49 protein-coding genes (2 of these 49 only partly in view) are annotated in these 57,671 nt (G+C 60.2%); 48 read left to right on the top strand and 1 reads right to left on the bottom strand.

All coding sequences use genetic code 11. The features are described from left to right. Positions 1–191, bottom strand: partial view of a phenylalanine 4-monooxygenase gene (gene phhA, locus NTD84_RS05565; RefSeq protein ID WP_262163998.1) — the beginning only. Its footprint begins 601 nt before the window's first position; only the first 191 of its 792 coding nucleotides appear in the window; its start codon is at positions 189–191; the stop codon falls past the left edge of the window. A gap of 381 nt (positions 192–572) precedes the next feature. On the opposite strand from phhA, the gene NTD84_RS05560 reads away from it, so the two are divergent. The 48 genes from NTD84_RS05560 to fliQ all read left to right on the top strand — a co-directional run. Continuing rightward, on the top strand, positions 573–2,132 hold the full coding sequence (locus NTD84_RS05560; RefSeq protein WP_262163997.1) for a sigma-54-dependent transcriptional regulator: 1,560 nt from the start codon (positions 573–575) through the stop codon (positions 2,130–2,132). Positions 2,133–2,462: 330 nt separating this feature from the next. Continuing rightward, the gene (locus tag NTD84_RS05555; protein ID WP_262163996.1) at positions 2,463–3,203 is read left to right on the top strand and encodes a flagellar basal body rod protein FlgF; all 741 of its coding nucleotides are present in this window, start codon (positions 2,463–2,465) and stop codon (positions 3,201–3,203) included. A gap of 45 nt (positions 3,204–3,248) precedes the next feature. Next, positions 3,249–4,034 carry a flagellar basal-body rod protein FlgG gene (gene flgG, locus NTD84_RS05550; RefSeq protein WP_008055493.1) on the top strand — a complete coding sequence of 262 codons (786 nt, stop codon included), beginning with the start codon at positions 3,249–3,251 and terminating at the stop codon, positions 4,032–4,034. A gap of 51 nt (positions 4,035–4,085) precedes the next feature. Then, entirely contained in the window at positions 4,086–4,781 is a 696-nt protein-coding gene (gene flgH, locus NTD84_RS05545) for a flagellar basal body L-ring protein FlgH (protein WP_262163995.1), read from the top strand. 27 nt (positions 4,782–4,808) lie between these two features. Next, positions 4,809–5,897, top strand: coding sequence for a flagellar basal body P-ring protein FlgI (locus NTD84_RS05540; protein ID WP_262164018.1), 1,089 nt, complete (start codon positions 4,809–4,811; stop codon positions 5,895–5,897). An 11-nt stretch (positions 5,898–5,908) separates the two neighbouring features. Then, positions 5,909–7,201 carry a flagellar assembly peptidoglycan hydrolase FlgJ gene (gene flgJ / locus NTD84_RS05535; protein ID WP_262163994.1) on the top strand — a complete coding sequence of 431 codons (1,293 nt, stop codon included), beginning with the start codon at positions 5,909–5,911 and terminating at the stop codon, positions 7,199–7,201. Between the two features lie 23 nt (positions 7,202–7,224). After that, positions 7,225–9,285, top strand: coding sequence for a flagellar hook-associated protein FlgK (gene flgK / locus NTD84_RS05530; protein WP_262163993.1), 2,061 nt, complete (start codon positions 7,225–7,227; stop codon positions 9,283–9,285). Between the two features lie 13 nt (positions 9,286–9,298). Next, the gene (locus tag NTD84_RS05525) at positions 9,299–10,846 is read left to right on the top strand and encodes a flagellar hook-associated protein 3 (RefSeq protein ID WP_262163992.1); all 1,548 of its coding nucleotides are present in this window, start codon (positions 9,299–9,301) and stop codon (positions 10,844–10,846) included. Positions 10,847–10,954: 108 nt separating this feature from the next. Continuing rightward, entirely contained in the window at positions 10,955–14,536 is a 3,582-nt protein-coding gene (locus NTD84_RS05520; RefSeq protein ID WP_262163991.1) for a glycosyltransferase, read from the top strand. Between the two features lie 73 nt (positions 14,537–14,609). Next, positions 14,610–17,366, top strand: coding sequence for a glycosyltransferase family 2 protein (locus NTD84_RS05515; protein WP_262163990.1), 2,757 nt, complete (start codon positions 14,610–14,612; stop codon positions 17,364–17,366). Positions 17,367–17,613: 247 nt separating this feature from the next. After that, positions 17,614–18,384 carry a glucose-1-phosphate cytidylyltransferase gene (gene rfbF, locus NTD84_RS05510; RefSeq protein ID WP_262163989.1) on the top strand — a complete coding sequence of 257 codons (771 nt, stop codon included), beginning with the start codon at positions 17,614–17,616 and terminating at the stop codon, positions 18,382–18,384. Then, on the top strand, positions 18,366–19,439 hold the full coding sequence (gene rfbG, locus NTD84_RS05505; protein ID WP_410017331.1) for a CDP-glucose 4,6-dehydratase: 1,074 nt from the start codon (positions 18,366–18,368) through the stop codon (positions 19,437–19,439). The genes rfbF and rfbG overlap by 19 nt, the downstream gene beginning before the upstream one ends. Continuing rightward, positions 19,432–20,754 carry a lipopolysaccharide biosynthesis protein RfbH gene (rfbH, locus tag NTD84_RS05500; RefSeq protein ID WP_262163988.1) on the top strand — a complete coding sequence of 441 codons (1,323 nt, stop codon included), beginning with the start codon at positions 19,432–19,434 and terminating at the stop codon, positions 20,752–20,754. Before rfbG ends, rfbH begins: the two co-directional genes overlap by 8 nt. Beyond that, a complete protein-coding gene (locus tag NTD84_RS05495) occupies positions 20,754–21,449 on the top strand; it encodes a sugar phosphate nucleotidyltransferase (protein WP_262163987.1) in 696 nt (231 codons plus the stop codon). Before rfbH ends, NTD84_RS05495 begins: the two co-directional genes overlap by 1 nt. After that, a complete protein-coding gene (locus tag NTD84_RS05490) occupies positions 21,446–22,813 on the top strand; it encodes a CBS domain-containing protein (RefSeq protein ID WP_262163986.1) in 1,368 nt (455 codons plus the stop codon). The genes NTD84_RS05495 and NTD84_RS05490 overlap by 4 nt, the downstream gene beginning before the upstream one ends. Beyond that, the gene (locus tag NTD84_RS05485) at positions 22,810–24,711 is read left to right on the top strand and encodes an N-acetylneuraminate synthase family protein (RefSeq protein ID WP_262163985.1); all 1,902 of its coding nucleotides are present in this window, start codon (positions 22,810–22,812) and stop codon (positions 24,709–24,711) included. The genes NTD84_RS05490 and NTD84_RS05485 overlap by 4 nt, the downstream gene beginning before the upstream one ends. Positions 24,712–24,754: 43 nt before the next feature. Continuing rightward, positions 24,755–26,542 (top strand): thiamine pyrophosphate-binding protein, encoded by a 1,788-nt coding sequence (locus tag NTD84_RS05480; RefSeq protein ID WP_262163984.1) that lies wholly within the window; start codon positions 24,755–24,757, stop codon positions 26,540–26,542. A gap of 1 nt (position 26,543) precedes the next feature. Further along, positions 26,544–27,305: a TylF/MycF family methyltransferase gene (locus tag NTD84_RS05475; RefSeq protein ID WP_262163983.1), complete on the top strand. Its 762-nt coding sequence runs from the start codon at positions 26,544–26,546 to the stop codon at positions 27,303–27,305. Next, positions 27,298–28,362 (top strand): FkbM family methyltransferase, encoded by a 1,065-nt coding sequence (locus tag NTD84_RS05470; RefSeq protein ID WP_262163982.1) that lies wholly within the window; start codon positions 27,298–27,300, stop codon positions 28,360–28,362. Before NTD84_RS05475 ends, NTD84_RS05470 begins: the two co-directional genes overlap by 8 nt. Beyond that, positions 28,359–28,991 (top strand): class I SAM-dependent methyltransferase, encoded by a 633-nt coding sequence (locus NTD84_RS05465; RefSeq protein WP_262163981.1) that lies wholly within the window; start codon positions 28,359–28,361, stop codon positions 28,989–28,991. The genes NTD84_RS05470 and NTD84_RS05465 overlap by 4 nt, the downstream gene beginning before the upstream one ends. 36 nt (positions 28,992–29,027) lie before the next feature. Next, positions 29,028–29,948 (top strand): nucleoside-diphosphate sugar epimerase/dehydratase, encoded by a 921-nt coding sequence (locus NTD84_RS05460; protein WP_262163980.1) that lies wholly within the window; start codon positions 29,028–29,030, stop codon positions 29,946–29,948. A gap of 87 nt (positions 29,949–30,035) precedes the next feature. Then, positions 30,036–33,545: a glycosyltransferase gene (locus NTD84_RS05455; RefSeq protein WP_262163979.1), complete on the top strand. Its 3,510-nt coding sequence runs from the start codon at positions 30,036–30,038 to the stop codon at positions 33,543–33,545. A 2-nt stretch (positions 33,546–33,547) separates the two neighbouring features. Continuing rightward, a complete protein-coding gene (locus NTD84_RS05450) occupies positions 33,548–34,606 on the top strand; it encodes an NAD-dependent epimerase/dehydratase family protein (protein WP_262163978.1) in 1,059 nt (352 codons plus the stop codon). 208 nt (positions 34,607–34,814) lie between these two features. After that, positions 34,815–35,741, top strand: coding sequence for a ketoacyl-ACP synthase III (locus tag NTD84_RS05445; RefSeq protein ID WP_262163977.1), 927 nt, complete (start codon positions 34,815–34,817; stop codon positions 35,739–35,741). A gap of 276 nt (positions 35,742–36,017) precedes the next feature. Further along, positions 36,018–36,866, top strand: a complete 849-nt coding sequence (locus NTD84_RS05440; RefSeq protein WP_262163976.1) for a flagellin domain-containing protein — start codon at positions 36,018–36,020, stop codon at positions 36,864–36,866. A gap of 74 nt (positions 36,867–36,940) precedes the next feature. Next, positions 36,941–37,306 carry a flagellar protein FlaG gene (locus NTD84_RS05435; RefSeq protein WP_262163975.1) on the top strand — a complete coding sequence of 122 codons (366 nt, stop codon included), beginning with the start codon at positions 36,941–36,943 and terminating at the stop codon, positions 37,304–37,306. An 82-nt stretch (positions 37,307–37,388) separates the two neighbouring features. Continuing rightward, positions 37,389–38,819, top strand: a complete 1,431-nt coding sequence (gene fliD / locus NTD84_RS05430; protein WP_262163974.1) for a flagellar filament capping protein FliD — start codon at positions 37,389–37,391, stop codon at positions 38,817–38,819. Between the two features lie 130 nt (positions 38,820–38,949). Beyond that, positions 38,950–39,345, top strand: a complete 396-nt coding sequence (gene fliS, locus NTD84_RS05425) for a flagellar export chaperone FliS (RefSeq protein WP_262163973.1) — start codon at positions 38,950–38,952, stop codon at positions 39,343–39,345. A gap of 10 nt (positions 39,346–39,355) precedes the next feature. Next, positions 39,356–39,652 carry a flagellar protein FliT gene (locus NTD84_RS05420; protein WP_262163972.1) on the top strand — a complete coding sequence of 99 codons (297 nt, stop codon included), beginning with the start codon at positions 39,356–39,358 and terminating at the stop codon, positions 39,650–39,652. Between the two features lie 173 nt (positions 39,653–39,825). Beyond that, positions 39,826–41,301, top strand: coding sequence for a sigma-54 dependent transcriptional regulator (locus NTD84_RS05415; RefSeq protein ID WP_262163971.1), 1,476 nt, complete (start codon positions 39,826–39,828; stop codon positions 41,299–41,301). A gap of 110 nt (positions 41,302–41,411) precedes the next feature. Next, the gene (locus tag NTD84_RS05410; RefSeq protein ID WP_410017330.1) at positions 41,412–42,635 is read left to right on the top strand and encodes a sensor histidine kinase; all 1,224 of its coding nucleotides are present in this window, start codon (positions 41,412–41,414) and stop codon (positions 42,633–42,635) included. 5 nt (positions 42,636–42,640) lie between these two features. After that, a complete protein-coding gene (locus NTD84_RS05405) occupies positions 42,641–44,020 on the top strand; it encodes a sigma-54-dependent transcriptional regulator (protein WP_262163970.1) in 1,380 nt (459 codons plus the stop codon). Between the two features lie 235 nt (positions 44,021–44,255). Further along, a complete protein-coding gene (fliE, locus tag NTD84_RS05400) occupies positions 44,256–44,585 on the top strand; it encodes a flagellar hook-basal body complex protein FliE (protein ID WP_017337179.1) in 330 nt (109 codons plus the stop codon). Positions 44,586–44,600: 15 nt separating this feature from the next. Continuing rightward, positions 44,601–46,385: a flagellar basal-body MS-ring/collar protein FliF gene (gene fliF / locus NTD84_RS05395; protein WP_262163969.1), complete on the top strand. Its 1,785-nt coding sequence runs from the start codon at positions 44,601–44,603 to the stop codon at positions 46,383–46,385. Next, positions 46,378–47,397 carry a flagellar motor switch protein FliG gene (gene fliG / locus NTD84_RS05390; protein ID WP_262163968.1) on the top strand — a complete coding sequence of 340 codons (1,020 nt, stop codon included), beginning with the start codon at positions 46,378–46,380 and terminating at the stop codon, positions 47,395–47,397. The genes fliF and fliG overlap by 8 nt, the downstream gene beginning before the upstream one ends. 7 nt (positions 47,398–47,404) lie before the next feature. Beyond that, positions 47,405–48,205, top strand: coding sequence for a flagellar assembly protein FliH (gene fliH, locus NTD84_RS05385; protein WP_262163967.1), 801 nt, complete (start codon positions 47,405–47,407; stop codon positions 48,203–48,205). Next, entirely contained in the window at positions 48,195–49,553 is a 1,359-nt protein-coding gene (gene fliI, locus NTD84_RS05380) for a flagellar protein export ATPase FliI (RefSeq protein ID WP_262163966.1), read from the top strand. Before fliH ends, fliI begins: the two co-directional genes overlap by 11 nt. A gap of 6 nt (positions 49,554–49,559) precedes the next feature. Then, positions 49,560–50,009, top strand: coding sequence for a flagellar export protein FliJ (fliJ, locus tag NTD84_RS05375; protein ID WP_262163965.1), 450 nt, complete (start codon positions 49,560–49,562; stop codon positions 50,007–50,009). A gap of 188 nt (positions 50,010–50,197) precedes the next feature. Further along, entirely contained in the window at positions 50,198–50,503 is a 306-nt protein-coding gene (locus NTD84_RS05370) for an STAS domain-containing protein (protein WP_262163964.1), read from the top strand. Between the two features lie 5 nt (positions 50,504–50,508). Then, positions 50,509–52,215, top strand: a complete 1,707-nt coding sequence (locus NTD84_RS05365; RefSeq protein WP_262163963.1) for a fused response regulator/phosphatase — start codon at positions 50,509–50,511, stop codon at positions 52,213–52,215. 30 nt (positions 52,216–52,245) lie between these two features. Then, positions 52,246–52,614, top strand: coding sequence for an Hpt domain-containing protein (locus tag NTD84_RS05360; RefSeq protein WP_262163962.1), 369 nt, complete (start codon positions 52,246–52,248; stop codon positions 52,612–52,614). An 83-nt stretch (positions 52,615–52,697) separates the two neighbouring features. Next, positions 52,698–54,050, top strand: coding sequence for a flagellar hook-length control protein FliK (locus NTD84_RS05355; RefSeq protein WP_262163961.1), 1,353 nt, complete (start codon positions 52,698–52,700; stop codon positions 54,048–54,050). A 229-nt stretch (positions 54,051–54,279) separates the two neighbouring features. After that, entirely contained in the window at positions 54,280–54,783 is a 504-nt protein-coding gene (fliL, locus tag NTD84_RS05350; protein ID WP_262163960.1) for a flagellar basal body-associated protein FliL, read from the top strand. 9 nt (positions 54,784–54,792) lie between these two features. Then, positions 54,793–55,761, top strand: coding sequence for a flagellar motor switch protein FliM (gene fliM / locus NTD84_RS05345; protein WP_262163959.1), 969 nt, complete (start codon positions 54,793–54,795; stop codon positions 55,759–55,761). 68 nt (positions 55,762–55,829) lie between these two features. Then, the gene (gene fliN, locus NTD84_RS05340) at positions 55,830–56,288 is read left to right on the top strand and encodes a flagellar motor switch protein FliN (protein WP_262163958.1); all 459 of its coding nucleotides are present in this window, start codon (positions 55,830–55,832) and stop codon (positions 56,286–56,288) included. Further along, entirely contained in the window at positions 56,289–56,732 is a 444-nt protein-coding gene (gene fliO, locus NTD84_RS05335) for a flagellar biosynthetic protein FliO (RefSeq protein WP_262163957.1), read from the top strand. It abuts the gene before it with no gap. Next, positions 56,732–57,490, top strand: coding sequence for a flagellar type III secretion system pore protein FliP (gene fliP, locus NTD84_RS05330; protein ID WP_008039813.1), 759 nt, complete (start codon positions 56,732–56,734; stop codon positions 57,488–57,490). The genes fliO and fliP overlap by 1 nt, the downstream gene beginning before the upstream one ends. After that, a protein-coding gene (fliQ, locus tag NTD84_RS05325) for a flagellar biosynthesis protein FliQ (RefSeq protein ID WP_262163956.1) crosses the window boundary here: on the top strand, positions 57,487–57,671 show its 5' portion. It continues 85 nt past the right edge of the window; only the first 185 of its 270 coding nucleotides appear in the window; it begins with the start codon at positions 57,487–57,489; its stop codon lies off the right edge, out of view. Before fliP ends, fliQ begins: the two co-directional genes overlap by 4 nt.

Raw genomic sequence — 57,671 nt, 5'->3', positions numbered from 1 at the left:
CCGAGTTGCGGGATGCGGTCGTGGGGCAGACCGAGTTTTTCGATACCGTCCAGGTACTCCTGGCACGCACGCCCTTCGATCACTTGCAATTGACGAGTGATCAGCGTGTTCCACACCGCGTGTTCTTCGGCGGGGTAGTCGATAAAACCTTGCGCATCGGGCTCGCGAGCCACGTAGTGCGTCTGCTTCATGCTGCTCTCCTGCTAGGGGATTTCATTCTTGTTATGTCCTGCTATGGACGTAGAAATACCTCAAGGATTGCGGGGGGGGCAGCAGGTGGGCACCGTTGTGCATAGGAAAATTCGTGGTGTTTCGTAAAGTTTTCGTTACGGATTTGCCTGTAAGGCGCAGGTATTGAGTTTTCCCGGGTTGAAATGGTTCGCAGGTGTCACATAATCTTGACGACTATCTGAGAGTCAAAGCAGAAAATCACCCCTGTAGGAGCGAGCTTGCTCGCGATGGAGTCGAGGGCAACGCGTTCAATCAGGGAGAACGCGTTTTCGTTAACGTCCATCGCGAGCAAGCTCGCTCCTACAGGTGCGCACCTTCCTCACCGTTTTTTCGGGCCCTTTATGCGTATCAAAGTCCACTGTCAAAACCGCATCGGCATCCTGCGCGACATTCTCAACCTGCTGGTGGAGTACGGCATCAACGTCGCTCGCGGAGAGGTGGGTGGTGAGCATGGCAACGCCATCTACCTGCATTGCCCGAACCTGATCAACCTGCAGTTCCAGGCGCTGCGGCCGAAATTCGAGTCGATCGCCGGGGTTTTCGGTGTGAAGCGTGTAGGGCTGATGCCCAGCGAGCGTCGGCACATGGAACTCAACGCCTTGTTGGGCGCGCTGGAGTTTCCGGTGTTGTCCATCGACATGGGCGGTTCGATTGTCGCGGCCAATCGTGCAGCGGCGCAGTTGCTCGGCGTACGTGTCGATGAGGTGCCGGGGATACCGTTGTCGCGTTATGCCGAGGATTTCGACTTGCCGGAACTGGTGCGCGCCAACAAGTCGCGGGTCAACGGGCTGCGGGTCAAGGTCAAGGGTGATGTGTTTCTCGCCGATATTGCGCCGCTGCAGTCGGAACATGACGACAGCGAGGCCATGGCCGGCGCGGTGCTGACGCTGCACCGCGCTGATCGGGTGGGCGAGCGCATCTATAACGTACGCAAACAGGAGCTGCGGGGCTTCGACAGCATCTTCCAGAGTTCGAAAGTGATGGCCGCCGTGGTGCGGGAGGCGCGGCGCATGGCGCCGCTGGACGCGCCGCTATTGATAGAAGGCGAAACCGGCACGGGTAAAGAGTTGTTGGCGCGGGCCTGCCACCTTGCGAGTCCGCGAGGACAGTCGCCGTTGATGGCGCTCAATTGCGCCGGCCTGCCGGAGTCGATGGCCGAGACCGAACTGTTCGGCTACGGCCCTGGGGCGTTTGAAGGGGCGCGGGCCGAGGGCAAGCTCGGGCTGCTGGAGCTGACGGCGGGCGGTACGTTGTTTCTCGACGGCGTGGGGGAAATGAGCCCGCGCTTGCAGGTGAAACTGCTGCGCTTCCTGCAGGACGGTTGCTTCCGGCGAGTAGGCAGCGACGAAGAGGTGTATCTGGACGTGCGGGTCATCTGCGCGACGCAGGTCGACCTGTCGGAATTGTGCGCCCGCGGCGAGTTTCGCCAGGATTTGTACCACCGCTTGAATGTGCTGTCGTTGCACATCCCGCCCTTGCGCGAATGCCTGGACGGTTTGACGCCGCTGGTGGAGCACTTTCTCGATCAGGCCAGTCGGCAGATCGGCTGTCCGCTGCCGAAGCTGGCGCCAGCGGCCATGGAGCGGCTCAGTCACTATCACTGGCCGGGCAACGTCCGGCAGTTGGAAAACGTGTTGTTCCAGGCGGTTTCGTTGTGCGAAGGCGGGACGGTCAAGGCCGAGCATATTCGCCTGCCGGACTACGGCGTGCGTCAGCCGCTTGGCGATTTTTCGCTGGAAGGCGGGCTGGATGCGATTGTCGGGCGCTTCGAGAAAGCGGTACTCGAGCGCTTGTATTCGGAGCATCCGAGCAGTCGGCAACTGGGCAAGCGACTGGGGGTTTCGCACACCACCATTGCCAATAAGTTGCGTGAGTATGAGGTCGTCAAGGCTGAGTCATAGGGGGCATTGCGGCGTTTTTCGCGGGCCTCTTCGCGAGCAAGCCCGCTCCCACATCTGACCGTGCTTCACATGGAGAAACGCGGACGAATGTGGGAGCGGGCTTGCTCGCGAAAGCGGTAAGCGGGGCAGCATCCAGGTCAGGCATTGCCACCAAACGGCATAACACCGCCGGTTTTTCGACTTCGACACAATTCCCTCATCCCCGCCAAGCCCCCGCAAACCCTTTGTTTGCCGGGCTTAGCGCCGCCAGAAAAAAGTTGGTCTGCTAATTGCTTATGGCTCAGCAGTACAGCGGTGGGCGGCAAACGTCCGGCATGCAGAGGAAAGAGTGTGGACAAGTACCTTTATGTGGCAATGACCGGCGCCAGCCAGAATGCACTGGCGCAGAAGGCTCATGCGAACAACCTGGCGAACATCTCCACCAACGGTTTCCAGAAAGACCTGGAGCAGGCGCGGTCGATGCCGGTGTTCGGCGACAGCTTTCCGGCGCGTGCGTTTGCCATGTCCGAACGTCCGGCCACCGACTTCTCCGCGGGTTCGCTGATCGAAACCGGTCGTGATCTGGACGTCGCGGTGCAAGGCAACGGCTGGCTCGCCGTGCAGAACCCGGACGGCGGCGAAAGCTATGTGCGCACTGGCAGCCTGAACATCGATGCCCTCGGCGTATTGCGCGCCGGTAACGGCATGCCGGTGCTGGGCAATGGCGGTCCGATCTCCGTGCCGCCCGAGCAGCAGGTCGAAGTCGGCGAAGACGGCACTATCAGCATCCGCGCGATGGGTGAAGGTCCGCGGGTCATGGCGGAAGTCGACCGCATCAAGCTGGTCAACCCGGATTTCAAGAACATGACCAAAGGCCTGGACGGTTCGATCCACACCAAGGACGGCCAGCCGGCGCAAGCCGATGCCAACGTCAAGCTGGTGTCCGGTTTTCTCGAGTCGAGCAACGTCAATGCCGTGGAAGAGATGACCTCGGTGCTGGCGCTGGCCAAGCAATTCGAATTGCACATCAAGATGATGAACACCGCCAAAGAAGACGACCAGGCCATGGCTCGGGTCTTGCAGATCAGCTAATTACCAGAACGTCGCGCCGTAAAACAGGCGCACGAGGAGAATCGAATGCTTCCGGCTCTATGGGTTGCCAAAACAGGTCTGTCCGCCCAGGACACCAACCTGACCACCATTTCCAACAACCTGGCAAACGTGTCGACCACGGGTTTCAAACGTGACCGCGCCGAGTTCCAGGACTTGCTGTATCAGATCAAGCGCCAGCCAGGCGCCCAGTCGACCCAGGACAGCGAACTGCCGTCGGGTCTGCAACTGGGTACCGGTGTGCGCATCGTCGGCACGCAGAAAAACTTCAACGCCGGCAGCCTGCAAACCACCGAGCAGCCGCTGGACATGGCCATCGACGGTCGCGGTTTCTTCCAGATTCTGCAACCGGACGGCACCACGTCCTACACCCGTGACGGCACTTTCCACCTCGACTCCAACGGCCAGATCGTCAACGCCAGCGGCTTCGCCCTGGAACCGGCGATTGTCATTCCGAACGATGCCCAGACCTTCACCGTCGGCAAAGACGGCACCGTCTCCATCACCGTCGCCGGCAACCCGGCTTCCCAGGTGATCGGCAATCTGCAGACCGCCGACTTCATCAACCCGGCCGGCCTGCAAGCCGTGGGCAACAACCTGTTCCTGGAAACCGCCGCCAGTGGCGCGCCGCAAGTCGGCACGCCGGGCCTGGCCGGGTTCGGTACCACGCTGCAGAACACCCTGGAAACTTCCAACGTCAGCACCGTTGAGGAGATGGTCAACATGATCACCACCCAGCGCGCCTACGAGATGAACTCCAAGGTGATCTCCACCGCCGACCAGATGCTCTCGTTCGTAACGCAGAATCTGTAACCAGTCTATGAGGCGACCATGAGGTCGCCTGCAACACCGTGAGGTAGGGTCATGAATCGCTTTGTATCTGTTCTGGCACTGAGTGGGGTCGCCGCACTGGCCGGTTGCGTCGGTCCGACGCCCAAGCCCAACGACCCTTACTACGCCCCGGTGTTGCCGCGCACGCCGTTGCCGGCTGCCGCGAACAACGGCTCGATCTATCAGGCCGGTTTCGAGCAGAACCTGTACAGCGACCGCAAGGCGTTCCGGGTCGGTGACATCATCACCATCACCCTGAACGAGAAGACCCAGGCCAGCAAAAACGCCAACTCCCAGGTGGGCAAGACCAGCAAGGCCGGTATCGGACTGACTTCGCTGTTCGGGACCGTGCCGAACACCAATAACCCGCTCGGCAGCGGCGACCTGTCACTGGATGCCGGATACAGCGGCGATCGCGCCACCAAGGGCGACAGCAAGGCCGGGCAGGGCAACAGCCTGACCGGTTCGATCACCGTGACCGTCGCCGACGTGCTGCCCAACGGCATCATCGCCGTGCGCGGCGAGAAGTGGATGACCCTCAACACCGGTGATGAGCTGGTGCGCATCGCCGGCCTGGTCCGGGCCGATGACATCGCCACCGACAACACGGTGTCGTCGACGCGCATTGCCGACGCACGCATCACCTACTCGGGCACCGGTTCGTTTGCCGATGCGAGTCAGCCAGGCTGGTTCGACCGTTTCTTCCTCAGTCCGCTGTTCCCTTTCTAGGTGGCCACGTTGAACTTCAAAAGCCTGATGGTGGCCGCATTTCTGCTGTCCGCGGCCTTCAACGCTCAAGCCGAGCGGCTGAAGGATATCGCCAGTATTTCCGGCGTGCGTTCCAACCAATTGATCGGCTACGGCCTGGTGGTCGGGCTTAACGGCACCGGTGACCAGACGACGCAAACCCCGTTCACCCTGCAGACCTTCAACAACATGCTCTCGCAGTTCGGCATCAAGGTGCCGCCGGGTTCGGGCAACGTGCAATTGAAGAACGTCGCGGCGGTGTCCATCAGTGCCGACTTGCCGGCCTTCGCCAAACCCGGTCAGCAGGTCGACATCACCGTTTCGTCCATCGGCAACTCCAAGAGCCTGCGCGGCGGCACCTTGTTGCTGACGCCGCTCAAGGGTATCGACGGCAACGTTTATGCGGTCGCTCAAGGCAACCTGGTGGTCGGCGGTTTCGATGCTGAAGGTCGTGACGGCTCGAAGATCACCGTCAACGTTCCGTCGGCCGGTCGCATCCCTGGCGGTGCCTCGGTGGAGCGTTCGGTGCCGAGCGGTTTCAACCAGGGCAACAGCCTGACCCTGAACCTCAACCGTTCGGACTTCACCACCGCCAAGCGCATCGTCGACAAGATCAACGACATGCTCGGCCCTGGCGTCGCCCAGGCCATCGACGGCGGTTCGATTCGCGTCAGTGCGCCGCTGGATCCGAGTCAGCGGGTCGACTACCTGTCGATCCTCGAAAACCTCGAAGTCGATCCGGGCCAGGCGGTGGCGAAAGTCATCATCAACTCCCGCACCGGCACCATCGTGATCGGCCAGAACGTCAAGGTGTCGCCGGCCGCCGTGACCCACGGCAGCCTGACCGTGACCATCACCGAAGACCCGATCGTCAGCCAGCCCGGCCCTCTGTCCAACGGCCAGACGGCGGTCGTGCCGCGCTCGCGGGTCAACGCCCAGCAGGAAGCCAAGCCGATGTTCAAGTTCGGCCCGGGCACCACCCTCGACGAGATCGTGCGGGCGGTGAACCAGGTCGGCGCAGCGCCGGGTGACTTGATGGCGATCCTCGAAGCACTGAAGCAGGCGGGTGCATTGCAAGCCGACCTGATCGTGATCTGAGGACGGCGACCATGGATATGCGCAAGGGCGGTCTGGGTGTCAGCAGCAACGATTCGGGTTCCTACTCGGACTTGAATCGACTGAACCAGCTCAAGGTCGGCGACAAGAACAGCGATGGCAACATACGCAAGGTAGCGCAGGAGTTCGAATCGCTGTTCCTCGGTGAAATGCTCAAGTCCATGCGCAAGGCGACGGAGACGCTGGGCGAAGGCAATCCGCTGAACACGCCGGAGGCCAAGCAGTATCAGGAAATGTACGACCAGCAGTTGGCCGTTTCCATGTCTCGCGAAGGCGGCGGCATTGGTCTGGCGGACGTGCTGATCCGTCAGATGTCGAAGAATAAACCGATGGCGCCGGGTGAAGCCGCTGCCGCATCGGCGGCCAAACAGGCTGCGGCGAAAGCCGCGGTCGAGACGCCGATTGCCGCCGGTACGACGGCCATCAGCGGTCCGTTGTCGCGTCTGAACGGCGAGCGTCCGTTGTGGGCGTCGCGCTCGGTGCGTGCACCGCAGGCAGCGGGCGAGGGCGCGCATCGCAATGACATGGCGCTGATCAATCAGCGACGCCTGGCGTTGCCACCGAAGCTGGCGGACCGCTTGCTCGCCGGCCTGGTGCCTTCGGCGACGACGGCAGTCGCGTCGGTTAACAGCGCGCCAGTGCCAGAGCGCACGACGACGCTGACCGGTGCCGGGCCTCTGTTCAATGGCGACTGGCTGGCGAATGCGCAAGCAGCGTCGGGTGCCGGCCTGCAGATTCATGGCCGCGCCATGGCTCAGATCCCCCTGGCCCCGGCGAAAAAAGCCTTCAGTTCCGCCGATGAATTCGTCAACACCATGCTGCCGATGGCCAAGGAAGCCGCCGACCGTATCGGCGTCGATCCACGTTACCTGGTGGCCCAGGCCGCCCTGGAAACCGGTTGGGGCAAATCGGTCATGCGTGCCCAGGATGGCAGCAGCAGTCACAACCTGTTCGGCATCAAGGCCAGCAGCAGTTGGCAGGGCAATTCGGCGCGGGCGATCACCAGCGAATTCAGGAATGGCGCGATGGTCAAGGAGACGGCCGAGTTCCGTTCCTACGACTCGTACAAAGACAGCTTCCATGACCTGGTGACGTTGCTGCAAACCAACAATCGCTATCAAGATGTCGTGAAGTCGGCCGATAACCCAGAACAGTTTGTACGCGAGTTGCAAAAGGCCGGTTACGCAACCGACCCCGACTACGCGAGCAAGATTTCGCAGATAGCCAAGCAGATGACGAGTTACCAGAACTACGCTGCGGCGGGCGTTTCCACCACGCCTTTATAGGCACAAGGATTAAGGTCTGAACCATGAGTTTGCTTAATATCGGGATGTCGGGTCTGGCCGCTGGCCAATCCTCGTTGATGACCACCGGCAACAACATTGCCAACGTCGACACCGCCGGGTACTCACGCCAGCAGACAGTGCAGGGCACCAAGGCCTCGCAGCAGTTTGGCAACGTGTACATCGGCAGCGGCACCACGCTGGCCGATGTACGTCGGGTGTACAACAGCTATCTCGATGCGCAGTTGCAGACTTCCACCTCGCTCAACAGCGACTCGGCTGCCTACCTGGGCCAGGTCACGCCACTGGACAAGTTGCTGTCGGACAGCGGTACCGGCCTGAACGGCGCCCTGACCAAGTTTTTCACCTCGGTTCAGAACGTCAATGCCAAGCCTGGCGACGATGCTTCCCGTCAGCTGTTGCTCAGCGATACGCAGGCCTTGAGCAACCGCTTCAACTCGATGTCTTCGCAACTGACTCAGCAGAATGCGACCATCAACGGCAACCTGACGAACATGGCGGATCAGGTCAACAAGCTGGCCGCCACCGTGGCCCAGTTGAACCAGAAGATCTCCGAGATTTCCAGTTCCGGCGGCATGCCGAACGACCTGCTGGATGCGCGTAACGAAACCGTGCGCCAGCTGTCGACCTTCACCGGTGCACAAGTGGTGGAGCGTGAAGGCAGCCTCGATATCTACCTGGGCAGCGGTCAGCCGCTGGTCATGGGCAACACCGTGAACAAGCTTGAGACCGTGCCGAGCAAGGACGACCCGAGCCGCCTGGCGCTGCAGGTCAATCGCGGTTCGAGCTCCATCGATATCACTTCAATCATGACCGGTGGCGAGATTGGCGGCCTGTTGCGTTATCGCAGCACCGTGCTCGATCCGGCCATGAATGAGCTGGGGCGCGTGGCCCTGGTCGTCGCCGATCAGATGAACAGCCTCCAGGCCCAAGGCATCGACAAGAACGGTGACTTCGGCTCCAACCTGTTCAACAGCATCAACAGTGCCGCGCAGATGTCCCAGCGCAGCATCGCCACCATTGGCAACAATGCCGGTACCGGCAACTTCGATGTGAGCATCGAGGACACTGGCAAGCTGACCATCAATGATTACAAGGTCACCTTCACCTCGGCGACCGACTATACCGTCCAGCGTCTGCCGGACAACACGCCGATGGGCAGTTTCAGTACAACGACCAACCCGCCTCCGGTCATCGACGGCTTCTCCCTGAAGCTGGCGGGCGGCACTGCCACGGCCGGCGACACGTTCAAGATCACCCCGACGCGCAACGCGGCAGCCACCATCAAGACCGAGATGACCGACGCCAAGCGCCTGGCCATCGCGGCCCCGCTGGGTGCGGCCATCGCGGCGGGCAACAGTGGCACGCTGACGATTCCGGCCAGCGGCCAGCCGACCCTGACCACCAAGTTCGACATCTACGACACAGCCACCGCAACAGCGATGCAGAACGGCCTGAAAAACTCCACGCCGACCAAGATCGTCTTCGGTGATGTGTCGGCCGATGGCACCACCCAGACCTACCAGTTCCTGGACGCCAAGGGTGGCGTGATCAGCAGTGGCTCCATCAAGCCCGGCGAGAACAACACCCTGAGCCTGAGCATTCCGCTGAAGGATGCCAGTGGCGCGCCGATTCCGGCCCCGCCCGCCACGCAGTACACCGTGAGCTTCGATATGACCGTTGCCGGCTCGCCGACCTCGGGCGCCGCGATCAACGTCACCCTCAGTCAGCCAGGTACGCTGGACAATCGTAACGGCACCGCCCTGGCCGGCCTGCAAACCGCGCAGACCGTGGACACTGGCAGTTCCAGCAAAGGCATCTCCCTGACCGACGCCTACGGCAAACTGGTGGAGAATGTCGGCTCGAAGGCGGCGCAAGGCAAACTCGACAGTGCCGCGACCGACGCCATCCTGGCCAATGCCAAAGGCGCGCGCGACTCGCTATCGGGTGTCGACCTCGACGAGGAAACCGGCAACCTGGTCAAGTATCAGCAGTACTACACAGCGTCTTCGCAGATCATCAAGGCTGCGCAGGAAATCTTCAGCACACTGATCAACAGTCTTTAAGGAGTCGTAGCCCATGCGCATTTCTACCGCCCAGTTTTACGAGTCCACGGCTGCGAATTACCAGAAGAACTTCGCCAACGTCGTCAAGAGCAGCGAAGAGGCGAGCAGCCTGGTTCGCGTCAACACCGCCGCCGACGATCCGGTGGGTGCTTCGCGCCTGCTGCAGTTGGGTCAACAGGCTTCGATGCTTGATCAGTACAAGGCCAATACCGACACCGTCAAAGCAACCCTGGGCCAGACCGAGTCGGTCCTGACCAGCATCAACAACGTACTGCAGCGCGCCAAGGAACTGGCCATCGGGGCGAACAACGCCGGTTACACCGATGCCGACCGTCAGGCCAACGCCTCGGAACTGGGCCAGATCGAAGAGCAGTTGCTGAGCCTGATGAACAGCCAGGATGAAAACGGCAAATACATCTTCGCCGGCTCCAAGGGCGACACCGTGCCGTTCTCTCGCAATTCCGATGGCACCTACAGCTACAACGGCGACCAGACGACCCTGAATCTGCCGGTCGGCGACAACATGTCGATGGCCACCAACAGCACCGGCTGGGAAGTCTTCCAGCAAGCGGTCAATACCGCGCGCACCCAGGTCACCTCGTCGATGAACGACGGCCTCGTGACGCTCTCCGACGGACAGGTTTCGTCGAGCGTTTCGTACAGCAACAAATTCGCCGGCGGCGAACCGTACACGGTGGAATTTGTCAGCGGCACCCAGTTGAAGATCACGGATGGCAGCGGCAACGATGTCACGAACGAAGCCACCCGGGGCGGTGTCATCACCACGGGCACCAATCAGAACATCAGCTTCCGCGGCGTCGACCTGACCCTGAATGTCAACGATCCGAACGCGGTATTGACCGGACGTAATTTCACCCTGCAATCCAAGCCGGACACCTTCAACGTGTCCCGCGGTCCTGGCAACCCTGGCACGGTCCAGGCGACCGGCACCACGATCACCGACCCGGCGGCTTACAAAGCCAGCTTCCCGAGCGGTTCCGCCGTGCTGAAGTTCACCAGCGACACCACGTTCGAGTTGTACGCCGCCCCGATCACAGCGGATAGCAAACCTGTCAGCAACGGCACCATCGTCGGTAACAAGGCCACCGCATCCGGTGTGGAGTTCACCCTCGACAACACCGCGACCAACGTCCTGGTGGCAGGTGATCAGTTCAACGTGTCGGTCAATACCCACGAGACCCAGAACATCCTGGATACCGTGAGCCAGTTGAAAAAAGCACTGAATACGCCGACTAACGGTGATGCGGTGGCCACCCAGAAACAACTGGCGGCGATGACAGCAGGCATGGGCAACCTTGCCAGCGGCATCGACCAGGTTTCCGCTGGCTTGAGTTCGGTCGGTGGTCGTGGTTCGGCGCTGGATACCCAGAGCGACACCAACCAGGCCCTGGTGCTGGCCAATGCGCAGACACAATCGACAATCCGTGATTCCGACCCCGCTGAAGTGATGACGCGCCTGACCTTGCAGCAGACCATGCTGCAGGCTTCGCAGTTGGCGTTCAGCAAAATCGCGCAGTTGGGCCTGTTCAACAAAGTCTGATCCAGAGCAGGGATCGCATGCGTATGCGGTCCCTGATCCTCTACCTTTTACGGTTCAGGACGTTCTGCTCTCGCGGGAGTTGACGCCCCCCGGCCGAGAGTCATGCGTGTGAAATCTACTCCTCTTGTCAGCATCGCCATCCCTGCGTACAACCCGCGTTTTTTTCGTGTAGCCCTGCAAAGCGCGCTCGATCAGACCTACGACAACCTGGAAATCGTCATCTGCGACGATTGCCGCACGGGCGAGATCGAGCAGATCGTCGAGTCGCTGGTCGCAGAGTCGAACGTCGTTGTGCGTTACCTGCACAACCCGGTACGCCTGGGCTTTCAACAGAACCTCCTGCGTTGCTTCGAAGAAAGTCGCGGCGAGTACATCAAGTTTCTGTGTGACGACGATCAGTTGCTGGTGAAAACCATCAGCGAGCAGGCCGCTGTGTTGAGCGAGCACGCCGAGGTGTTGCTGGTGGTCAGCAAGCATCACGTGATCGATGCCGACGACTACGTGTTGCCGGTGCGCATGGAAAACGTCGGGCTCACGGCTTTCGATGCGCTATTCAAAGGCGAAGACCTGCTGGCCGCGTTCGAGAAAACCCCACGCAATATTCTCGGTGGTTTCAGTTGCGCGCTGATGCGCCGTGCCGACATCGCTGCGCTGCTGCCTGCGCTGACTCAGGCCGAAGGCGGGTTCGTCGCGCTGCTCGATTTCGCCCTGTACATTTGCCTGCTGCGACGCGGCAATCTGGTGCAGCTCGCCAGTATCGGCAGCATCGTACGCCTGTATCCGGAGCGTCTGAGCAAGCGCCCGGAGATGATTGCCGCGGCTACCGTCGAGTGGGCGTGGGTGGCGCAGATGCTTGCCCAGCGCAGCGGCGAGCTGGCCCCGGCCACCGATTGGGTGCGGTACATGATGCTGGAGGAACTCACTCCGGCCGAAACTCGCGAGTGGAATGAATTCAATCTGTACACCGTCATGGCCACGCGCCAGGGCGTCATTCTGGTTCAGGTTGGCACAGACTCCGAAAGCTACGCCGATCTGTATACGCAATGGATCGATTGCCGGCGTTTCACCCCGTCGCGCAAACAAGTGCTGTCCCGACAAATTGCGCGCTGGGCCCATCGCCCGGTCATTGTGCCGGTGATTGTCGATCCGGACGCCGATGCCTATGGCGTCGAAGTGACCCTCAAAAGCATTGCCGCCCAGACGTACGCCTGTGAATCGGTGGTGCTGTTGTCGAACGGCGAGCGCGAGCATGACGACAGGATTCAATGCCTGCCGCTGCAGGCCGACGGGTCGCAGCAAATCAACCAGTTGTTGCCAGGGCTGCACGAAGCCGACTGGTTCTACCTGCTGCGTGCCGGAGACCGGTTGACCGAGTCTGCATTGCTGGTGCTGGCCGACCGGATTGTCGGGATGCCAGGTGCGTCCTGCATCTACAGTGACGAAGGGGCGCTGGTGGATGACGCACCCGCCGAGCCGATCTTCAAGCCTGATTTCAACCTCGACCTGATGCGCGGCTACCCGTATGTCGGTCGCACCTTGGCGTTTGAACGCCAACGCTTCCTGGCACTGGGCGGGTTTGATTCGGCCCTGGGCGAGCTGGCACCCCACGACGTGATCTGGCGTCTGGTCGAAACGGACGGGCCGCATGCCATCGGGCACATCGCCGAGGTGCAGGTCGAATCGTCTTTTGCCTTCGCACAGTGGTTATCCCAGCCGCAAGTGATCGAGCAAAACGCCCGGCTGATCACTGCCCACCTGCAGCGCATCGGTGTCGACCATGTGTTGCACCCGGGGCCGTTGCTGAAGTTGATTCCGCGGATCGAGTACCTGTATGCGGAGCGCCCGCTGGTGTCGATCATCATCAGCGTCACGGACGAGTTGATTGCACTGCAGCGCTGCATCAACAGCCTGATCAGCCAGACGGCGTATACCCGCTACGAAATCATCATCGTCGACAATGCCAGCGAAAGTGCTGAACTGCGGCATTGGCTCAAGGCCATGGCTGAGTTGGGCAGTGACATGCTGCGCATCTTTTCCTGCCCGCAAAGCGGCAACGATGCACAGGTCAGGAACTTCGCCGCGCAACAGGCGCGCGGCGATTACCTGCTGCTGCTCAGCCCTTATTGCGTGGCCCATGACGAACGTTGGCTGGACGAGTTGCTCAATCATGCGCAGCGTCCGGAAGTGGGGATCGTCGGTCCGCGCACGCTCAATCTGCAAGGCAATGTGATCGATGCCGGCCTGGTGCTGGGCTTGAATGGTCTGGCGGGCAGGGCGTTTATCAATGAGCCGGTGACGTCCGGCGGCTATATGCAGCGACTGCAAGTGGTGCAGAACTGGAGTGCGGTGAGCGGTCACTGCCTGCTGGTACGCAAGCAGGTATTCGACAGTGTCGGCGGGTTCGAGGAGGCCATCAGCACTCAGGGGATCAATGCGCTTGAGCTGTGCCTGCGTGTCGGCAAGGACGGGTACCTGATCGTCACCACGCCGTTTTCGAATATTGTCCTGGCGCCGTCCGCGCAAACACGGATAGAAGAGACACGCGAGCAGCAATTGGAGATCGAGCAGGAAGCGTTCTACAAACGCTGGATGCCGCAGATCGCCAATGACCCCGCTTACAACCGCAACCTGAATCTGAGTGGCAACAGCTTTGGCCTGAATCCGGGTGTGCGCACGGGCTGGAACCCTTTGTGCACGCGCAACGCGCCGTCGATTCTGGGCCTGGCGCTCAATAGCTCCGCGATCGGCCACTACCGTGTCAGCCAGCCATTGTTCGAGTTGCAGGCGGCAGGGCGTATCGTGGGGCGTGTGGCTTACGACATGCCTTCGATCATCGAGATCGAGCGTCAGTCACCGGACGTCATCATTCTCCAGGGCCGTTATAACGCAGGCAAAATCAATGACATTGTCCAGGTGAAAAACTATTCCCAGGCCATGCGCATTTATGAACTGGACGATTACGTCGCCCGGATTCCGGAGAAAAACGAACACACCCGCAACATGCCCGACAACATCGAGGCATTGATGCGCAAGGGCATCGCCATGTGCGATCGGGTCGTGGTGTCGACCCATGCGCTTGCCGGCGCCCTGGCTGACATGCACCACAACATTCGTGTGGTGCCGAACATGCTGGCGCCCTATCTGTGGACGCACCTCACGAGTCAGCGCCGGACCTCGAGCAAGCCGCGCATTGGCTGGGGCGGCGGCACCAGCCACCGTGGCGATCTGGAGCTCATCGCCGATGTTGTCCGTGAATTGGCGGATGAAGTCGAATGGGTGTTTTTCGGCATGTGCCCCGATCTGCTCAGGCCCTACATTCACGAGTTTCATCCCGGCGTCAGCCTCTCGACCTACCCGGAGAAGCTCGCGAGCCTGAACCTTGACCTCGCATTGGCACCGCTGGAATTCCATATCTTCAACGATTGCAAAAGCAACCTGCGGTTGCTTGAGTACGGCGCCTGCGGGTATCCGGTGATCTGCTCCGACACCGAGGCTTATCGCGGTCATTTGCCGTGCACGCGGGTCCTCACCAACAGCACTGATGAATGGCTGCAGGCGATTCGCATGCACTTGTCGGACCCTGCCGCCAGTTATCGAATGGGCGACGAATTGCGCGAAGTCGTGTTGCGCGACTTCATGTTGCGTGGAGACAACCTGCAGTACTGGGCCGATGGCTGGCTACCGGATTGATGAAACGCAACGTCGAACTGCCAAAAGAACGTAATGCCGCTGATCCGGCGACTCGCTCGTTATAGGAATTCATATGCAAAGCAAATTCACGACTGGAACAGATGCTCCGTTGAACGAGCGATTCACCTTGGTGCTGTTGGCTTGCGATCAGCCGCGAAGCCTGCGCCGCGCCCTGCGTTACTACAGCGATTTGCCGTGCACGGTGCTGGTGGTCGACGCATCGCGCGAGGCCGACGCGGATATCGCCGACCTGTTTTCCACGGTCCGGTACCTGCACGCTCCGGCGACGCAAGCGCAACATTTCAGTGTCAGGGTCCGTCAGGTTCTCGGGCAGATCACCACGCCGTACATGGCCGTGGTTGAAGCCGAAAGCTTCTTGCTGCCGGAGGCACTCGAGCAATCCCTGGCCTTCCTGGAGGCGAATGCCGATTACGGCACCTGCCAGGGTTACAGCCTGGCGTTCGAGGCTCATGCCGATCGCGTCGATTATTACCTGCGTGATCGCAAGGGTTGCGAAGACTACAGCGACGATAGCGCTGAAGCTCGACTGGCAATACTGGCCGCCGATACGCCGTCTCTCGCCACAGCGGTTACGCGCACGGCCGTCCTGCAGCGCTGGTACGCAACGCTTGCGGCGGATTTCAATCCGGCCTTGCAGGAAAACGGCTATTCCCACGGGCTGACGGCGGGTGCGAAGGTGCGCCTGTTGCCTGTCCCGTACGCGCTGCATCATCGCTACAGCATGACGTTCGGTGCGATCACCGAGAAGTTGTTCGAGTCCACCTGGGACGCGCATCTCGCGGCGCCACTGCGTCGTTTCGAGCCAGCGCAATACGTTGAGCTGCCGTTCTACAACCAGGCATTTTTCGATGTGCTGACGGCGCTCGAATTCCTCCTGCATGCGGTGCCGACCGGTCAGGTGCAGCTCGAAGAGCTCGAAGCAGCCATGTTCCAGCAGAAGGAATTGTCGCGGGTTCATCGCAACGCCAGTGCCGAACCGCTGAACGAGCGCTTGCTCAAGGCTTTCGAGCTGTATGCCTTCAATCAGGATGTGGTGCAGCAACTGGCTCGCTCGCTGCAAAACGAAGGGGCCAAAGAACGCGCGCAAACGGTCCTGGCGTGGGGGCAGCGTTTGGCGGCGGCGACACTGGAAAACAATGGCCGGCTGTTCGACGCCACGCGTACCGGCCGGCTGTTGCAATGGCTTGAGGCTCGCGACCCGAGTGCCGCGCAGGTCAAAGACATCGGGCGGCACCTGGCCCGTAACGCTGGCGGTCCGACGTTCGGCATCCTGCTGCTGGACCTGGAAGCCGACATCTTCAAGCTTCAGGCAACGTTCGACAGCGTGATGAACAGCTATTGCCGCGCCTTCAAGATCATCGTGTTCACCACCGGCGACCTGCCGGCCGAAACCACGCTGCAAAATACCCTGCACTTTGTGAAGGTCAACGAAAGCAACTACGTCGACAAGATCAATCAGGTGGTCAGTCAGACCGATTGCGACTGGATGGTATTGGCTGAAGCGGGTGAAGAGCTGACGCCGAGCGGTCTGTATCAGGCAAGCCTGGAACTGCTCGCTGCACCGCAATGCCGTGCCGTGGCGATGGACGAATTCCAGCGCCAGGAAAACGGAACGCTGGTCGATGTCTTCCGCCCGGGCTTCAACCTGGACCTGCTGCAAAGTTATCCGGGTCTGATGGCTCGCCACTGGCTGGTCCGTCGGGACGTGATGGTCGAGGCGGGCGGCTATTCCCGTGAGTTCAAGAAAGCGCTGGAATTCGACCTGCTATTGCGGCTGATCGAGCAGGGCGGGCTGGACGGCCTTGCGCACCTGGACGAGCCGTTGCTGGTCGGGCGGGCGCCGGAAGAAGCCAGCAGCGTCGACGAGCGCAAGACGCTGCTGCGTCATCTCGCTACCCGTGGCTACCAGGCGGACGTCAGTACGCTGGTGCCGGGTACGCACAAGATCGATTACCGCTTTACCGAGCGCCCGATGGTGTCGGTCATCCTGCATGGGGTCAGCGATCTGGAAACCTTGCAGCGTTGCATTCGCAGTGTCTTGCAGCGCACCCGCTATCAGCGCTACGAACTGCTGCTGGCGGACGATTCGGCCTATGCGGCGCCCTTGGGTAACTGGCTCGACAGCCAGGGGCCACAGGCCAATCGCGTACGTCTGTTCAGCGCCGAACCGGGCCTGGCAACCGGCCGCCTGATCAATACGGCCAGCCAGCATGCCCAGGGCGAATACCTGGTCACGCTGGCGGCAGACAGCGAGGTGGTCAACGTCAACTGGATCGAGTCCCTGCTCAACCAGGTGCTGCGACCGGAAATCGGCGTCGCCGGTGCGAAGCTTGTTGATCAGGAAGGACGGATTACCCAGGCCGGCTTGATTCTCGGCTTCAACGACGGTGTGGGCTCGCCTTTCGTGGGCGAATCGAAGACTGCCAGGGGCTACATGAATCGGCTGGTGGTGGAGCAGAACTGCTCGGCCGTCTCCTTTGCCTGCCTGATGATCTCCAAGCAATTGTTCGAAGCGGCTGATGGCATTGATGTCGAACATTTTGCCGAAGCGTTCGGTGATGTCGATCTGTGCCTGCGGGTCGGTCAGGCCGGGTATCTGACCGTGTGGACACCGCACGTGCAGGTCATCCAGTCGGGCGTCCTTTCGCACACGGCTGCGGCTCGTCAAGTGTTCGGCGAGAAGTGGGCCGACGCCTTGGGTCATGACCGGTTCTACAACAAAAACCTCGCCGCCAGTGGCGCCGGTTTTGACCTCGGACCCGTGACCAGCATCGACTGGCCAGCATTGATCAAGCCAGCGACAGCCTGAGGTCCAAGGCTCGACAACTACCCGCGCCAATAAAAAAAGGCTCACCTCACGGTGGGCCTTTTTTGTGGGTGTCGGCTGCCGCAGACCCTTCGAAACGGGGCCTGCCAGCGCTTATTTTCCTGTGGCACCAATATTGCTTTCTGGTGTCTGCGCCCGGGTTAACCGTGCAGACGCCGAATTATTGGCGTCCCTTGCCAATGGCCAACGCTTCAATGAAGTCGATGTCGCCCACAGTTGAGAGAAACAGATGAAGGCAGTAATTCTGGCGGGAGGATTGGGAACTCGCATCAGTGAGGAATCGCATCTCAAGCCCAAGCCGATGATCGAGATTGGTGGCAAGCCAATCATCTGGCACATCATGAAGATCTACTCTCACTACGGCATCAACGACTTTGTGATTTGCCTGGGCTACAAGGGCTACGTCATCAAGGAATACTTCGCCAACTACTTCCTGCACATGTCGGACGTGACGTTCGACATGGCTGAAAACAGCATGCACATCCATCACGGCAAGGCCGAGCCCTGGCGCGTCACGCTGGTCGACACCGGCGAGGCTACGGGCACCGGTGGACGCCTCAAGCGCGTGCGCGATTACCTGGGTGACGAGACGTTCTGCTTCACTTACGGCGATGGCGTCTCGAACGTCAACATTCCCGAACTGATCGAATTTCATCGCCAGCACGGCAAGAAAGCCACGGTCACGGCCGTCCAGCCACCGGGTCGCTTCGGCGCAATGGAGCTCGAAGGGGCTTGCGTCAGGGGCTTCCAGGAAAAACCCCAGGGTGACGGCGGCTGGATCAACGGCGGTTTCTTCGTGCTGGAGCCAAGCGTGCTCGACGGTATCGAAGACGACTCGACCACCTGGGAATACGAGCCGATGCGCAACCTCGCGCGACAGGGCCAGCTCATGAGCCACTTGCACCACGGCTTCTGGCAACCGATGGACACCTTGCGCGACCGCGTCTTCCTCGAAGAACGCTGGAACAGCGGCAACGCCGAATGGAAACTCTGGAAGTGAATGCGTTCTGGGCGGGCAAGAAAGTCTTCCTGACAGGCCACACCGGCTTCAAGGGCGGCTGGCTGGCGTTGTGGTTGCAGCAGCTGGGCGCGCAGGTACACGGTTTCGCCTTGCCTGCCGCGACCACCCCGGCGCTATGGTCGGTGGCCGGCCTGGACCGTTTGATTGCCGGTGACCTGACGGACATTCGCGATGAAGCGGCGGTCGCCAACTCCCTGCAGGCCTTCCAGCCCGACGTGGTGTTCCATCTCGCGGCGCAACCGCTGGTGCGCGAAGCCTATCGCACGCCGGTCGAGACCTACGCGATCAACGTCATGGGCACCGTCAATGTGCTCGAAGCTGTGCGCCATTGCCCGAGCGTGCGCGCCGTGGTGGTGGTCACCACCGACAAATGCTACGAAAACCGCGAGTGGGTGTTGCCGTACCGCGAGTACGACGCCCTCGGCGGTTTCGATCCGTACAGCAACAGCAAGGCGTGTGTGGAATTGCTCTGCGCCTCGTACCGCAACTCTTTCCTGCAGGCGTCCGGCGCGGCGTTGGCCACTGCACGGGCCGGCAACGTGATCGGCGGTGGCGACTGGTCGCCGGAACGCTTGATCCCGGACGTGTTCCGCGCCTGGCAAAACCACGAAGAAGTGGTCCTGCGTTACCCCCACGCGACACGCCCCTGGCAACACGCGCTCGAACCCTTGATGGGTTACCTGATGCTGGCGCAGGCGCTAGTCGAGGACGGCGAGAAATACGCTGGCGCCTGGAACTTCGGGCCTGACAGCAACAGTGTCGCCACCGTCGAAACCATCGTCGGTCAATTGGCTGAAGTGTGGCCGGGCGCGGTGCGCTGGTCGGTCGATACTCAGGCGCAACCCCATGAAGCCGGGTTGCTGGCGCTCGATTCAAGCAAGGCTCGCCTGGAACTGGGCTGGACACCGCGCTGGTCGCTGGCCACCACCCTCGAACGCACGCTGGCCTGGAACCTCGCCTGGCAACAAGGCGAAGACATGCACATCTTTACCCGCAAGCAGATTGCGGATTACCAAGGCGATACCCATGAGTGAAAGTACTGCGGATCAGTTGCGCCAACAAATTGTCGAGTTGGTTGGGCGTTATGCGCAGCTGGAACTGGCACCTAAAGTCTTCGTCGCCGGCCAGAGCCCTGTGCCGCCCGCGGGCAAGGTGATCGGTGCAGGTGAACTGCAAACGATGACCGAAGCAGTGCTGGACGGTTGGTTGACCACCGGGCGCTTCAACGAAGCCTTTGAGAAACGCCTGGGTAAATTCCTGGGCCGTCGCTGCGTGCTGACCACCAACTCCGGATCGTCGGCGAACCTGGTCGCGTTTTCCGCGCTGACCTCGCCGCGCCTGGGAGATCGGGCGATCAAGCCGGGCGATGAAGTAATCGGCGTCGCGGCGGGTTTCCCGACCACGGTCAACCCGATCCTGCAATTCGGTGCGGTGCCGGTGTTCGTCGATATCGAACTGCCGCACTACAACATCGACCCGGCCAAGATCGAAGCGGCCATCGGCCCGAAAACCAAGGCGATCATGCTCGCGCACACCTTGGGCAACCCTTATGACCTGAAGGTCATTCGCGCCCTGTGCGACAAGTACAACTTGTGGCTGATCGAAGACTGCTGCGACGCACTCGGCTCGACGTACGACGGTCAACTGGTCGGCACGTTCGGCGACATTGGCACCTTGAGTTTCTACCCGGCTCACCACGTGACCATGGGCGAAGGCGGCGCGGTCTTCACCAACAGCCCGTTGCTCAGCCGCATCATGGAATCGTTCCGCGACTGGGGCCGCGACTGCTATTGCGCGCCTGGCCAGGACAACACCTGCAAGCAGCGTTTCTGCAAGCAGATGGGCCAGTTGCCGGAAGGCTACGATCACAAGTACACCTATTCGCACCTCGGCTATAACCTGAAAATCACCGACATGCAGGCCGCCTGCGGCCTGGCGCAGATGGACCGTCTGGAGGCATTCACCGAGGCGCGCAAACGCAATTTCCGTTGGCTCAGCGAGCGCCTGGCGAATTGCGCCGACTACCTGATCCTGCCGCAGGCCACGGCCAACACCGATCCGTCGTGGTTCGGTTTTCCGCTGACGCTGCGCGATGGCTGCGGCGTCAAGCGCGTGGAGCTGCTGCAATACCTCGACAGCCAGGGCATCGGCACGCGTCTGTTGTTCGCCGGCAATCTGGTGCGTCAGCCGTACATGGAAGGGCGCAATTTCCGCGTCAGCGGCGAGCTGACGGTCACCGACAAAATCATGAACGATACCTTCTGGGTCGGTGTATGGCCGGGCCTTGGCGAAGAACACCTGGGCCACGTCGCACGGTGCCTTGAGCAGTTTTTCGGGTTGGCCCGCTGATGCGCGCCTACATCCTTTGCGGTGGTTTCGGCACACGTTTGAGTGCCGTGCTCCAGGGGTCGCAGAAAGCCGTGGTCGACATTCATGGCCGGCCGTTCCTCGCGCTGGTATTGGCGCAACTGAAGCAGGCCGGTATCAGCGACGCGGTGTTGTGCGCGCATTACCGTGCCGATCAGTTGGCCGAGCTGCTGCCGGCACTGTCCGCCGAATCGGGCCTGAGCCTGCAACTGGTGGTCGAGGCACAACCGATGGGCACTGGCGGCGCGGTGTTGCAAGCGCTGCGTGAAGTGCCGCCGGGCGAGCGTTTCCTGGTGCTGAATGCCGATACCTGGCTCGATCACTCGGCCTACCACCTGGCGATGCACGCGACGAAGGATGTACTGGTCGGGGTCAAGGTCGAAGACCGTTCGCGTTACGGCAGCCTGAGCTGTTCAGACAGCCTGCAACTGCTGGCGCTGAACGAGAAAGGCGTGTCCGGGCCAGGCCTGGTCAACGCCGGCGTCTACGGTTTTGCCGCTGATTCGCTCGAAGGGTTTGTGTTGCAGGCCTGTTCGATGGAGCAAGAGATCCTGCCGCAGCTGATTGCCCGCCAGTCACTGAACGTCGGCGAGTATTCGGGGCCGTTTATCGACATCGGTACGCCTGACTCGCTGAGCGCTTTCAAGTCGGGTTTTCAAGAGGTCGAGAGCGCATGAATCAGTTGGTAAAAAGCCAGACGATCTATACCCACCAGACCATTCTCGACGCGGTTGAATGCATCGAGTCCGGTGCGCTGCAAATCGTCTTTGTGGTGGATGAAGAACGACGTCTGGCTGGCGTATTGACCAACGGCGACTTGCGCCGCTACCTGCTGCAAGGCGGCGCGACGACTGTGCCGGTCACCGAATGCATGAACACCGACTACCGCTCGGTGAAGCTTGGCGCCGCTCGCGAAGAAATGCTCAAGATCTTCGACCTGAGCTACAACGCGATCCCGGTGGTCGATGCCGAAGGTTATCTGGTCGACGTGGTCACGCCCGCACGGCTGGCGGCCAATCGGGAAGTGCCGGTCCTGGCGCGCGCACGGGCGCCGGTGCGGATGAGCTTCAGCGGCGGCGGTTCCGACCTGACCTATTACTTCGTGGAAAACCCGGCCGCAGTGCTCAGTTGCACGGTCGGCCTGTATTCCCACGCCACGCTGATCCCGCGAACCGACAGCGTCATCCGGATCTTCTCGGAAGACCTCGGCACCGAAGAACATTACGAGTCCATTGCCGACCTGCTGGTGCATGGCGACAAGGGGCTGCTGGCGACCATCGTTTCAGTGATCCAGCCTAGCTACGGTCTGGACCTGTACATCCGCTCGGACTTTCCTGTCGGCTCCGGGCTTGGCGGTTCGTCGGCGGTTACCACGGCAGTTATTGCCGCGTTCAACGAACTGCGCCGCGACCGCTGGAGCACTTACGAGGTTGCCGAACTGGCTTTTCAGTCCGAGCGTCTGTGCTTCGGCATCGCCGGCGGCTGGCAGGACCAGTACGCCTCGGCGTTCGGCGGTTTCAACCTGATCGAGTTCAAGGAAGGCCGCAACCTGGTCCATCCGATTCGCCTGGAAGACTCGATCTGCAACGAGCTCGAAGAGTGCCTGGTGCTCTGCGACACCCGCATTTCCCATGACTCCGGCAAGCTGCACGAGCAGCAGCGCGAGGAGATGGAGAGCAAGAATGCCCAAGGCCTGCTGATCACCGAAAGCGTGACGCTATGCCGGCACATGCACCACCACCTGATTCGCGGTGAGCTGCATGATTTCGGCCGTTGCCTGCATCAGGGCTGGATGCTCAAGCGCCAGTTTTCCCGAGCCGTCAGCGATGGCGTGCTCGACCGGATTTACGACAGCGCGCTGGCCGCCGGCGCGCTGGGCGGCAAATTACTCGGCGCCGGAGGCGGGGGCTTCTTCCTGTTCTTCGTGCAGCCCCAGCACCGCCAGGCCGTGACCTCCAAGGTCCGCGAGCTTGGCTGCCGAACCACCGATTTCCGTTTCGAATCCAACGGTGTCACTTCCTGGCGGACCAAAATTCAATGAGCACGCAAACCTTCAGCATCGATGGCGTTGTCATCGGTGGTGACCACACTTTTGTCATCGCCGAAGTGGGCAACAACCACAACGGCTCGGTGGAACTGGCGAAACAACTGGTCGACGCGTCGATCGCGGCGGGTGCCGATTGTGTGAAGTTTCAGCTGCGCAACCGTGAAGCCCTCTACCGTACGAAGGCTGACGGCTCGCGCGCCGAAGACCTCGGTGTCGAGTACATCCAGGACTTGCTCGACAAGGTCGAACTGACCGTTGACGAGCACTTGCAGATCCGCCAGTACTGCGCGCAAAAGAACATCAGCTACATCTGCACGCCGTGGGATGAGCCGAGTGTTGAAGTGCTCGCCGATTTTGACGTGCCGGCACTGAAAATCGCTTCCGCCGACCTGTGCAATCCGTACCTGATCGCCAAGGCTGCACAGCTGGGCAAGCCGTTGATCCTGTCCACCGGGATGTCGCTGGAGCACGAGATCGTCCGCGCCATCGAGCAGTTGAACGGCCTGGGCGTGCCGTTCGCGTTGCTGCATTGCAACAGCACTTACCCGGCGCCGGAAACCGATATCCAGCTGGGTTACCTCGCACGCTTGCGCGAGCTGCACGGCCTGATCGGCTATTCCGGTCATGAACGCGGCACGGCAATCAGCATCGCTGCCGTGGCACTGGGGGCGAAGTTGATCGAGCGTCACATCACCCTGGACCGTGGCATGGAAGGCCCGGACCACCTTGCCAGCCTGGAGCCGGAAGAGTTCCGGCAACTGGTCGAAGGCATCCGTCAGGTCGAGAAAGCCTTGCCGTGGACCGGCCCCGGTCGTCACGCGAGCCAGGGCGAATTGCTCAATCGCGAGAACCTCGGCAAGAGCGTGATCGCCGCCCGTGCCATCGAGCCCGGTGAAGTGTTCGAACAGAACATGCTGCGCGTGGCGAGCCCTGGTCAGGGACTGGCGCCGTATCGCCTGACCGACCTGCTCGGCAAGAAGGCCGGGCGTGCGATCCCGCAGGGCGATTTCCTGTTCGACAGCGACCTGTCCGAGCAAGCCGAAGTGCGCCGCGAATTCGCCATGCCGATCCTCTGGGGCGTGCCGGTGCGTTATCACGATTTCCTGCAGTATGAGCAGTGGATCAAGCCTGACCTGTTCGAATTCCATCTGTCCTATCGCGACTTGAGCGTGGCGCCCCAGGCGTACCTGCGTCAGGTCGAGTGCTCGCGCCTGGTGGTGCATGCCCCGGAGTTGTTCGAGAACAGCGAGCTGCTGGACCTGGTGGCTGACGACCTGGAATATCGCCAGCGCTCGATCGCCAACCTGCAACGGGTGGTCGACGCTACCCTGCAAATCGCCGAGTTCTTCCCCAACGCGGACTCGCTGCTGATCGTCGCCAACATCGGTGGTTTCTCGGCAGACGAGCCGTTCCCGGTCAGCCGGCGCGCCGAGCTTTACCGCCGCTTCCAGGAGTCCTGTGCGCAGGTCGATTTCGGGCGCACCGAGCTGATTCCGCAAAACATGGCGCCGTTCCCGTGGCATTTCGGCGGCCAGCGTCACCAGAACATTTTCATGATGCCGCAGGAGCTGGCCGAACAGGCCAAGGCGATGAACCTGCGCCTGTGCCTCGACCTCTCGCACCTGCAAATGGCCTGCTTCCATTTCGGCCTGGACTTCCAGGCGGCACTGGCGCTGCTGCTGCCGCACTCGGCGCACCTGCACGTGGCCGACGCCAAGGGCAGTAACGGCGAAGGCGTGCTGATGGGCACCGGTGACGTCGACTGGCCGGCGACCTGGACGCAACTCAAAGCGTACCCGCAGGTGAGTTTTATTCCCGAAGTGTGGCAAGGCCACAAGGATCACGGTGCCGGGTTCTGGTCGGCGCTGGATTTTCTGAATCAATTGAATTGAGCCGAGCGCTCGGCGAACTGGGGTTTGTACGATGGGTACCAAAATGCGTGTAGCTGACTACATCATGAATCGACTGGCGGAACTGGGCATCAAGCAGGTTTACTTCCTGCCGGGTGGCGGCGCCATGCATTTGAACGATGCCCTCGGACGTCATCCGGACCTTGAGCCGATCCTGTGCCTGCATGAGCAGGCTGCCGGGATCGCGGCTGAAGCGGCAGGCAAACTCACCGGCGGCCCCAGCGCGTGCATGACCACCTGCGGGCCGGGCGCCACCAACGCCGTCACCGCGACCCTGGGTGCCTGGCTCGACTCCACGCCGGTGTTCTTCATCTCGGGCCAGGTCAAGACCGCCGATTTGAAGGAAGGTACCGGCTTGCGCATGTTGGGTGTGCAGGAGGCCGACATCGTGACCATCGTGTCGTCGATCACCAAGCGCGCGGTGACGCTGACTGATCCTGAAGCCGTCGCCGAGGTGTTCGATGAGCTCGAATACGCGGCGCTCACCGGTCGTCGTGGCCCGGTCTGGCTGGACGTGCCACTTGATGTGCAGGCTGTGCAAATTGACCCGTCGCAATTGCGGCGTGCCAAGCTGCCACCTGTGGCGGCGGCAGTCGACCTCGCCGAGCCGTTGGCGCGTACCCTGGAATTGCTCAAAGCCGCCAAGCGCCCGGGCATTATCGCCGGCAGCGGCATTCGCATGGCGGGTGCGGTGGACGCGTTCAGCGCGCTAATTGAAAGCGCGGGCGTGCCGATCATGCCGACCTGGCTGGCGATGGACGTGATCGAAGATGAGCATCCGCTGTATGGCGGCCGCCCAGGTTCGATTGCACCGCGTTGGGCCAACTTCACCTTGCAGAACTGCGACCTGCTGATCGTACTCGGCTCGCGCCTGGACATGGCGCTGACGGCTTACAACCATGCCCATTTCGCCCCGCATGCGAAGAAGATCGTGGTCGATATCGACGCGGCGGAAATCGCCAAATTGCAGATGCCGGTCGAAGTGGCGGTGGTGGCTGACGTCAAACCGTTCATTGAAGGGCTGGTTGCCGGCATTAAGGCTGCGCCTTTGCCAGCGTTCGATGGATGGCTGGCGCAAATTGCCGCCTGGCGTCAACGCTATCCACTGCTGCAACCGGAACACGCCGACGACAGTGAAGGGGTGAGCATGTATCACTTCACCGATCGCCTTTCCGGGCTGTTGAAAGAAGGTGACGTGATCGCACCGGGCAGCTCCGGTTTTGCCTCCGAACTGTTTCTGTTGAACTTGCGCCTGAAGAAAGACCAGCGTTGCTTCCACAACCGCGGAACCGGTTCGATGGGCTTTGGCATTCCCTCGGCCATCGGCGCCTGCCTCGCGGCGGGTCGCAAGCAGACGATCTGTGTCGAAGGCGACGGCGGCGTGCAACTGAACATCCAGGAGCTGGCGACGCTGGCTGCGCAGAACCTGCCGGTCAAGTGCTTCGTGATCAACAATCAGGGTTATGCCTCGATCCGTACCTCGCAAAACATGCACTTCAAATTGCTGGTCGGTGCCGACGACACCAGTGGCCTGAAACTCCCGGATCTTCAGCAACTGGCCGCTGCCTATGGCGTTGGCTATGCACGCATAGAAGCGCACGAAGGACTGGACGCTGCCTTGAGCGAAGTGCTTGAGCGCAGTGGCCCGGTCATTTGCGAAGTCTTGGTTCAGGTCGAAGAGGCGCGGGTTCCGCGGGTCATGACCCGTATCAACGAACAGGGAAAACCGGAAACCGGCGCGCTGGAAGATCTGTATCCATTCCTGTCGCGTGACGAGTTCAACGAGCAGATGGCGATTTCGGAGCGCAACTGAAATGGCCTGGCTGAAAAGAAAGTTGACCGGCATGAGCTACCGCTACTTGCGTGGCACTGTCTCGTGGGCGCACGCCAAGTCGCCGGAGATCCGTCATGAACGGTTGCTGCCTTATTCCAGCTACGCGCCATGGTGCGGTGACAACGATTTCGAGCGGGCGCTGGCGCTGGTTGAACGAAACACGCTGGTCGATAAATACCGGTTGTTCGAATTGTGGTCGCTGGCCCGGCAACTGGACGGTGTCGACGGCGACTTTCTCGAAGTAGGCGTGTGGCGCGGTGGCTCGGGTTGCCTGTTGGCAATGGCCAGCCAACGGCCCGGACGCAAGGTGTTCCTGGCCGACACATTCACGGGTGTGGTCAAGGCCGGCAGCCTTGATACACGCTACGAAGGCGGCGAGCACAGCGACACGGATATCCAGTTGGTTGAAGCCCTTGCCGCACGTTGCGGTGTGAGTGATCGCGTTCACCTGCTGGAAGGCATGTTCCCGGAACATAACGCCGAGCAGGTGGGACCACGGCTGGCCTTCCTGCACATCGACGTGGATGTGTATGAGTCCGCTCGCAGTGTCCTGGAATGGGCGTTGCCTCGTCTGGTGGGCGGGGCCGTCGTAGTGTTTGATGATTATGGTTTCTACGGCTGCGAAGGCGTGACCCGCCTGGTGAATGAGTTCACCGCTGCCAACCAGGATTTCCGCTTCATGCATAACCTCAACGGTCATGCCGTACTGGTGCGGGTTGCTTCGGGAGCCAGCCATGCTTGATAGGCAGAACTTCGAGCATGTGCTGGTCTACGGCGCGCGACTGGCTGGCCAGCGGGTTCAGGCTTACCTGGCAGGTGAGGGCATCGAGGTCAGCGCGTTTCTTGACCGTGATGCATCGCTAAAGGACGTCGACGGAATTTGCGTGGCAACGGCTACCGACTGGGCTACAAAACATAGCGCCGCGAATGCGTGCGTCATCATTGGCCTGTTCAACAATTACGTGGACGTCGGCGAAGTCGTTACTCAGTTGCAGCAGTTGGGCTACGGCCGAGTCATCAGCCTTGTCGAGTTCGTTCGTTATTACCCCAAGGATCAGCCATTCCGCTACTGGCTGGTCGAGCCGAGTTTCTACGAAGCACATGCCGACCGAATCGCGCGGATGCGTGAGCAATTGGCCGATGAGACCAGTCGCGAACTGCTGGATCGCATCGTCGAGTTCAGAATCACCGGCGACTACCTGCGCCTGCCCGCGCCGACACCCCGGCAGTATTTCCCTAATGACTTGCCTGATTGGCCGCAACCGCTGCGCTTCATCGATTGCGGTGCCTACACTGGCGATACCGTGGAAGAAATGCGCGCCGCTGGCCTGGCATTTGACGCGGTGGCCACTTTCGAGCCCAACCTTGAAAACTATGCGGTACTCGTCAAAAGCCTGAGTGACCTCAATGCGGTGAACTTTCCGTGTGGCGTTTCCGATGGCAATCGGCGGGTCGGCTTCGATGGTGCCCTGGGCGCTGGCGGTCATCTTGTCGAGTCCGGTGGCGAGATCGTGACCTGCGTTCGTATGGATGACGCCTTGCCCGGTTTTGCCCCGAACCTGATCAAGATGGACATCGAAGGCGAAGAGCCCGCAGCGCTTGAAGGTGCCAAATCCATGATTGTGGAGCACCGACCGAATCTGGCGATCAGCATTTACCATCGGGCCGAGCACCTGTGGAGCATTTTTGAACAGCTGCGCAGCTTCGACCTGAATTACCGCTTCTATTTGCGCTGCCATGCGCACAGCAGTTTTGACACCGTTTTGTATGCGGTAAACAGCCTTGAGGAAATTCGATGAGCCGAGCAGAAAAATCGAGCTACTGGGATGCGTTCTACAGTAGCCGAAAGAAAGGTGCGCCGGCCTATCCGTCGCAGTTTGCGGCGTTCGCCATCAATGAGCTGACAGACGTTGACGGGGTTATCGAATTCGGTTGCGGCAATGGCCGTGACAGTGAATTTTTTGCCGCTTACGGCTTCGATCTACTTGGCCTGGACGCTTCGGCCGAAGCCATTGACCTGTGTCGTTCACGCAGTGCCCATGAACATGCGCGCTACGTGCAGTGTCCAGCCGGGGCGGCCCGCGACGAGATCACGAGTTTCCTGTCGGGCAAGCGCAAGGTAGCCGTTTATGCGCGCTTTTTCCTGCATGCCATCGATGAAGACGAAGCGAACGCTTTTCTGGATTTGCTCAGTGTGCTGCTGCCTGCGCAAAGCCGAGTGTTCTTCGAATATCGCACTGTCGACGATGCCGATCAGGAAAAGACTTTTGGCACCGATCATTACCGACGTTATCTGGATCACAGCGATATGTTGGCAAACATAGAACGCGCCGGGTTCAGCATTGATTACCAGATTGAAGGGCATGGTCTGGCCAAGTTTCGTGACGAAGATGCCAAAGTCGGGCGTTGTGTTGCGCAAAAGAACTGAGTCGTACGCGCGCGAGCGCGCATCAGGGGAATGAATATGCAGGACCTGCAAGGCAAGAAACTCGTGCTGTTTGGTGCTGGCAAGAGCGGTGGTCTGTTTATTGAACAAAACCGTGACCTGACCATTCTGGCGGTCGCCGATAACGATCCCCAGAAGCAGGGTGGAACGTTTTTCGATTACCCGGTCATTGCGGCAGACCAGATTGCCGAAAGCGGCGGCGATGCAATTGTCATCACCAGCGTATGGTCGGAAAGCATTCTGTCTCAGCTTGATGCGCTGGGTTTGGAAGCCATACCGAAAATCATTCCCGGCAAGCGTGAAATGAAAGGGATGCGCGACGTTCACCCGTTTTCCCATGCGCCGACCAAAGCCATAGCGCGCGACCTGGTGTTGGCGTTGTGTGCACTTGCGGATGCCGGGAACATCGATCTGTATCTTGATTTCGGAACGCTCCTCGGTGCGTTGCGCGGGGGGGACTTTATCGCTTGGGATGACGATATCGACTTCTCCGTGAATGATGACCAGTTTGAAGGGTTAGTCGAATTGGTGCGTGGTAGCAGGCAGCAACTGCCGCAAGTGGAAGGTGTTGAGTGGAGCGTCGAGTTGATCGCCACCCATGGTTTTGATTTCGCCATCAGGATCACCTGTGCGAACGCCGAAGGGAGTGATCAGGTGATTGCGTTCGAAACCGACATCGCCCGTCGCGTGCGTCGCGACGGCTCTGCCGTGGTGATCGGTGCGATGCCGGAGTGGTTTTGCCCTGAGGCCCATTTTGATGGCTACGACGAAGTCGAGCTTTTCGGTGCAACACTCAAGGCGCCAAAAAATGCCTTCGAGTATCTGAATTTTGTGTATGGCGAGTGGCAAGTACCGAAAAAGGACATGTCGTTCGCCGACTACAACAATTCCGGAGAAGTGCTCTTCGAGCATTACGATAATTCGATCCGTCAGCTTTAACCCGGGTTGATGGTCTCGGCTCTGTAAGTTCGTCAGGCGATGGTGCAGTCCCGCAACGTGACTTCAAGAAGTCAGGAGCAGTAGTAAATGGTTCGTTCATTGTTTGCCAGGCGGCCAAGTCCTTATTACATCATTGCACCTGACTATCGGCGCAACTCGGCGGGCGTCCGGGTGTTGCACATGTTGTGCGATGCATTGATCCGTTCGGGTTTTGAAGCCTATGTCTCGGCGGGCGTGGTTGATCCGAGGTTGATGACCCCTCGTTTGACCGGCGATGTGCGGGCACTGCACAAATCTCAGGGTGTCGAGCCTGTTGTGGTTTATCCGGAAGTGATGGACGGCAACCCGCTGGGCGGCAATGTTGTTGTGCGATATTTGCTGAATCACCCGGGACTGCTGCGCGAAGTCAGTCCGTTTGGCAAGGACGACATACTGTTCTCCTATACCCGGACACTGTTGCAACCAGGCATGAGCGAAGACCGCATCCTTTATATGCCTGCTGTCGATCTCAGTATTTTCTGCCCTCCGACAGACCCTGCAACGCGTATTGCTGGAAAGGTCTGTTACTACCAGGGAAGGCATGCGCAAGCTTTGGTCGATCCGGCACTACTTGCCGCCGATTCCGTCGAAATCACGCAGCAAAGTCCAGGTTCCTGGGAGGACCTGGCAGCACTCTTTCAAAGCTGTGAGTTTTTCTACTGCACCGAACCATCGGGGCTGGCTGCTGAAGCCGTGCTCTGTGGCTGTGTAGCGATCATTCTTCCGAACAAGTATGCGACTGCGCCTTTGTCTCAGCATGAAAACAACGGGTACGGCTGTGCGTGGGGAAACACCCCGGAAAACATCGAGCAAGCGCGTGAAACGCTGCCGTTGATGCGCCAAAGCCTTTTGAAAAACCAGTCGGCTTTTTGGTCTGCTCTTGATCATTTCATCGAAGTTACCCAGGCCGCAGTCGAACAGTACCAAGGCCGAAACCTGAAATCCGAAGTGGCCCAATGGCTTGATAGCCGGGTGCTGACCGATGTGCAGCAGACGCTCATCAATCAACACCTTCGCGGCCGCGACGTGCCAGCGATCGGGGTCGTGGTGCTTGATCAGCAGGGAACACTGGAGGGGTTGAACGACACCCTTGAAAGCCTCGCGCAATGCTCCGGGCTTCAGGTGGCCTTTCATCCCAGGGTATTGACCACGGCTGATGGCGTCATCGATAACCAGAGTATCTACAAGCTTGACGAGACCGATCCGGTCGCCACGATCAATCAGGTGGTCAACACTTCTGGCTGCGATCTTTTCGTCATCGTACGCGCGGGTCAAACCTTCACTGTAGCCGGGCTTCTGAGCATCGTCCTGGACCTGGCCGCCGGGCATGCAAGTCGTGCAATCTATGCCGACGAAGTCATGCGATTCGACGATGGCAATCTCGACTTGCTGTTGCGCCCCGACATCAACCTTGATCTGTTGCTCAGCTTTCCAGCCAGCATGGCGCGACACTGGCTGTTCCGCCGTGAAGTCTGGCTCGAGATGGGCGGCTTCGATACGCGGTATCAAGATGCCTTCGAGCTGGAATTCATTCTGCGCCTGATCGAAACGAATGGACTTGAAGGGCTGAGGCATATCAGCGAGCCGCTGGTTATCGCCGATGCCTTGATGCTGCAGGACAATCCTCAACAGCGCGAAGTGATCGAGCGTCATCTGCAAGCGAGAGGTTTTGCAGCGCCGCATATCGCTTCCCGTTTACCGGGTCAGTATGAACTGGACTACGGACACGCGACTTCACCCTCCGTCAGCATTCTGATCGTGGTGGATGGGCAGCTTGCCCACGCGCAACGCTGCGTGGAAAGTCTGCTGGAGAACACCAGCTACACAAATTTCGAGTTGTTGTTGCTGGATCGTGGCAACGCAGATCCATTGGTCACGCAATGGCTTGCGGGCATTGATCAAATGGGCGTCGGGCATCTTCGCGTGTTGCGATTCCCGGCTGAGCTGTCTCCAGAGATGATTCGGAACCAGGCAGCAGGTGAATCTCGCGGCGAGTTTCTGCTGTTTCTGGATGCTGGTACCGGCATTCTCGCAGCGGATTGGCTTCAACAGCTGTTGAACCATGCAATGCGCCCCGAAGTGGGTTGCGTAGGCGCCAAGCTGATCGATGCGCAAGGCAATGTTCGCCAGGCTGGATGGCTTCTGGGATTGGGCGCAGCCGTTGCAAACCCTTACGAAGGCATACGGGCCGATGCTGCTGGCTACATGCAGCGCCTGCAAGTCGATCAGAACTGCTCAGCCGTGAGTGGACAATGCCTGATGTTGCGCCAGGCACTCTTCGCCGAAGTGGCCGGCTTTGATGAGCAGTTGCAGCCTTGGGCGGACGCTGATCTTTGCATGAAGATTCAACAGGCGGGCTACTTGAATGTGTGGACACCAAGGGTCCAATTATTGGTTGGTGAACCCGACCATGCGCCTGCAACGCCAGAGCAGGAGGATCGGCTGTATGCGCGCTGGCTACCTGCGCTGGCACGGGACAGGTCCAGTAATCCAAACTTCTCCGGGGTTCGCGAAGGTGTGTTTGACTATGCCGACTTGTCGCTGTCCTGGCGTCCGCTGTCTTCCTGCACATCGGTACCGACTATCGCGGCCCATCCCGCGGATCAAACGAGCAGCGGACTGCATCGCATCATCCAGCCTTTCAACGCGATGCGTGATATGGGTTTGATCCAGGGCGCTCAATTTGCCGATCTGCTCTCGGTGGTGGAGCTGGAGCGCTATGCGCCTGATGCAATCGTGCTGCAGCGAAACGTCAGTGGAGAGCATCTGGAGGCCATGCGCCGGATGAAAACCTTCTCGCGTGCTTTCAAGGTTTACGATCTCGATGCCTACCTGCCGGATCTTGCGGCGAGTCTGCCGCATTCCGGTCAGCAGCCTGGAGACGTTCTCGGTTCGCTGCGGCGTGCGCTTTCCTTCGTCGACCGACTGGTGGTTCCTGGCGATTTCATGGCACAGCTGTTCGAAGGGTTTAACGCTGACATCCGTGTCGTCAAAAACCGCCTGGACCCGCGCAACTGGGATGGCTTGCAAGGCAAGCGTCGATGCGGTGAAAAACCCCGGGTTGGTTGGGCGGGAGATCTGGACAGCATCGCTGAACTGGAGGTTGTTGCCGACGTCATCAAAGCGCTGGCGGATGAGGTTCACTGGGTATTTCTGGGCGCATGTCCGGAACATCTGCGTCCGTTCGTGCACGAATTCCATAAGGCTGTCGCGGTTGAACAGTACCCGGCTACCCTCGCGTCACTGAATCTTGATCTTGCGTTGGCGCCTCTTGAAGACAACCTTTTCAATCGCTGCAAGAGTAATGTCCGGTTGCTCGAGTTTGGTGTGTGTGGCGTGCCGGTGATATGCAGCAATCTGGAAGCTTATCGCGACGGCCTGCCCGTGAAACGAGTGGAAAATCGTTTCGAAAACTGGGTCGAGGCCATCCGTGCGCATGTTGACGATCTTGATAGCGCCGCAGCCCTTGGTGATTATCTGCAGGCTTGCGTGCGTCATGACTGGATGCTGGATGGCCCGGCGCTTGCAGCGTGGCACGACAGTTGGCTGGGAAGGTAGGGATGCGTGTCACCTTGGCATCTCCCGTTGTGGCCGCTGAGATTCACCGAATTCTCGGCCACCTCGACCTCTGGCAGCTTTTGGCGGGCAAGCGTTTGTTGCTCACTGGCAGTACTGGTTTTTTTGGTCAATGGCTGCTTGCCACACTGGCACGCCTGAATCACGACGGCGCGGCTATCGAGGTAATGGCCGTTTCACGATCTCCAGAGGTGTTTCTCCACAAGTACCCTGAATACGCCGATGCACGCTGGATCAGCTGGCTGAAGAGCGATGTTCAGGATGTCATGGAAATCCCCCCGGGGCGCACCTTCGATATGGTCCTGCATGCTGCCACCGACACGCTGGCCGGTGGTCAGGCCGATCCATTGCGAATCTACGACACCGTGTTGAACGGAGCGCGCAATGCACTTGATGCGGCCGTGCGGACCGGGGCCAGACGAGTGTTGTTCACCGGGACCGGAGCACAATACGGCGCGCTTGATTATGGGGTGCCCGTGCCTGAAACCGGCAAAGGGGCTTGCGACAGCCTTCTGGTTGGCAGTGCCTACGCCGAAGCCAAGCGTGCACAGGAAACGTTGGCAGCGATCTACGGTGAACGGTATGGATTGGAGATTGTGTCGACCCGTTGTTTCGCATTTTCAGGACCCGGCCTTTCTCTGAATGAGCATTTCGCAATAGGGAATTTCGTTCGGGATGCCTTGTGGCATGACGAGTTGGTGTTGAAGTCGAGCGGCACGGCAGTGCGCAGCTACCTTCATGGTGCTGATCTGGCGGGTTGGTTGCTGACCTTGCTGGCGCGGGGCGATGCTGCCAATGCTTACAACGTCGGTTCGGACAAGGCCCTGACCATTGCGGAACTGGCGCATAGGGTCGTCGCGCGAATTGCGCCCGGTAAATGCGTGAGGATCCTTGGACAAGATCACGCCGCGCAGGCTCGCTCCTATTACGTGCCGGACATTCAAAAAGCCAGGGGCTTGGGCCTTGATGACTGGACATCTCTGGACCATTCGATCGACAGCATGGCGCAATGGGTCCGTGAAGCCGGTGGGCAGCACAAGTAGGTTTTTTGCGACAGTATTTTTTCCTTCGGGACGTGAAAAATTGCATTCGTGTGCTTAACGGCGTGACGCATAGGTCATAAAGTGCATCTTCACTGTATTGTGTTCCCCGGGTCGGGCGATGGGTCCGGTTCCGGGAATCAACCATTTTGATGCGCCCCTGAGCTTTTTCGGGGTGAACCTAGTCGCAGTTTATGATCGGGAAGCCATGATGATTGGCATAAAAAGCATAGCGAGTTACGTGCCGACCGCCGGTGTGGATAACTACGCCCAGGGTGCCAAATTCGCCAAGGATGAAGAATTTATCCTGGGCAAGATCGGTTCGGCCTTTCTGCCGCGCAAAGGCGCTGAGCAGGAAACTTCGGACCTGTGTGTCGAAGCGGTCAATGCGTTGTTTGCCAACAACCCTGATCTGAAGCGCGAATCCATCGACGCATTGATCGTCGTGACCCAGAACGGTGACGAAGAAGGCTTGCCGCATACGGCTGCCATCGTGCAGGACAAGCTGGGTCTGCCGACTCATGTCGCCGCGTTCGATATCTCGTTGGGCTGCTCTGGCTACGTCTACGGCATCTACGCTATGAAAGGCTTCATGGAAGCCGCAGGCCTGAAGAATGGCTTGCTGATCACCGCCGACCCTTATTCGAAAATCGTCGATCCTGAAGATCGCAACACCACCATGCTTTTCGGCGATGCGGCTACCGCGACCTGGATGGCGGAGGATGCGCCGTGGTTGTTGGGCAAATCCAAGTTCGGCACTGACGGCTCCGGTGCGCCGCACCTGAAAGTCAGCGACGGCGTGTTCTTCATGAACGGGCGTCAGGTATTCAACTTTGCATTGTTGAAAGTGCCCGCTCACTTGCACGAGTTGCTGGACGAGTCGGCGTTGCAGACCAGCGATATCGACGCTTTCTGCATCCACCAGGGCAGTGCGGCCATTGTCGATGCGGTCGCGCGGCGTTTCGAAGGCGAGCCTGAAAAGTTCATCAAGGATATGGTCGAGACGGGCAACACGGTTTCGTCGAGCATTCCGTTGTTGCTCGAAAAACATGTGCTGAGCTCTGACTGGAACCGCGTGGCCATCAGCGGTTTTGGCGTGGGATTGTCGTGGGGATCGGCGATTCTTTATCGCGGCTGATCTTCTATAAGCGTTTCAATAGCGTTGCCGGCCCGCCGTCAGCGCTATTTTTTTGTCTGAAATTTTGAGTGACGTCTTTTCTGACGTCATTTTTTTAATCCTGGGTCAGTGCCAAGTCCTTGATTTACGGGGGGTGGCAGTCTGCTAGTAATTTTTTTTAAAAAAGCCCTCAAGCAACCTGCCATGACGACGATAACTATTACGAAGGTTCTCTAGGCCACACCCGGCGGTTGCCAGGGCCGGAAGCCGCAGTACCCAACCAACGAGGAATTCGTCATGGCTTTAACAGTAAACACTAACGTTACATCGTTGAACGTTCAGAAGAACCTGAACAAGGCTTCCGATGCTCTGTCGACTTCGATGACTCGTCTGTCTTCCGGCCTGAAAATCAACAGCGCCAAAGACGACGCCGCCGGCCTGCAGATCGCTACCCGTATGACTTCGCAGATTCGTGGTCAGACCATGGCGATCAAAAACGCCAACGACGGTATCTCCATCGCTCAGACCGCTGAAGGCGCGATGCAGGAACAAACCAACATCCTGCAACGTATGCGTGAACTGGCTGTTCAATCCCGAAACGACAGCAACAGCTCCGACGACCGCGATGCTCTGAACAAAGAGTTCTCGCAGATGGCGTCCGAGCTGTCCCGTATCGCTGGCTCCACCAACCTGAACGGCAAGAACCTGCTCGACGGTTCCGCCAGCACCATGACCTTCCAGGTGGGTTCCAACACTGGCAGCGACAACCAGATCAAACTGGACCTGACTGCCAAGTTCGATGCTGTCAGCCTGGGTATCACCTCGGCTATCACCATCGCCGGTTCGGACACCACCGTTGCCGAAACCAACTTCTCGGCAGCCGTTGGCGCAATCGACGACGCTCTGAAGACCATCAACGCCAGCCGTGCTGACCTGGGTGCTGCGCAAAACCGTCTGACCAGCACCATCGCCAACTTGCAGAACATCAACGAAAACGCCAGTGCTGCACTGGGTCGCGTACAAGATACCGACTTCGCTGCTGAAACTGCACAGCTGACCAAGCAACAAACTCTGCAACAAGCTTCCACCGCAGTTCTGGCTCAGGCCAACCAACTGCCATCCGCTGTACTGAAGCTGCTTCAGTAATAGCTGATGAGTTTTGGCGGGGGAGTGCGCTTGTCGCGCTCTCTCGCTTTTTTGATTAAAGAGAGGTGATGGACATGGATATGAGCGTGAAGCTGAACTTGTCTTATCCTGCAACGAAGCCGGCAACACCCGTTGCTGATGCCGCTGCGGAAAAGCCTCGAGCCGATGCTGCACCCGTGGCATTGGTCAAGGATGAGCCCAAGGATGCAGTAAGCGAGCAGGACAAACTGAAGATGGCCGTTCAAGAAATTGAAAAGTTCGTCCAGTCGGTCAAGCGCAACCTGGAGTTCTCGATCGATGAGCCTTCAGGCAAGGTAGTCGTCAAAGTCATTGCCAGCGACTCCGGTGAGGTGATCCGTCAGATCCCCAACGAAGAAGTCCTGAAGTTGGCCAATAGCTTGAATGACGCAAGCAGTCTGCTGTTCAGCGCAAAAGTCTGACAGCTGGCATGAAATTTGTTGCTATGTTCTTTTGGGCGTTGTAGTGGTCAAAAGACCGGCGAGACACTGAAGGGAGATCTACATGGCAAGTCCAATTCTACCGGGCACGGGCTTAGGCTCGGGCCTCGATACCGGTGCTATCGTCAAGGCACTGGTCAACGCCGATAAAGCGGCCAAGCAAGGTCAGATCGACCGTGGCACCACGACCAACACCGCGTCGATTTCCGGCGTTGGCACGTTGAAGTCGCTGCTGGCCACGTTCCAGGCCTCGATGAAGACCCTGGGCAACACCACCGAACCTCAGTTCACCGGTTTCGCCGCCAGCTCATCCGACCCGAAAGTGCTTTCGGCGACCGCCAGCAACTCGGCGGTCAACGGCATCTACAAGATTCACGTCGAGCAACTCGCCACCGGTTCGAAAATCGCCTCGGCTGCGTTTGCGGATGGCTCGAAAGCCTCCGTCAACGGCGGTGCCGTCGGCGTATTGACGATTACCCAGGGAACGCCTGGTGGTGCTGACAAGACCTACAACCTCGCCATTCCAGCCAATTCCACGCTTGAATCCGTCGCCAAGGCACTGAACGACAAGTACCAGTTCAGCGGTCTGAGCGCCAACGTCGTGACCGATAACTTCGGCTCGCGCCTGGTAGTCAGCTCGGTCAATACCGGTGCGGGCAGCGATATTTCGCTCTCCGGCGTTCCTGGTCTGGAAGTCGACGGCAAGCAGGTCATTTCCGCTACGCCGAGTGCAACCTCGTCGGGTGCTGTCGGCTCGATCGCGCTGGATGCCAAGTTCACCGTGGACGGCCTGGCAATCACCAGCCCTTCCAACAAGCTGGACAAGACCGTTTCGGGACTGTCGATGACCTTGTCGGGTACAGGCGACTCGCAAGTGCTCGTCACTGCCAACACCGATGGCTTGAAAGCCTCGATTCAGAAATTCGTCGATGCCTACAACGCGGTAGCCAACGCGATCACCTCGCTGACCAAGCCATCGCTCGACGACAGCGGCAATCCGACCATTCCGGCAGCGCTGACCGGCGATTCAATGCCGCGTTCGATCCTGGCGGCCATGCGCGGGCCGTTGTCCGAGACGGGCAATAGCGGAAAACTGACCGTGCTGTCTCAGCTGGGGATCACAACCGACCAGAAAACCGGTGCACTGAACTTCGACTCCGTCAAGTTCACCACGGCGATGAACGACAAGAAGCTCGGCGGTGAAGTGCAGACCCTCTTTTCCGGTGACAATGGCCTGCTCTCGCGCATGGACAAGGCTATTTCGCCTTACACAGAGACCGGTGGCATTCTCGATACCCGCAACACTGCGCTGGCGAAAACAAAGACGAAACTGGAAAACGATCAGCTTGCGCTGGATCGCCGGGTCGAATCCCTGACCGCTGTACTGACAAAAAAGTACAACGACATGGATACCCTCGTCGGCAAACTGAAAGCCACTGCAAGCAACATCACTTCGATGTTCGAAGCGATGACTGCGCAGCAGAAGAACAGCTGATAATCCAGTAACGCCAAAAGCCCGGCAGCGTCGTACAACGCTCCGGGCTTTTGTGTTTGGCGGCTAAAGTTTTTTGACGCACCGTCGATATATTGTTTATACGAACCACAGATTTCTGATGAGGTACAACATGAATCCAATGTTAGCCCTTCGCCAATACCAGAAGATTGGCGCTCAGGCGCAAACCTCCGAAGCCAGTCCTCACCGTCTCGTGCAGATGCTGATGGAGGGTGGTCTCGACCGTATTGCCCAGGCCAAAGGTGCTCTGGAGCGCAAGGATATTCCCAATCGGGGCATTTTCATCGGCAAGGCCATCGGCATCATCGGTGGTTTGCGCGAAGGCCTGGATCTTGAGAATTCCCTCGAAAGCGTGGGTGAGTTGGATAACCTTTACACCTACATGATGAAGCGCCTCACCGAGGCGAACGTCAGTGCCGATCCAAAGATTCTCGACGAAGTCGCCGATCTGCTTCGCACCGTCAAAGACGGCTGGGACGCTATCGCCGTGCCGGGTCCGCAGTTTTAAGGAGATCACCATGAGTCTTGTATTGCAGCGAATCGAAGCAACCCGTGATGGCCTGGTCGGTGCCCTGGCCGAGCGAAACTGGGAGGCCATTGGTGAATTGGACCTGGCTTGCCGTTCCTGCATGGAAGACGTCTTGAGTGAAGCTTCGGTGGACGAGGCCGCGTTGCGTGACAACCTCGAAGAGTTGCTGGGGGTCTACAAGCAACTTCTCGAGGCTGCGACCGGAGAGAGGCAGGCAATAGTTGATGAGATGTCGCAGATCCATCAAGCACAGAGCGCGGCAAAGGTTTACCATCTGTTTGGTTAATTAATCCGCTGTTAATCCAGACATGTGCGCCATAAATTTGACTGTGCACGGTTTTTTGACTTAACTAGTGGCTGGTTGCAGATTTCAGGCGTCTACAGGCACAACGTGTCTGCAAGCGTCTAGCTTGCCCCCCTACTTTCGGGCATTGAGTTGACTAGGGAAGTTGCTATTGCATGTGGCGTGAAACCAAAATTCTGCTGATTGATGACGATAGCGTCCGCCGCCGCGATTTGGCGGTGATTTTAAATTTTCTTGGCGAAGAAAATTTACCCTGCGGTAGCCATGACTGGCAGCAGGCGGTCGGCTCTTTGTCATCAAGTCGTGAAGTGATCTGTGTCCTCATTGGGACAGTCAACGCTCCTGGCGCACTTCCGGGCCTGTTAAAGACACTCTCTACCTGGGATGAGTTCCTTCCGGTTTTGCTGATGGGCGATAATTCTTCCGTCGACCTTGCGGAAGACCAGCGTCGCCGGGTGCTTTCGACCCTCGAAATGCCGCCCAGCTACAGCAAACTCCTCGATTCGCTGCACCGTGCCCAGGTCTATCGCGAGATGTACGACCAGGCCCGCGAGCGCGGTCGTCACCGCGAACCCAATCTTTTCCGCAGTCTCGTCGGCACCAGCCGGGCGATTCAGCACGTGCGCCAGATGATGCAGCAAGTCGCCGATACCGACGCCAGTGTGCTGATCCTCGGCGAGTCCGGCACCGGCAAGGAAGTGGTCGCGCGTAACCTGCACTATCACTCCAAGCGTCGTGACGCGCCGTTCGTACCGGTCAACTGCGGGGCGATCCCGGCCGAGTTGCTGGAAAGCGAACTGTTCGGCCATGAGAAGGGCGCCTTCACCGGGGCCATCACCAGCCGCGCCGGGCGTTTTGAGCTGGCCAACGGTGGCACGCTGTTCCTTGATGAAATCGGCGACATGCCGCTGCCGATGCAGGTCAAGTTGCTGCGTGTCCTGCAAGAGCGCACCTTCGAACGCGTGGGCAGCAACAAGACCCAGAGCGTCGATGTGCGCATCATCGCGGCGACGCACAAGAATCTCGAAAGCATGATCGAGATCGGCACCTTCCGCGAAGACTTGTACTATCGCCTGAACGTGTTCCCGATCGAGATGGCGCCGCTGCGTGAGCGCGTCGAAGACATCCCGCTGCTGATGAACGAACTGATCTCGCGCATGGAGCATGAGAAACGCGGTTCGATCCGCTTCAACTCCGCGGCGATCATGTCGCTGTGCCGTCACGGCTGGCCGGGCAACGTCCGCGAGCTGGCCAACCTGGTGGAGCGCATGGCGATCATGCATCCATACGGGGTGATCGGCGTGGTCGAGCTGCCGAAGAAATTCCGCTACGTCGACGACGAAGACGAACAACTGGTCGACAGCCTGCGCAGCGATCTGGAAGAACGGGTGGCCATCAATGGTCATACGCCGGACTTCAGCGCCAACGCCATGCTGCCACCGGAAGGCCTGGACCTGAAGGACTACCTCGGTGGCCTCGAACAAGGGCTGATTCAGCAGGCGTTGGATGATGCCAATGGCATCGTGGCGCGGGCAGCCGAGCGCTTGCGGATTCGTCGCACCACGCTGGTGGAGAAAATGCGCAAGTACGGCATGAGCCGTCGCGACGGTGATGAACAGGCGGATGATTGACGCCTGTTTTTCAAGTCATTCATCTGTAGGCGGTTTTTTTTAGGCACGGGTATTGCTACATCCCTCGCAACGTTCCGTTTCACTGACGGTCAGCCAAGCGAGAGAGCACGATGCCCCAAGCCGCCCAGATGTCTCCTGTCCCTGACGCTTCGGGGCACTCGTCCTCCGTAGAACAGGCGAGCCGGCTTGGCCTTGAGCAGGCGTTCGCGCTGTTCAACCAGATGTCGAGCCAACTGACCGATTCCTACAGCCTGCTTGAAGCCCGGGTCACCGAGCTCAAGGGTGAGCTGGCGGTAGTCAGCGCCCAGCGCATGCAGGAACTGGCGGAAAAAGAACGCCTGGCCAACCGCCTGCAAAACCTTCTCGATCTGTTGCCGGGCGGTGTCATCGTCATCGACGCCCAGGGCATCGTGCGCGAAGCCAATCCCGCGGCTTGCGAACTGCTGGGTCTGCCCCTCGAGGGCGAACTGTGGCGCCATGTCATTGCCCGTTGCTTTGCGCCCCGCGAAGACGACGGTCATGAAATCTCGCTCAAAGACGGCCGACGCTTGTCGATCGCCACTCGCTCGCTGGATGCCGAGCCCGGTCAACTGGTGCTGCTCAATGACCTGACCGAAACCCGTCACTTGCAAGATCAACTGGCCCGTCACGAACGCCTGTCGTCCCTCGGCCGGATGGTTGCATCGCTGGCCCATCAAATCCGCACGCCGTTGTCCGCCGCGTTGCTCTACGCCAGCCATTTGACTGAGCAAGCGCTGCCGGTGGCGACGCAGCAACGTTTTGCCGGACGCTTGAAAGAGCGCCTGCACGAGCTGGAACATCAAGTGCGCGACATGCTGGTGTTTGCGCGCGGCGAACTGCCGCTGACCGATCGCGTCACGCCGAAGATGCTGATGCAGTCCTTGCAATCGGCGGCATTGACCCATGTGCAGGATTTGCCGATTCGCTGGCAGTGCGACAGCCATGCGGGTGAATTGCTGTGCAATCGCGACACCCTGGTCGGCGCGATCCTGAACCTGATCGAGAACGCCATCCAGGCCAGCGCCGGTGACGCTCGTTTGAAAGTCCATCTCTACAGCCGCGACAACAACCTGCGGGTGTCGGTCAGCGACAGCGGCTGCGGCATCGATACGAAAGTGCTGGCGCGCCTCGGCGAACCCTTTTTTACCACCAAAACCACCGGAACCGGCCTGGGCCTGACCGTGGTCAAGGCCGTGGCGCGTGCGCATCAGGGTGAATTGCGCCTGCGTTCGCGGCCCGGTCGCGGCACGTGTGCGCAGGTGATCCTGCCACTCTTTTCGGGTGACAGGCTCAGCGCTCAGGGAGCGGAGTGAAGGACATGGCAATCAAGGTTCTACTGGTCGAGGATGACCGCTCGTTGCGCGAGGCGCTGGCGGATACGCTGCTGCTCGCCGGACACGACTACCAGGCTGTCGGTTCGGCGGAAGAGGCGCTGCAGGCAGTTGGCGCCGAGGCCTTCAATCTGGTTCTCAGCGACGTGAATATGCCGGGCATGGACGGCCATCAACTGCTCGGGTTGTTGCGCGCTCGTCAGCCGCAACTTCCGGTGTTGCTGATGACGGCGCATGGCGCCGTGGAGCGGGCGGTCGATGCGATGCGTCAGGGCGCGGTGGATTATCTGGTCAAACCATTCGAGCCCAAGGCGCTGCTGGATCTGGTGGCGCGCCATGCGCTGGGCAGTCTCGGCGCTCCCGACGGCGAAGGGCCGGTGGCGTTCGAGCCGGCCAGCGCGCAATTGCTGGAGCTGGCCGCCCGCGTGGCGCGCAGTGATTCCACGGTGCTGATCTCGGGCGAGTCCGGGACCGGCAAAGAAGTGCTGGCGCGCTACATCCATCAGCATTCCCATCGCGCCAGTCAGCCGTTCATTGCCATCAACTGCGCGGCGATTCCCGACAACATGCTCGAAGCGACCTTGTTCGGGCATGAGAAAGGTTCGTTCACCGGCGCCATCGCAGCCCAGGCCGGCAAGTTCGAGCAGGCCGACGGCGGCACCATTCTGCTCGACGAAATTTCCGAAATGCCCCTCGGTCTGCAAGCCAAGTTGCTGCGCGTGTTGCAGGAGCGCGAAGTCGAGCGAGTGGGCGCACGCAAACCCATCACCCTGGACATTCGTGTGGTCGCCACCACCAACCGTGACTTGGCCGGGGAAGTGGCGGCGGGGCGTTTCCGTGAAGACCTCTACTATCGCCTGTCGGTATTTCCGCTGGCCTGGCGTCCGCTGCGCGAGCGCACCGCCGACATCCTGCCACTGGCCGAGCGCCTGCTGGCCAAGCACGTCAATAAAATGAAGCATGCCGCAGCGAGATTGTCGCCCGAGGCCCAGGCGTGTCTGATCGGTTATCCGTGGCCGGGTAACGTGCGGGAACTGGACAACGCGATTCAGCGTGCATTGATTCTGCAGCAGGGCGGTTTGATCCAGCCTCAGGATTTCTGCCTCGTCGGGCCGGTGGTCTATGCGTCGTTGCCGACTGTGGTGCCGGTGCGTGCCGTGGAGGTCGAGGCCGAGTCGGCGGGAGCGCTCGGGGACGATCTGCGTCGCCGGGAATTCCAGATGATCATCGACACCCTGCGTTCCGAGCGCGGTCGCCGCAAGGAGGCCGCCGAACGCCTGGGCATCAGTCCGCGAACCTTGCGCTACAAACTGGCGCAAATGCGCGATGCCGGAATGGACGTGGAAGCTTACCTGTTCGCCACCTGACGCACCCCCTGTAGGAGCGAGCTTGCTCGCGAGAAACGCAAGAGCGCCGCGCGCATTCAGATAGCGCACGTCATCGTTGACCACCATCGCGAGCAAGCTCGCTCCTACAGGGGAGTGTGTTTTGTTTGTGGCATCGGTGGAGCTGGCACCGTTGTTGCTAACACCTCAGTAACCGCTGAGTGAGTGTCAAAAAATTGCGGGCCGCCAATGACGTCGTTCGTCAAAGAGAGAAATCATGAGTCAAGGTATTGAATTCAATCGTTTGATGCTGGACATGCGCTCCATGCAAATGGATGCCATGTCGGCGCCGAAATCGACTGCCGCCGTCCCAGAACTGAGTGGCAGCAGCTTTTCCGACATGCTCGGCCAGGCCGTCAATAAAGTGAATGATACCCAGCAGGCGTCCAGCCAGTTGGCCAACGCCTTCGAGATCGGCAAGAGCGGCGTCGACCTGACGGACGTGATGATTTCCTCGCAGAAAGCCAGCGTGTCGTTTCAAGCGTTGACCCAAGTGCGTAACAAGCTGGTTCAGGCTTACCAAGACATCATGCAGATGCCGGTTTAAGGACGAGATTGAGTCATGGCAGAAGCAGTCGCCGATAATGTTCCGGCCAAGGCCACCCCGATAGACGGCAAACCGCCGCTGTTCGGCTTGTCCTTCCTGGAAAACCTCTCCGAGATGACCATGCTGCGTCAGGTGGGCCTGCTGGTCGGCCTGGCGGCGAGCGTGGCGATTGGCTTCGCCGTAGTGTTGTGGTCCCAACAGCCGGACTACCGGCCTCTTTACGGCAGCCTTGCCGGCATGGACGCCAAGCAGGTCATGGACACCCTGGCCTCCGCTGACATTCCCTATACCGTAGAACCGAACTCCGGTGCCTTGCTGGTCAAGGCCGATGACCTGTCCCGTGCGCGACTCAAACTCGCGGCCGCTGGTGTCACTCCCAGCGACGGCAACATCGGTTTCGAGATCCTCGACAAGGACCAGGGCCTCGGCACCAGCCAGTTCATGGAAGCGACCCGATACCGTCGCGGCCTCGAAGGTGAATTGGCGCGGACCATCTCCAGCCTGAACAACGTCAAGGGTGCTCGCGTGCACCTGGCGATTCCGAAGAGTTCGGTGTTCGTGCGCGATGAGCGCAAGCCAAGCGCTTCGGTACTGGTCGAGCTGTACTCCGGTCGTTCGCTGGAGCCGGGTCAGGTGCTGGCGATCATCAACCTGGTGGCAACCAGCGTTCCCGAACTCAGCAAATCGCAGATCACCGTCGTCGACCAGAAAGGCAACCTGCTCTCGGATCAGGCGGAAAACTCCGAACTGACCATGGCCGGCAAGCAATTCGATTACAGCCGTCGCATGGAAAGCATGCTCACCCAGCGCGTGCACAACATTCTGCAACCGGTACTGGGCAACGACCGCTATAAAGCCGAAGTCTCGGCCGATGTGGATTTCAGTGCCGTCGAATCGACCTCCGAGCAGTTCAATCCGGACCAGCCGGCCTTGCGCAGCGAACAGTCGGTCAACGAGCAACGCACCGCCAGCAATGGTCCGCAAGGTGTGCCGGGTGCGCTGAGCAACCAGCCACCTGCACCGGCTTCCGCGCCGCAAACCACCGGTGGCGCTACCGCGCAGGCTGGCATGGTGCAGCCAGGCCAGCCATTGCTGGATGCCAACGGCCAGCAAATCATGGACCCGGCGACCGGGCAGCCAATGCTCGCGCCATACCCGGCGGACAAGCGTCAACAATCCACCAAAAACTTCGAACTCGACCGTTCCATCAGCCACACCAAGCAGCAACAGGGCCGTTTGAATCGCCTGTCGGTGTCGGTGGTGGTGGACGATCAGGTCAGTGTCAACGCGGCAAATGGCGAAACTACCCGGGCACCGTGGAGCGCCGACCAATTGGCGCGCTTCACTCGCCTGGTGCAGGACGCCGTCGGTTTCGATGCCAGCCGTGGCGACAGCGTCAGCGTGATCAACATGCCGTTCTCCGCCGAACGCGGTGAAGTGATCGCCGATATTCCGTTCTACTCCCAGCCGTGGTTCTGGGACATCGTCAAGCAAGTGCTGGGTGTGTTGTTCATCCTGGTGCTGGTGTTTGGCGTGCTGCGTCCGGTGCTCAACAACATCACCGGCGGTGGCAAAGGCAAACAGCTGGGCATCGGCAGCGACGTGGAACTCGGCGGCATGGGCGGCCTGGACGGCGAACTGGCCAACGACCGCGTCAGCCTCGGTGGCCCGCAAAGCATCCTGCTGCCAAGCCCGAGCGAAGGCTATGACGCTCAGTTGAACGCAATCAAGAATCTGGTGGCTGAAGACCCGGGCCGTGTGGCCCAGGTCGTGAAAGAGTGGATTAACGCAGATGAGTGATAACCGAGCCATCGCCGCCAAACTGACCAAGGTCGACAAAGCCGCGATTCTGCTGCTGTCCCTCGGGTCCACCGATGCTGCGCAAGTGCTGCGCCACATGGGACCGAAAGAGGTCCAGCGCGTGGGTGTGGCCATGGCCCAGATGGGCAACGTGCACCGCGAGCAGGTCGAGCAGGTGATGAGCGAGTTCGTCGACATCGTCGGCGACCAGACCAGTCTGGGTGTCGGCTCCGACGACTACGTGCGCAAAATGCTGACCCAGGCCCTGGGCGAAGACAAGGCCAATGGCCTGATCGACCGCATCCTGCTGGGCGGCAACACCAGTGGCCTCGACAGCCTGAAGTGGATGGAGCCGCGCGCCGTTGCCGATGTGATCCGTTACGAGCACCCGCAGATCCAGGCGATCGTCGTGGCGTACCTCGATCCGGACCAGGCCGGTGAAGTGCTGGGCAACTTTGACCACAAGGTGCGCCTGGACATCATCCTGCGCGTGTCCTCGCTGAACACCGTGCAGCCGGCGGCCCTGAAAGAACTCAACCAGATTCTCGAGAAGCAGTTCTCCGGCAACTCGAATGCCTCGCGCACCACCCTGGGCGGCATCAAGCGCGCGGCCGACATCATGAACTTCCTCGACAGCTCGATCGAAGGTCAGCTGATGGACTCGATCCGCGAAGTCGACGAAGACCTGTCCGGTCAGATCGAAGACCTCATGTTCGTGTTCAACAACCTGTCCGATGTCGACGACCGCGGCATCCAGGCGCTGTTGCGCGAAGTGTCGTCCGACGTGCTGGTCCTCGCCCTCAAAGGCTCGGACGAAGGGGTCAAGGAAAAGATCTTCAAGAACATGTCCAAACGAGCGGCCGAACTGTTGCGCGACGACCTCGAAGCCAAGGGCCCGGTACGCGTCAGCGACGTGGAGACCGCACAGAAAGAAATCCTCACCATTGCTCGCCGTATGGCCGAAGCCGGAGAAATCGTTCTCGGCGGGAAGGGCGGCGAAGAGATGATCTAAGGTCACTATGTCGTCCAAACATGATGAGTCCCAGACCGACCTGATCCGGGCCAAGGACGTCGGTGGTTTCGACGTCTGGTCGTTGCCCAGCTTCGATCCGCATGTGCCGGAGCCCGAGCCAGAACCTGAACCCGAGCCGCCGGAAATGGAGGAAGTGCCGCTGGAGGAAGTCCAGCCACTGACCCTCGAAGAACTCGAAACCATCCGTCAGGAAGCCTACAACGAAGGCTTCGCGACGGGCGAGAAAGAAGGTTTCCACAGCACCACGCTCAAGGTTCGTCAGGAAGCCGAAGTGGCCCTGGCTGCCAAGATCGCCGGCCTCGAGCAATTGATGGCGCACCTGTTCGAGCCTATCGCTGAGCAGGACACGCAAATCGAGAAATCCCTGGTCGACCTCGTGCAGCACATCACCAAACAAGTGATTCAGCGTGAGCTGGCCATCGACTCGACGCAGATCGAGCATGTCATGCGCGATGCGCTCAAACTGTTGCCGCTGGGCGTGGGCAACGTGCGGCTGTACATCAATCCGCAGGATTTCGAACAGGTCAAAGCCCTGCGCGAGCGCCATGAAGAAACCTGGCGCATCGTCGAGGACGAAGCGTTGTTGCCTGGCGGTTGCCGGGTCGAGACTGAGCACAGTCGCATCGACGCCACCATCGAAACTCGCGTGGCGCGGGTCATGGACAAGCTGTTCGACCAATTGCACGAGCAGGCTTTGCACCCGGCCGCGCCGGACCTGAGCCTGGAGTTGCCGATCGACGCCAAACCCGTCGTCGAAGCTGAACCGGAAAACCCCGATGCGCCTTGATCGCACCAGCTTCGCCAAGCGCCTGGGCAGTTACGCCGAGGCCACGGAACTGGCCGGCGCACCGATCCTTGAAGGCCGCCTGCTGCGTATGGTCGGCCTGACCCTCGAAGCCGAAGGCTTGCGCGCCGCCATGGGCAGCCGCTGCATGGTGATCAACGACGACAGCTATCACCCGGTGCAGGTCGAAGCCGAAGTCATGGGTTTCTCCGGCAGCAAAGTGTTCCTGATGCCGGTCGGCAGCGTCGCCGGCATTGCGCCCGGTGCACGCGTGGTGCCGTTGGCCGACACCGGTCGTTTGCCGATGGGCATGAGCATGCTCGGGCGGGTACTCGACGGCGCCGGTCGTGCGCTGGACGGCAAGGGCGGGATGAAGGCCGAGGACTGGGTGCCGATGGACGGCCCGACGATCAACCCGCTCAAACGCCATCCGATCAGCGAACCGCTGGACGTGGGCATTCGTTCGATCAACGGCCTGTTGACGGTCGGTCGCGGCCAGCGGCTCGGGCTGTTCGCCGGTACCGGCGTCGGCAAGAGTGTGCTGCTGGGCATGATGACCCGCTTTACCGAAGCCGACATTATCGTCGTCGGGCTGATCGGCGAGCGGGGGCGCGAAGTCAAGGAATTCATCGAGCACATCCTCGGTGAAGAAGGCCTCAAGCGTTCGGTGGTCGTCGCATCCCCGGCGGACGATGCGCCGCTGATGCGGCTGCGCGCTGCGATGTACTGCACGCGCATCGCCGAATATTTTCGCGACAAGGGCAAGAACGTCCTGTTGCTGATGGACTCGCTGACGCGCTTTGCCCAGGCCCAGCGGGAAATCGCCCTGGCCATCGGCGAGCCGCCGGCGACCAAGGGTTATCCACCGTCGGTGTTCGCCAAGTTGCCGAAACTGGTAGAACGCGCCGGTAACGCCGAGAAGGGCGGCGGCTCGATCACCGCGTTCTACACCGTGCTGTCCGAAGGCGATGACCAGCAGGATCCGATCGCCGACGCGGCGCGGGGTGTGCTCGACGGGCACATTGTCCTGTCCCGGCGTCTGGCCGAAGAAGGGCATTACCCGGCCATCGATATCGAAGCGTCCATCAGCCGGGTCATGCCGTCGGTGGTGTCGCCGGAACACATGGTTCGCGCGCAGTATTTCAAGCAGCTGTGGTCGCGCTATCAACAGAGCCGCGACCTGATCAGCGTGGGCGCCTACGTCGCCGGCGGCGATCGGGAAACCGACCTGGCGATTTCCCTGCAACCGCAACTGGTCAAGTACCTGCGCCAAGGGCTCAACGACAGCATCAGCCTGGGCGAAAGCGAAGCCTACCTCGGCTCGATCTTCGCTCCTGCGGCTGGCGGTTAACCGGTCATGGCCCAGAGTCGGGCAGGGCGGCTGGCGCCGGTGGTCGAAATGGCCGAGAAGGCCGAGAAAACGGCCGTGCAGCGCTTGGGCCACTTCCAGGGCCAGGTGCGTCTGGCGGAAAGCAAACTCGCTGACCTTGAAGCCTTCCGCCTCGATTATCAGGAGCAGTGGATCGTGCGCGGCAGCAGCGGCGTCTCGGGTCAATGGTTGCTGGGCTATCAAGGCTTCCTGGCGCAACTGGGCGTGGCCATCGATCAACAGCGGCAGAGCCTGGCGTGGCACCAGAACAATCTGAACAAGGCACGGGAAACCTGGCAGCAGGCCTTTGCCCGGGTCGAGGGGTTGCGCAAGCTGGTTCAGCGTTATGCCGACGAGGCGCGGCAGTTGGAAGACAAGCGCGAGCAGAAGTTGCTGGATGAGTTGTCGCAGCGTTTGCCGCGCGAGAATCCGTATTGAGTCAGTGGGGCCGCGTTATCGTTCATTCGCGAGCAGGCCCGCTCCCACAGCAACCGCAGAAAACCTGAGGGAGCGGGCTTGCTCGCGAAGGCGTCCTCCAATACCCGCAGATTTCCAGCCTTGCCGCCAACCCGGCCAAGTGCTAAACCTTGTACAAGCATGTTCACCAATGACAAGGAAGCCGTTCAATGTCAGTCGTTACAGAAGTCTCTCCGGATGGACAAAAACTGACGATATCGATCAAGGGACGTTTCGATTTCGCCAAGCATCAGGAATTTCGTGAGTCCTACGAAAACCTTCAGCCAAGGCCCGAATCCTTCGAAGTGAACCTGAAGGACGCGACCTACCTCGACAGTTCCGCGCTCGGCATGTTGTTGCTGCTACGTGATCACGCCGGTGGCGAAAACGCCGAGATCAGCTTGACCCACGCCAACGCCGATGTGCGCAAGATCCTCGCCATCTCCAACTTCGAACAGATTTTTGACGTGGCGTGAGCGCCATGCAGCCGATGTTCGAACCACTGACGATACTGATCGCTGAAGACAGCGCGGCTGACCGCATGCTGCTGTCGAGTATCGTCCGGCGCCAGGGCCATGAAGTGCTCACGGCCGCCAACGGTGCCGAAGCGGTCGAGGCGTTTCGCCAGCAACGACCGCAGCTGGTGCTGATGGACGCGATGATGCCGGTGATGGACGGTTTTGAAGCCGCCCGACAGATCAAGGCACTGGCCGGGGAAACCCTGGTGCCGATCATCTTCCTGACGTCGCTGACCGAAAGCGAAGCCCTGGCCCGTTGCCTGGAGGCCGGCGGCGACGACTTTCTGGCAAAGCCCTACAACCAGGTGATCCTCGCGGCCAAGATCAAGGCCATGGACCGCTTGCGCCGCTTGCAGGCCACGGTGTTGCAGCAGCGTGACCAGATCGCGCGGCACCACGATTACCTGCTCAACGAGCAGCGGGTGGCCAAGGCCGTTTTCGACAAAGTCGCCCATTCTGGCTGCCTGAACGCTCCCAACATCCGTTACCTGCAATCACCCTATGCGCTGTTCAACGGCGACCTGCTGCTGGCGGCCTTCACTCCGGCCGGCGACATGCATGTGCTGCTGGGGGATTTCACCGGTCACGGCTTGCCGGCTGCCGTCGGTGCCATGCCCTTGGCCGAAGTCTTCTACGGCATGACGGCCAAAGGCTATGGCCTGTCGGAAACCCTGCGGGAGATGAACGCCAAGCTCAAGCGCATCCTGCCGGTCGACATGTTCTGTTGTGCGACGTTGCTGTGCCTGAGTTTTCAGCGGCGTTCGGTGGAGGTCTGGAACGGCGGAATGCCGGACGGTTATCTGCACAACATGGCCAGCGGCGAGCGCACGCCGCTGAAAGCCCGGCATTTGCCACTCGGCGTGTTGAGCCCGCCGACCTTCGATGACCGCACCGAAGTCTTTCCAATGGCCGTCGGCGATCGGGTGTTCCTGTTGTCCGACGGGGTGATCGACACCTGCGACGTCCACGAGCAGTTGTTTGGTGTCGAGCGATTGCAGCAGGTGTTTGCCGCCAACCGTGACCCCGATCGGCTGTTCGAGGACATCGAGCAGGCACTGCGGGATTTTCGCGGTGAGGCCCGCGACGATGTCAGCATGGTTGAAATCAGCCTGCTGGACGCAGCGCAGCTGAGTCCGCCGGCGCTGGTCTATTCCGATAGCGGCCAGTCCTGCCCGCTGGACTGGTCGGTGAGTTTCGAGTTTCGCGCCGCCACCTTGAAGCGCTTCAATCCGCTGCCGTATCTCCTGCAATTGCTGCTGGAAGTCCACGGTTTGCGCGCCCAGAGCGGGGCGCTCTACAGCGTCCTTGCGGAGCTGTATTCCAACGCGCTGGAGCATGGCGTACTGGGCCTGGACTCAAGCCTCAAGCGCGATGCCCTGGGGTTTACCCGTTATTATCAGCAGCGCAATGCGCGTCTGGACGCGTTGCAGGACGGCTATGTGCGAGTGCATTTGCAGGTCTCGCCGAAGGAGGATGGCGGTTGCCTGGTCATTCGGGTCGAAGACAGTGGCAAGGGGTTTGATGTCGAAAGGGTGATGGCGCGCCCGATGGATGACGTCCGTCTGTCGGGCCGGGGCGTCAGTCTGATTCGCCAGTTGAGCGGGAACGCCAACTGGTCCGACGATGGTCGTACTGCCCGCGTGGAGTTTTTCTGGGAGGCTCTGGCATAATCCACGCATTCTTGATCAAGGAGTGAGCAAGTGGCTGACACACATCTGGACCGTGACGTGCTGAGCGCGTTGCAAGAGGTCATGGAGGATGAGTATTCGATGTTGCTGGATACCTTCCTCGCCGATTCCGAAGAACGCCTGAGTCTGTTGCACAGGGCGGGTGATGCCGAGACGCTCGGTGCAACCGCGCACAGCTTCAAAGGCAGCTGCAGCAACATGGGAGCGATTCGCCTAGCGCAGCTGTGCCATGAGCTGGAGCAGCGCAGCAAGGAGAAACCCCTGCAAGGCATCGAGCAACTGGTCGGCGAAATCGATGGTGAGTTCGCCATTATTCGTCCTCTTTATGAAGCCGAAAGACAGCGCTCTCTCGCCGAAAATACCGCCGTCCGGCGTTTTTGACGTGGCTTGAGCAAAGCTGGCTCAACCCTTGCAGTAATCTCCATCACTGTACCTACGATTCCAGTGCAGCGGAGACCGTTTTCATGCCCGTTACCCCCAATATCCTGCTTCAGGCCGCCGCGCAGGCCAAGACTCAAGCTGCCTCCGCCAATACACCGGCGCAGTCCACTGAGCCCGGGGACAAGGCGTCCAGCTTCGCTAAGGTCTACGCCAATCAAGCCCAGAACAAGCCGTCTGCGGCGTCTGACGGCTCGGCTAAACCGGCCCGTGACAAAACCCCCGACGGCCCCGGCAAAAAAGACGTCGACAACGATAAGTCTGCCGCCCCAGCGTCGGCGATTGCCGGTAGCGGCAAATCCTTGCCCGCCGACAAATCGGCGTCGAGCGACGACAAGACCGACAGTGATGAGGCTGCCCAAACGCCAGTCGCTGACGCGACTCCGGCCGATCCCGCTCTCGATCCTTCGTTGCTGACTGCATTGCCACCGGTGGTGGCGGCCCCTGTTGCGCAGGTGCCACCCGTGGTCGCCACTGAGCAACCGCAAGTGGACGTGCCGGTCATTGCGGCAGCCACCGTCGCTCCACCCGCTGCGGCGGTGGATAGCGATTTCGACCCCGAAGCCGATCCACTCGATGCGTTACCTGCCGTGCGCATGGCGATGGAGCAGGGTGGGCATATTTCGGCTGCCAGCCAGGCGCAGCCGAAGGCAGCCCCGACGTCCGCCCAGGCCCAGGCCGACGGCGAACCGACCTCAGCGCAGAATTTTGCCGCTGGCATGGCCAGCATGCTGGATGTGCAGGCCGACAAGGACAGCACCAGCCAGGGCGGCGAGAAGGCGTTCAGCGGGTTGATCGAAGACGGCCTCAAGGATTTGAAATCTGCGACCAGCGATACCCGCGTCGATGATTTCGCCAACCGGCTGGCGGCGCTGACCCAGGCGGCCACGCCGAAAACCGCGAATGCCTTGCCGGTGAATCAACCGATCGCCATGCATCAGAGCGGCTGGACCGAAGAAGTGGTCAACCGGGTGATGTACCTGTCCAGTGCCAACCTCAAGGCGGCGGATATCCAGTTGCAGCCGGCTGAACTGGGGCGGCTCGACATCCGGGTGAACATGGTTCCGGATCAGCAGACCCAGGTGACGTTCATGAGCGCGCACCCCAGCGTTCGTGAAGCGCTGGATGGTCAGATGCACCGCTTGCGTGACATGTTCGCGCAGCAGGGCATGGGCCAGGTCGACGTCAATGTCTCTGACCAGTCCCGTGGCTGGCAGGGTCAGGGGCAGGATCAGGCGCAACGGGGCCAGAACGGCCGCACCAGCGCCAGCGGCGGCCGCCTCGATGGCATGGACGAAGACATCGCACCGACGGTGGCCGAAGTGGCCGCCACGGCGACCAGCGTCATCGGTTCCAGTGCGGTCGACTACTACGCCTGATTCTGCGCAGCACCCAGTGGGGGCGGGCTTGCTCGCGAATGCTTGTTTAACGTCGATATTTATGTCGACTGACACACTGCATTCGCGAACAAGCCCGCTCCCGCGTTTATGTGGTGTATTCAATATTTTGCTTGGTCCCGTCCCTTCGCACTCCCGACACTTCTGGCATAACACTTGCTCTTGCCTTGCCGTGCGACTGTGAAAACCCGAATAGTGACGGATTATTGGCATGGCGAAGAGCGAAGCATCAGCTGTAAAAGACCCCGCAACCAAAGGCAAACTCAAGCTGATCATTGTGATCGTGGTGGCCCTGCTGCTGGCGATCGGCTTGTCCGTGGGGGCGACCTGGTTCTTCATGCATAGCGCCCAGAGCAAGCCCGCGCCGGCGCCGGAAGCCGCCGTCAGCGGCAAGCAGGCCGCGGTGTTCGAGCCCTTGCTGCCCGCCTTCGTGGCCAACTTCAACCAGAACGGCCGCCAGCGCTACATGCAGGTGAGCATCACCATGATGGGCCGCAACCAGGCCGATCTGGAAGCGCTCAAGGTCCACATGCCGGTCATCCGCAATAACCTGGTCATGCTGTTCTCCGGGCAGGATTTCGCCACGCTGGCGTCGCCGGTCGGCCAGGAAATGTTGCGTCAGAAAGCGACGGCCAGCGTCCAGGAAGTGGCGCAGAAAGAGCTCGGCAAAGTGGTTGTCGAACAGTTGCTTTTCACTAATTTCGTACTGCAGTAGGAACACGACATGGCCGTGCAGGACCTGCTGTCCCAGGATGAGATCGATGCGCTGTTGCATGGTGTCGACGATGGTCTGGTACAGACCGATATCGCTGCTGAACCCGGCAGTGTCAAAAGCTACGACCTGACCAGCCAGGATCGCATCGTCCGTGGACGCATGCCGACCCTGGAAATGATCAACGAGCGTTTCGCCCGCTACACCCGCATCAGCATGTTCAACATGCTGCGTCGCTCGGCGGACGTTGCCGTCGGTGGTGTGCAGGTGATGAAGTTCGGTGAGTACGTGCATTCGCTGTACGTACCGACCAGCCTCAATCTGGTCAAGATCAAGCCACTGCGTGGCACGGCGCTATTCATCCTCGACGCCAAGCTGGTATTCAAGCTGGTGGACAACTTCTTCGGCGGCGACGGCCGTCACGCGAAGATCGAAGGGCGTGAATTCACCCCGACCGAACTGCGTGTGGTGCGCATGGTGCTGGAGCAGGCCTTCGTCGATTTGAAAGAAGCCTGGCAGGCGATCATGGAAGTGAACTTCGAGTACATCAACTCGGAAGTGAACCCGGCCATGGCCAACATCGTTGGCCCGAGCGAAGCCATTGTGGTGTCGACGTTCCACATCGAACTCGATGGCGGTGGCGGCGACCTGCACGTGACCATGCCGTACTCGATGATCGAGCCGGTGCGCGAAATGCTCGACGCCGGCTTCCAGTCTGACCTCGATGACCAGGACGAGCGCTGGGTCAACGCACTGCGCACCGACGTGCTGGATGTCAACGTGCCAATAGGCGCCACCGTCGCGCGTCGCCAACTGCGTCTGCGGGACATCCTGCATATGCAGCCGGGGGACATCATCCCGGTGGAAATGCCGGAAGACATGATCATGCGCGCCAATGGCGTGCCTGCGTTCAAGGTCAAGATGGGCTCGCACAAAGGCAACCTCGCGTTGCAGGTGATCGAGCCGATCGAGCGCCGTTAAGCGGCGTTGCTTCCATTTGCTATTAACAGACGGCAGCCCGCTGAAGGGTTGCCCGCCGAGGACACATGATGGCTAACGACATGAATACCCAGGACGACCAGGCACTGGCCGATGAATGGGCTGCGGCCCTGGAAGAAACCGGCGACGCCGGGCAGGACGACATCGACGCCTTGCTGGCCGCCGACGCCGCGACCTCGTCGTCCAACCGTCTGCCAATGGAAGAGTTCGGCAGCGTGCCGAAAAGCAACGAGCCGGTGAGCATGGACGGTCCGAACCTGGACGTGATCCTCGACATCCCGGTATCGATTTCCATGGAAGTCGGCAGCACCGACATCAATATTCGCAACCTGCTGCAGCTCAACCAGGGTTCGGTAATCGAGCTCGATCGTCTGGCCGGTGAGCCACTGGATGTGCTGGTCAACGGTACGTTGATCGCTCACGGTGAAGTGGTGGTGGTCAACGAAAAGTTCGGCATCCGCCTGACTGACGTGATCAGCCCAAGCGAACGCATCAAGAAGCTGCGCTGAGTGAAAAAGGCTCTGGGGTTCTTTGCAGCTTTGCCGTTCAGTGTGCTGGCGGCTGAGCCGGTCGCGACTGCTACCACCGCCGCAGCGCCCGCGGTCAGTGGCGGCGTGGCAGGTCAACTGACGCAACTGGTACTCGGTTTGCTGTTGGTGCTGGGGTTGATCTTCTTCCTCGCCTGGCTGTTGCGCCGGGTCCAGCAGGCCGGGCCGGCGGGCAAAGGGCAGGTAATCGAACTGATTGGCTCTCGAGCCCTCGGTCCGCGTGACCGTCTGATGCTAGTGCAGGTCGGTAACGAGCAGATCCTGCTCGGCTTGAGCCCTGGCACTATCACTGCGTTGCATGTACTCAAGGAACCGGTGCAGGTGCCGGTCACCGAGAAAGCGACCCCGGAGTTTGCCCAGCGTCTGCTGGAACTGATGGGCAAGGATCAGAAGGATAAGAAGTAATGGGTGCGCTACGCATCATCTTGACGCTGGCCCTGATGCTGGCCGCGCCGCTGGCTTTCGCCGCCGATCCGTTGTCGATCCCGGCGATCACCTTGGGCACCAACGCCCAGGGCGCTCAGGAATATTCGGTCAGCCTGCAGATCCTGCTGATCATGACCGCGCTGAGTTTCATCCCGGCGTTCGTCATGCTGATGACCAGCTTCACCCGGATCATCATTGTCTTCTCGATCCTGCGCCAGGCCCTGGGCCTGCAGCAGACGCCGTCGAACCAGATCCTCACCGGCATGGCGCTGTTCCTGACCCTGTTCATCATGGCGCCGGTGTTCGACCGAGTGAACCAGGATGCCTTGCAGCCATACCTGGCGGAAAAACTCACCGCGCAGGATGCCGTGGCCAAGGCCCAGGTGCCGATCAAGGACTTCATGCTCGCCCAGACCCGCAGCAGCGATCTAGAGTTGTTCATGCGTCTGTCCAAGCGTACGGACATTGCCACGCCGGACCAGGCGCCGCTGACCATCCTGGTGCCGGCCTTCGTCACCTCTGAACTGAAAACCGCGTTCCAGATCGGCTTCATGATCTTCATTCCGTTCCTGATCATCGACCTGGTGGTGGCCAGTGTGCTGATGGCCATGGGTATGATGATGCTCTCGCCGCTGATCATTTCCCTGCCGTTCAAGATCATGTTGTTCGTGCTGGTGGATGGCTGGGCGCTGATCATCGGCACGTTGGCGAGCAGCTTCGGCGGTGTCTCGCCATGACGCCGGAAGTGGCGGTAGACATCTTTCGTGAGGCGCTGTGGCTGACCACCATGATGGTGGCTGTGCTGGTGATCCCGAGCCTGCTTGTCGGCCTGCTGGTCGCCATGTTCCAGGCCGCCACGCAGATCAACGAACAGACCTTGAGCTTCCTGCCGCGCCTGCTGGTGATGCTGGTGACGCT

The sequence above is a fragment of the Pseudomonas sp. 14P_8.1_Bac3 genome (assembly GCF_025466085.1).
In the GTDB taxonomy this organism is placed as follows: domain Bacteria; phylum Pseudomonadota; class Gammaproteobacteria; order Pseudomonadales; family Pseudomonadaceae; genus Aquipseudomonas.
Note: the sequence above shows the minus strand (reverse complement) of the source record. Positions and strands in the feature narration are given on the sequence as shown.

Coding starts and splice junctions, on each gene's coding strand:
- NTD84_RS05560 (WP_262163997.1), top strand. CDS start 573: ATGCGTATCAAAGTCCACTGTCAAAACCGCATCGGCATCCTGCGCGAC.
- flgG (WP_008055493.1), top strand. CDS start 3,249: ATGCTTCCGGCTCTATGGGTTGCCAAAACAGGTCTGTCCGCCCAGGAC.
- flgH (WP_262163995.1), top strand. CDS start 4,086: ATGAATCGCTTTGTATCTGTTCTGGCACTGAGTGGGGTCGCCGCACTG.
- NTD84_RS05540 (WP_262164018.1), top strand. CDS start 4,809: ATGGTGGCCGCATTTCTGCTGTCCGCGGCCTTCAACGCTCAAGCCGAG.
- flgJ (WP_262163994.1), top strand. CDS start 5,909: ATGGATATGCGCAAGGGCGGTCTGGGTGTCAGCAGCAACGATTCGGGT.
- flgK (WP_262163993.1), top strand. CDS start 7,225: ATGAGTTTGCTTAATATCGGGATGTCGGGTCTGGCCGCTGGCCAATCC.
- NTD84_RS05525 (WP_262163992.1), top strand. CDS start 9,299: ATGCGCATTTCTACCGCCCAGTTTTACGAGTCCACGGCTGCGAATTAC.
- NTD84_RS05515 (WP_262163990.1), top strand. CDS start 14,610: ATGCAAAGCAAATTCACGACTGGAACAGATGCTCCGTTGAACGAGCGA.
- rfbF (WP_262163989.1), top strand. CDS start 17,614: ATGAAGGCAGTAATTCTGGCGGGAGGATTGGGAACTCGCATCAGTGAG.
- rfbG (WP_410017331.1), top strand. CDS start 18,366: ATGGAAACTCTGGAAGTGAATGCGTTCTGGGCGGGCAAGAAAGTCTTC.
- rfbH (WP_262163988.1), top strand. CDS start 19,432: ATGAGTGAAAGTACTGCGGATCAGTTGCGCCAACAAATTGTCGAGTTG.
- NTD84_RS05495 (WP_262163987.1), top strand. CDS start 20,754: ATGCGCGCCTACATCCTTTGCGGTGGTTTCGGCACACGTTTGAGTGCC.
- NTD84_RS05490 (WP_262163986.1), top strand. CDS start 21,446: ATGAATCAGTTGGTAAAAAGCCAGACGATCTATACCCACCAGACCATT.
- NTD84_RS05485 (WP_262163985.1), top strand. CDS start 22,810: ATGAGCACGCAAACCTTCAGCATCGATGGCGTTGTCATCGGTGGTGAC.
- NTD84_RS05480 (WP_262163984.1), top strand. CDS start 24,755: ATGCGTGTAGCTGACTACATCATGAATCGACTGGCGGAACTGGGCATC.
- NTD84_RS05475 (WP_262163983.1), top strand. CDS start 26,544: ATGGCCTGGCTGAAAAGAAAGTTGACCGGCATGAGCTACCGCTACTTG.
- NTD84_RS05470 (WP_262163982.1), top strand. CDS start 27,298: ATGCTTGATAGGCAGAACTTCGAGCATGTGCTGGTCTACGGCGCGCGA.
- NTD84_RS05465 (WP_262163981.1), top strand. CDS start 28,359: ATGAGCCGAGCAGAAAAATCGAGCTACTGGGATGCGTTCTACAGTAGC.
- NTD84_RS05460 (WP_262163980.1), top strand. CDS start 29,028: ATGCAGGACCTGCAAGGCAAGAAACTCGTGCTGTTTGGTGCTGGCAAG.
- NTD84_RS05455 (WP_262163979.1), top strand. CDS start 30,036: ATGGTTCGTTCATTGTTTGCCAGGCGGCCAAGTCCTTATTACATCATT.
- NTD84_RS05450 (WP_262163978.1), top strand. CDS start 33,548: ATGCGTGTCACCTTGGCATCTCCCGTTGTGGCCGCTGAGATTCACCGA.
- NTD84_RS05445 (WP_262163977.1), top strand. CDS start 34,815: ATGATTGGCATAAAAAGCATAGCGAGTTACGTGCCGACCGCCGGTGTG.
- NTD84_RS05440 (WP_262163976.1), top strand. CDS start 36,018: ATGGCTTTAACAGTAAACACTAACGTTACATCGTTGAACGTTCAGAAG.
- NTD84_RS05435 (WP_262163975.1), top strand. CDS start 36,941: ATGGATATGAGCGTGAAGCTGAACTTGTCTTATCCTGCAACGAAGCCG.
- fliD (WP_262163974.1), top strand. CDS start 37,389: ATGGCAAGTCCAATTCTACCGGGCACGGGCTTAGGCTCGGGCCTCGAT.
- fliS (WP_262163973.1), top strand. CDS start 38,950: ATGAATCCAATGTTAGCCCTTCGCCAATACCAGAAGATTGGCGCTCAG.
- NTD84_RS05420 (WP_262163972.1), top strand. CDS start 39,356: ATGAGTCTTGTATTGCAGCGAATCGAAGCAACCCGTGATGGCCTGGTC.
- NTD84_RS05415 (WP_262163971.1), top strand. CDS start 39,826: ATGTGGCGTGAAACCAAAATTCTGCTGATTGATGACGATAGCGTCCGC.
- NTD84_RS05410 (WP_410017330.1), top strand. CDS start 41,412: ATGCCCCAAGCCGCCCAGATGTCTCCTGTCCCTGACGCTTCGGGGCAC.
- NTD84_RS05405 (WP_262163970.1), top strand. CDS start 42,641: ATGGCAATCAAGGTTCTACTGGTCGAGGATGACCGCTCGTTGCGCGAG.
- fliE (WP_017337179.1), top strand. CDS start 44,256: ATGAGTCAAGGTATTGAATTCAATCGTTTGATGCTGGACATGCGCTCC.
- fliF (WP_262163969.1), top strand. CDS start 44,601: ATGGCAGAAGCAGTCGCCGATAATGTTCCGGCCAAGGCCACCCCGATA.
- fliG (WP_262163968.1), top strand. CDS start 46,378: ATGAGTGATAACCGAGCCATCGCCGCCAAACTGACCAAGGTCGACAAA.
- fliH (WP_262163967.1), top strand. CDS start 47,405: ATGTCGTCCAAACATGATGAGTCCCAGACCGACCTGATCCGGGCCAAG.
- fliI (WP_262163966.1), top strand. CDS start 48,195: ATGCGCCTTGATCGCACCAGCTTCGCCAAGCGCCTGGGCAGTTACGCC.
- fliJ (WP_262163965.1), top strand. CDS start 49,560: ATGGCCCAGAGTCGGGCAGGGCGGCTGGCGCCGGTGGTCGAAATGGCC.
- NTD84_RS05370 (WP_262163964.1), top strand. CDS start 50,198: ATGTCAGTCGTTACAGAAGTCTCTCCGGATGGACAAAAACTGACGATA.
- NTD84_RS05365 (WP_262163963.1), top strand. CDS start 50,509: ATGCAGCCGATGTTCGAACCACTGACGATACTGATCGCTGAAGACAGC.
- NTD84_RS05355 (WP_262163961.1), top strand. CDS start 52,698: ATGCCCGTTACCCCCAATATCCTGCTTCAGGCCGCCGCGCAGGCCAAG.
- fliL (WP_262163960.1), top strand. CDS start 54,280: ATGGCGAAGAGCGAAGCATCAGCTGTAAAAGACCCCGCAACCAAAGGC.
- fliM (WP_262163959.1), top strand. CDS start 54,793: ATGGCCGTGCAGGACCTGCTGTCCCAGGATGAGATCGATGCGCTGTTG.
- fliN (WP_262163958.1), top strand. CDS start 55,830: ATGGCTAACGACATGAATACCCAGGACGACCAGGCACTGGCCGATGAA.
- fliP (WP_008039813.1), top strand. CDS start 56,732: ATGGGTGCGCTACGCATCATCTTGACGCTGGCCCTGATGCTGGCCGCG.